Source organism: Sphaerimonospora cavernae, assembly GCF_042435035.1.
Lineage (GTDB): Bacteria > Actinomycetota > Actinomycetes > Streptosporangiales > Streptosporangiaceae > Sphaerimonospora > Sphaerimonospora cavernae.
Genome location: NZ_JBHMQT010000005.1, coordinates 1 through 57,671, shown reverse-complemented (window position 1 = coordinate 57,671; position 57,671 = coordinate 1). Strand labels below are relative to the sequence as shown.

Below are 57,671 nucleotides of genomic sequence, written 5' to 3'. Positions count from 1 at the left end.
CCGGATCGCGGCTCGCCCCGATGACCGCGACCGACTCGGGCGTCAGCAGGCGGGCGATCGAGCGGGCCTCGGCGCGATGCTCGCGGGCGAGCCGCACCTCCATGGCGGTCTCGGTGCTGGACAGGTCGAGGGTCATCCGGACCACGCCGTCCTCGAACTGGCTCTGCGCCGTGTATCCGGCCTGGCGGAACAGGCGGAGCATGCGGAGGTTGCCGGGAAGCACATCGGCGATGAACGTCCGGATCCCGCGCTCGCGCGCCGCCGCCCGCAGGTGCTCCATCAGCACCGCGGCCACGCCCCTGCCCTGATGGGCGTCCTCGACCAGGAACGCGACCTCCGCGTGGTCTTTCGGCTCCATCCGGTCGTACCGCACGACCGCCACCATCTCCGCCCCGATCGTCGCGATCAGCGCCACCCGGTTGTCGTAGTCGACGTTGGTGAACCAGGTGACGTCCCGGTCGGTGAGGTGGGGGCGGGGGCCGAAGTAGCGGAAGTAGATCGACTCAGCGGACAGGCGTGAGTAGAAGGAGCGCAGCAGGCCGGCGTCGTCCGGTCTGATCGGGCGCAGGTGTGCCGTGCCGCCATCGGACAGCACGACGTCCGCCTCCCAGTGGGCGGGGTACTGATGTCGCACGGTCCCGAGGTTAGCGGCGCCTGGCCTGATATGGGTTGAGATGTTCCTTACCGCCAGGAGATCTCGCGCGGGCAGGGACCACCTCGGCTTCGGGGAGCGTAGGCGGCTACGGTACGGGATCTATCGCCCATGCTGGGGCGAATTGGGCAACGCTTGTGCATCGACTCTGTCCGGCTGTCTGATCCACCTCCCATGACAAGGCCGGGAGCTGTTAGGTTTCTTTGGGTCGGCCTCATCGCATGTTGGCAAGGTGGTGACATCATGACGCGGGTCGTCGTGGTGGGCGATCTCATGACTGACGCGCTCGCCCGCGCCAAGTTCCCGCTCGCCAGGGCGAGCGACACCCCGGCCGTCGTGACCATGCACGGTGGCGGTTCCGGGGCGAACGTCGCCTCCTGGCTGGCGGTCGAGGGGTCTGAGGTCGCCTTCGTCGGGCGACGCGGCGCCGACATCACCGGCCGGAACCGCGACATGGAACTCATGGGCTACGGGGTCGACGCCCGCCTCGTGATGGATCCGGAGCGGCCCACCGGCACCTGCGTGGTCATGGTCACCCACAAGGGCCAGCGGACGATGCTGTCGGACCCGGGTGCCAACGCGGCGCTGTCCCCCGAGGACCTGCCGCGCGACCTCTTCACCGGCGGCGGGCACCTGCACGTGTCCGGCTACACCCTGCTCAACGAGGGCTCGCGCGACGCCGGGCTGGCCGCTCTCGACCTGGCCCGGCGGGCCGGCATGTCGATCTCAATGGACTGCGCCTCGGCAGCACCGGTCGAGCGGACCGGCGCCGAGCCGTTCCTGGAGTGGACGCACGGCGCCAAGCTGCTGTTCGCCAACATCGACCAGGCCAAGGTGCTGACTGGCCGGGACGATCCGACCGCCGCGGCGAAGGTCCTCACCGCCTGGTTCCCCCAGGTCGTGATCAAGCTCAACTCCGAGGGCGCGCTCTGGTACACCAACAGCCGCGCCGAGCCCGTCCGGGCGCCCGCGGAGACCGTCGACCGTGTGGTGGACGGCACCGGCGCCGGAGACGCCTTCACCGCCGGCTTCCTGCCGCCATGGTTGGCGGGCAAGCCGCCGGCCGAGGCCCTGGCGGCGGGCAACGCCCTGGCCGCCAAATGCATCGCCAACCTCGGCGCCCGCCCGCGCCTCTAGCTCACCCTCAACTCGTCATCGCCAGAACCAGGGGGAGGACCGCAGGGGCTCCCGCGTTGCGTACGTGGGCGGCGGCCAGGGTCATCGTCCAGCCCGTGTCGACGCGGTCGTCGACGAGCAGCACCGGCCCGCCTGCGGCCGAGATCCTCGCGGCGAGCTCTCGCGGCATCGCCAGCGTCCCGCGTACGGCGGCGACCCGCTGGGCGCTGTTGTACTGCCGGCCCGGCGGACCCTGCCGATATCCCAGCTCACCAAGGTAGGTGAGGCGGCCGATACGCGCGATCCCCTCGGTGAGGCCGCGGATCAGGACGGGCCGGGACGCGGACGGCACGCTGACGACGGCGACGGGACGCTCCGCCCATTCCCACGTTCTGAGCACCGCCACCATCGCGTCGAACACGTCGCCCGGGACCGGGCCGTCGCCCGCCGCGAAAAGCTCACGCAACCGGGTGCCCCAGCCGATGTCGGTGAGGCGGCCCAGGGCACGTCCCGGCTCGGCCGACAGCTCCGGCTTGATCCGCCCCTTCAGGTCCGGCAGTCCGGTCGGCCACTGGCGGCGCTGCTCCACCTCGATGCCGGGCCGGGCCAGCCGCTCGCGGGCCGCTCGTACGGCCTCGGCCCCCACGTCCGTCGAGCGGTGGGCACCCGTGCAGTTGTCGCAGCGCCCGCACGGCCTCGCCGCCTCGTCGTCCAGGTGGCGTCGCAGGAACTGCTCCCGGCACTCGGTCGTGGTGATGTAGCCGAGCATGGCCTCCTGCTCCGAGGCGCGCTCGGCCGAAACCCGGGCGTAGCGGTCGGCGTCGTAGCTCCATGGCTCGCCGGTCGCCTCCCAGCCGCCCTTGACCCGGCGGACGGCGCCGTCCACGTCGAGGACCTTCAGCATCATCTCCAGCCTGCCGCGGCTGAGATCGACCCTGGTCTCCAGCGCGGCGGTGGACAGGACGTCCTCCTGCGACAGCGCCTCCAGCGTCGCTCGCACCACCGGCTCCGGTGGAAAGGCCAGTGAGGCGAAATAGGCCCAGATCTCCCGATCCTCAGCGCCGGGAAGCAGGACCACCTCGGCCCGCCGCACACCGCGGCCGGCCCGGCCGACCTGCTGGTAGTACGCCACCGGCGAGGCGGGCGCGCCCACGTGGACGACGAAACCGAGGTCCGGCTTGTCGAAGCCCATACCGAGGGCGGAGGTCGCCACCAGGGCCTTGACCCGGTTGGCGAGCAGGTCCTCCTCGGCGGCCAGCCGGTCGGCCGGCTCGCTCTGCCCGGTGTAGGCGATCACCTGGTGGCCCTGTTCCCGCAGGTACGCGGCGATCTCCTGGGCGGCGGAAACGGTCAGCGTGTAGACGATGCCGGAGCCCGGCAGCTCGTGGAGCGCCCCGGCCAGCCAGGCGAGCCGCTGCTGCGAACCGCCGAGCCGTACGACGGCGAGGTGGAGGCTGTCCCGCTCGAGCGGGCCGCGCAGGACCAGCACGCTCTCGTCGGGCGCGCCGAAACCGTCGAAACCTCTGGAACCAGTGAAACCACCGGGACCGCCCAAGAACTCGTCCTGCTCAGGCCCGGCGGCGAGCTGCTCGGCGACATCCCGTGTGACGCGGGCGTTCGCGGTCGCGGTCGTGGCGAGCACGGGGATCCCGGGCGGTAGCTCGGCCAGCAGCGTGCGCAGCCTGCGGTAATCGGGGCGGAAGTCATGTCCCCAGTCGGAGATGCAATGGGCCTCATCGATCACCAGCAGGCCCGCGCTCTCGGCCAGCTCGGGCAGCACCTGGTCACGGAAGTCGGGGTTGTTCAGCCGTTCGGGGCTGACCAGCAGCACGTCGACCATGCCCTCGGCGACCTGGCCGTAGATCTTCTCCCATTCCTCGGGATTGGCCGAGTTGATGGTCGCCGCGTGGACGCCCGCCCGTTCGGCGGCGGCGATCTGGTTGCGCATCAGCGCCAGCAGCGGCGAGACGATGACCGTGGGCCCCTCGCCCAGCTCGCGCAGCAGCGCGGTGGCGATGAAATAGACGGCCGACTTGCCCCAGCCGGTGCGCTGCACCACCAGCGCGCGGCGGCGGTCCATCACCAGCGCCTTGATGGCGGCCCACTGGTCGTCGCGCAGGCGCGCGTCCTCACCCGCGAGCGCCCGCAACCGGGCCTCCGCCTCTTCCCGCATCGTCTCTTCTTCGCCCACCCGTCATTGGTACCAGGTCTCGCCGACGGTTTCCGCCGGGTCGTGTCCCTGGTCGCACCTCTGATCGCGGTCCTGAACGCGGACCTGGGCGACGGGCGCGAACTTGAGCGGAAGCTGGGCGCCGAGCCGGGTGTACAACTCCAACTGGTCGAAGTAGACGCGCTGGCTGAGGATGTAGTCGCTTTCCACTGTGACGAGCCAGGAACCGCGCACGCTGATGCTTCTGCCGGTCGCCTCGAGGACGTCGCCACCCGCCACCAGGTAGGGGCCGGTGTGCGTGCCCGTCGCCAGCACCTCCGCCGCGATCATGTCCCGGCAGGCGATCTTCTCCCACACCGTCAGGTGATGGTCCGGAAAGCCCTGCCAGATATGCAGGTGGTACGAGGCGATCTCATCGAGATTCTCCGCCCCCATCTCCGGCCCCACGACGACCGCGTCCGCGACGTAACAGCGCATCACCGCATCAAGATCATGGGCGTTGAGCGCGCCGATCAGCCGGTCCACGACGTCAGGCATCGCGAGAAACCCCCCTCTCGCAGATGAGAGCCACACTACCCGGATCACGGCAAGAGACGGATCAACCGATCCCGAAATTCGCGGATCGCCGGAAACGATCCATTTCCGTCCGAGGCGGAACGTATCCGGGCGGGAAACCACGTCCGGTCGCGACTGGTCTCAGTCATCGGCACAATGTTCGATATGGCCCGACGCACAACCACCCGCACGCCCGATGAGGACTTCGAGGAGCGGATCGTCGACATCGACGTCGCCACCGAGATGCGCGCCAGCTATCTGGAGTACGCGTACTCGGTGATCTACCAGCGTGCGCTCCCGGACGCCCGCGACGGACTCAAGCCAGTCCAACGCCGCATCCTCTACTCGATGAGCGAGATGGGCCTGCGCCCGGAGCGGGGCCACGTCAAGTCCTCCCGTGTCGTGGGCGATGTGATGGGCAAGCTGCACCCGCACGGTGACGGCGCCATCTACGACGCACTGGTGCGCCTGGCGCAGCCGTTCTCGATGCGACTGCCGCTGGTCGACGGGCACGGCAACTTCGGCTCGCCGGACGACTCGCCGGCGGCGATGCGGTACACCGAGGCCCGTCTCGCCCCTGCCGCCATGCTCATGGTGCAGTCGATCGACGAGGAGACGGTCGACTTCAAGCCCAACTACGACGGCCAGGAGACCGAGCCGTCGGTCATGCCGTCGGCGTTCCCCAACCTGCTGGTCAACGGCGCCAGCGGCATCGCCGTCGGGATGGCCACCAACATGGCGCCCCACAACCTCGTCGAGGTCGTCGCGGCGGCCCGGCATCTGATCAAGAAGCCGGACGCCACGCTCGAGGAGCTGATGCGCTTCGTCCCCGGCCCCGACCTGCCGACCGGCGGCACCATCATCGGACTGTCGGGCATCCGGGACGCCTACGAGACCGGCCGCGGCACGTTCCGCACACGTGCGAAGGCCACGATCGAGTCCGTGACGCCCCGGCGCAAGGGCATCATCGTCACCGAGTTGCCGTTCAACGTCGGCCCCGAGCGGGTGGTCACCAAGATCAAGGAGTTGGTGAACGCCAAGAAGCTCACCGGCATCGCCGACCTGAAGGACCTGACCGACCGGCACAAGGGCCTGCGCCTGGTCATCGAGGTCAAGAACGGCTTCAACCCGGAGGCCGTCCTGGAGGAGCTCTACCGGCTGACGCCGATGGAGGAGTCCTTCGGCATCAACAACGTCGCGCTCGTCGACGGCCGGCCCCGCACGCTCGGCCTGCGCGACCTGCTGCAGGTCTACGTCGAACACCGGATCGACGTGGTGCGCAGGCGGTCGGCGTTCCGGCTGCGCAAGCGCGAGGAGCGCCTCCACCTGGTGGACGGCCTCATCATCGCGCTGCTCGACATCGACCAGGTCATCCAGGTGATCCGCGGCTCCGACGACTCGGCGCACGCGCGGACCCGCCTGATGGAGACCTTCGAGCTGAGCGAGGTCCAGGCGGCGTACATCCTCGACACGCCGCTGCGCCGGTTGACCCGCTACGACAAGCTCGAACTCGACCGGGAGAAGGAGACGCTGCAGGGCGAGATCGCCGAGCTGTCCGCGATCCTCGGCTCGGAGGACCGCCTGCGCAAGGTCGTGTCGGCCGAGCTCGGAGAGATCGCCAAGACGTACGGCACACCGCGCCGCACCGTGCTGCTGGAGTCGTCGGAGGCGGCCAAGGCGGTCGCGGTGCCGCTGGAGGTGGCCGACGACCCCTGCCTGGTGCTGCTCTCCTCCACCGGACTGCTCGCCCGGACGGCCGACGCCACGCCGATCTCGGCGGAGGGCGAGCGCGCGGTCCACGACGTGCTGGTGTCGGTGGTCCGCTCCAGCGTCCGGGGCGAGGTCGGGGTCGTCACCTCAAAGGGCCGGTTGATCCGGGTGGCGGTGGTCGACCTGCCCACGTTGCCGCCGACGGCCAACCCGCCGTCGCTCGCGGGCGGGCATCCGGTGTCCGAGCACGTCGCCCTGGAACCGGAGGAGAAGGTGGTCGGCCTGGGCTCGCTCGACCTCGACGGCCCGGGGCTCGCGCTCGGCACGGCCGGCGGGGTGGTCAAGCGGGTCGTCCCTGAGTATCCCGCCAACCGCGACGATTTCGAGGTCATCGGCCTGCGCGAGGGCGACGCCGTGATCGGCGCCGTCGAGCTCTCCTCCCCCGACCACGACCTGGTCTTCATCACCTCCGACGCCCAGCTCCTGCGCTTCTCCGCCTCCGCCGTACGGCCGCAGGGCCGCCCGGCGGGCGGCATGGCCGGGGTGCGCCTGAACGACGGCGCGAAGGCGATCTGGTTCGGCGCAGTTGATGCCGCCCGCGAGTCGCGCGTCGTGACGGTGGCGGGCTCCTCGACGGCCCTGCCCGGCACCCAGATGGGCGCGGGCAAGGTCTCCGACTACGCCGACTTCCCGCCCAAGGGCCGGGCCACCGGCGGGGTGCGCGCCCAGCGCTTCCTCAAGGGCGAGGACGTGCTGCTGCACGCCTGGGCCGGACCGGCCCCCGCCAAGGCGGCCTCGCCCACGGGTAAGCCGGTGCCGCTTCCCGAAGAGCTCGGCCGGCGTGACGGCTCGGGCGAACGGCTCGTGCACGCCGTCGCCGCCATCGGCGGCGGCCTCGACGGGAGTGCCGACACCCGCGAGACCGGTCAGGAGCCGGAGAACGACCCTGAAGAGTAGCGGCTCTGGGAAGTGTCTTGACACCCCCTCGTGCTCGCGTGCGAGGCCGTACGGCAACATTTATCGCATGAGCGATGCCTTCGATGATCTACTGGCGGCGAACGAGAAGTACGCCGCGACGTTCTCACACTCGGGGCTGTCCGGCCAGGCCGGTCGCGGCCTCGCCGTGGTGACCTGCATGGACTCGCGCGTCGACCCGCTGGGGCTGCTGGGCCTGCAGGCGGGCGACGCCAAGATCCTGCGCAACGCGGGCGCCCGGGTGACCGATGACGTGCTGCGGACGCTCGTGCTCGCCGTCTATCTCCTCGGCGTCCACCGGGTCCTGGTCATGCCGCACACCGACTGCCGGATGTCCAAGTCCACCGACGCGGACGTGCACGAGGTGATCGCGGCGGAGCACGGCGTGGACACCCGCAGCCTCGACTTCAAGACCGTGCCCGACCAGGCCGAGGCCCTGCGGCACGACATGGTCAGGATCAAGGCCAGTCCCTACCTGCCGGACACCCTCGCCGTCGGCGGCGCCGTGTACGACGTGCGCACGGGGCGGCTGCAGCCGGTAGAACTCTGAGAGATCACGTGTTACGGCCGGCCGCGCGGGATCAGGAACCCGGCGCGGCCGGCCGTACGTTGCCCTGTTGACAACGACACATCGCACACACACTCCGCGGCCGCCCCCGTGCCGCCCCCCGAGGAGAGTTCGCAGATGCCCACCCGCACCTCCACCGGCTCCGGCTCGTTCCGCAAGATCCTCGTTCTGGTGGTGATCGCGCTCATCGTCGCCGCGGTGCCGACCGTGATCGGCGCGTTCCGCGGATTCGAACGCACGACCGGCGGCGAGGTCGCCGTCATCCGCAACGGCGGCCCACTCGACGACAACCAGGTCCGCCAGGTCATCGACCCCGGCTCCAGCGTGACCTGGACCGGCTGGTGGTCCCAGATGCACCGCTATCCCGCCCAGCAGCGTTTCTACACCATCACCTCCGACGCGGGTCACGGCGAGCGCTCGGGCGTCGACGTGGTCGTCGTACCGAGCAGCGACGGCGTGAACATGGGCATCGAGGGCACCCTCTATTTCGGTCTCAACCTCGATCACGCCACGCTCAAGGCGTTCGACGACAAGTTCGGCACACGCAAGTTCCGCAGCATGGACGGCAACACCTACTACCCCTGGGAGGGTGACGAGGGCTGGTCGGCCTTCCTCGACCAGATCATCCGCCCCGTGATCGACAACGACCTCCGCGCCCAGATCAACAGCTTCCGCTGCGCGGAGATGGTCTCATCCTGCTCCCTGGTGCAGAACAACAGCTCGGCGCAGCAGGCCTCGCTGCAGTCGCAGGGCAACAACGCGAACATCGCGAAGATCCAGGAAGCGGTGAACACCAGCCTCGCCGAGGACCTGAAGTCGACACTCGGCGCCGACTTCCTGACCGACATCCACTTCAACCTGTCCAAGGTCACGCTGCCCAAGCAGGTCCAGGAGGCCGTCGACCAGGCGCAGGCCGCCTTCGCCAAGGTCACCGAGGCTCAGGCCAAGGTCGCGCAGGCCCGCGCCGAGGCGGACGCCAACAAGGCCCGCCAGGACGGGTACGACAAGTGCACGACCTGCGCCGAGATCGAGAAGCTGAAGGCACTGCCCCAGGGCATCACCGTGTACGCTCCGGGCAATGGCGGGGGGATCGCCATTCCCACGAAGTGAGAGGGTCCGCACCGATGCGACTGCTCGCCCTCCCGGTGACCCTGATCGTGGTCGCCGCGCTCATCTACCTGCTGGTCGTACTGCTGCACCCGGCCCCGCGCGACCGGCGTGTCACGGGCGCGGCCGCCAAGCCGCAGTGGGAGATCGACACCGTCATGGAGGACGGCTGGACGCTGGTCGTCGTACGGAAGGTCGCGCCGGGGCGGAACGGACCGGTCGAGCTGACGAAGCAGACCATCCGGGCGATCCCCGACAATGATCCGAACTGGGATGAGCTCTACCGGGAGGCCATGGCCGAGGCTCGCTCCAGGGTCAGCACCCTGGAGATCGAGTCCTTCTGATCGGACCCGGGTGAAGGCTGTCAGGCGTCGATGTGCTCGCGGTCGACGTCGGCCGCGCTGCTGACGATGAACTCACGGCGGGGGGCGACCTCGCTGCCCATGAGGAGGTCGAAGATGCGCTCGGCCTCCTCCACGTCTTCGATCCTCACCCGGCGCAGCACGCGGTGGCGCGGGTCCATCGTCGTCTCGGCGAGCTGGTCGGCGTCCATCTCACCCAGGCCCTTGTAGCGCTGCACCGGGTCCTTCCAGCGCTTGCCCCGCCGCTCCAGATCGCTCAGGACCCTGTGCAGCTCGGCGTCGGAATAGGTGTAGACGTACTTGTCCTTGCCCCGGCCGGGGTTGGTGATCTCGATGCGGTGCAGCGGCGGCACGGCGGCGAACACCCGGCCCGCCTCGACCATGGGCTTCATGTACCGGTGGAAGAGGGTCAGCAGCAGGCAGCGGATGTGCGCGCCGTCGACGTCGGCGTCGGCCATCAGGATGATCTTGCCGTAGCGGGCCGAATCGATCTCGAACGACCGGCCGGACCCGGCCCCGACGACCTGGATGATCGCGGCGCACTCGGCGTTCTTGAGCATGTCCGCCACGGACGCCTTCTGCACGTTGAGGATCTTTCCCCGGATCGGCAGCAGCGCCTGGAACTCCGAGTCCCGGGCCAGCTTGGCCGTGCCAAGCGCGGAGTCGCCCTCGACGATGAACAGCTCACTGCGGTCCACGTCGTCGCTGCGGCAGTCGACCAGCTTCGCCGGGAGCGCCGAGTTCTCCAGCGCCGACTTGCGCCGCTGGTTGTCGCGGTGCTCCCGGGCGGCGATACGCGCCTTGGCCGCCGCCACCACCTTCTCCAGAACCGCCCGCAACTGCTGCTTCTGGCCACGCTTGGGGCTCGCGAACAGTTCCTTCAGCTCACGGCTGACCACGTGGCCGACGATGCGGGCGGCCGCGGCGGTGCCGAGGACCTCCTTGGTCTGGCCCTCGAACTGGGGCTCGGGCACTCGTACGGTCACCACGGCGGTCAGCCCTTCGAGGACGTCCTCCTTGGTGACCGGCTCGTCGCCGTTCTTGAGCAGGCGGGTCTCACGGAGCTGCTCGTTGACCGTGCGGATGAGCGCCTTCTCGAACCCGGCCACGTGGGTGCCGCCCTTGGGGGTGGCGATCACGTTGACGAACGAGCGCACGGTCGTCTCATAGCCCTTGCCCCAGCGGACCGCGACGTCGACGCTGAGCTGCCGCTCGATCCGCGTCGACGTCATGTGGCCCTGTTCGTCGAGCACGGGCACGGTCTCGTGGAAGTGGCCGTCGCCCCGCAACCTGAGCACGTCGCAGACGGCCTCGTCACGCGCGAGGAACTCGGTGAACTCACCGATGCCGCCGTCGAAGCGGAAGGTCTCCTCGGCCGGCTCAGCGCCCCGGCTGTCGCGCAGCACCAGCTCGAGCCCGGGGACCAGGAACGCCGTCTGACGGAGCCGAACGTGGATCTCGTCGACCGAGACCTCCGCCTCGGGCAGGAAGATCTGCCGGTCGACCCACCAGCGGACCCGGGTGCCGGTGGCCTGCCCGGCCACCTGGCCGCCGTCGCGCACACCGGACTTCTTGCGGAACTTCGCCGTCGGCCCGTCACCGTCGAAGTGCCCGGGGACGCCCCGGCGGAAGCTGATCTGGTGGACACGGCCGTCCCGGTCGACATCCACGTCCAGCCGAGACGACAGCGCGTTGACGACCGAGGCGCCGACACCGTGCAGGCCTCCGGAGGCGGCGTAGGACCCGCCGCCGAACTTGCCGCCGGCGTGCAGCTTCGTGTAGACGAGCTCGACGCCGGCGAGCCCCGTCTTGGGCTCGACGTCCACCGGGATGCCGCGACCGTTGTCGCGTACCTCGATGGAGCCGTCCGCGTGCAGTTCGACCTCGATACGTGAGCAGAACCCGGCGAGGGCCTCATCGACGGCGTTGTCCACGATCTCCCACAGACAGTGCATGAGACCGCGGGTGTCCGTGGATCCGATGTACATCCCCGGGCGCTTGCGCACGGCCTCGAGGCCTTCCAGCACCGAGAGATGACGGGCCGTGTAACCCGCCTCCGCGCCAACCGCCGTCACGCCCAACTCCTACTACCGGTCAAGGCTCCTACTGCCCATCAATCGAACACTCGTACGCAGCTTATCGCCACTCATGTTTCTACGCGTAACAGCTTGCCAGGCGCACCGGGATACCGCGGACTCTTACTGTGATCTACACCACAGCACCTCCCAGCTTTTCGGGCGCATTCCGCTCTGGGCGTAGCCAGGGGGTGATTGGGAACGCCGTTATCCGGTTAGATGTTGTCCCAAGTGACTGACGCCAACGTCCCCGCCACGGTGGGGCGACCCGAAAGGCGATACGTGACTGGAGCTCTCGCCCCCGCCAAGCCGCTGACCGCCCTGGACCGCTGTGACCGGTGTGGTGCTCAGGCCTACATCCGCGCGACCCTGCCCGTGGGTGGGGAGCTGCTGTTCTGCGCCCACCACGGGCGTCAGCACGCAGCCGTACTACGCGACAGAGGCGCTGACATCCAGGACGAGTCGGCCCGACTCAGCCAATCACCGACGTCCGACCAGAGCGGGCGCTGACCATAGGACGGCGTGCCGGAGCCTCGTCGAGGCTCTCCGGCGCGCCGTCGCCGTACCCGGAGAAGACACCGGTCAGGGTGCGACCCGATAGTGATAGCGCCCGGCGACGGTGAAGCCCTCGCGCTCGTACAGCGCGCGGGCACCGACGTTGGGCTCCGTCACCGCCAGGTAGGCCCGCTCCGCTCCGCGTTCGCGCCCCCAGGCGAACAGCGTCCGCAGCACCGACCGGCCGAGCCCCCGGCGCCGTGCCCGGGGCTCCACCGCCATGCAGTAGACGCCCAGCCATTGCCCCTGGACCACACCTCTGCCCACACCTGCGCCCGTGTCTCCCTCCTGATGGGCGTAGCCCGCCGGGACCCCCGTCATGATCCGCCGGGCCCACTCCATGGCAGGGGTCTCTTCGTCGTCGCGGTGCCGCCCGCCGTCCACCCGCCACCAGGTGCGCAGCCACCGCTCGGACGGTTCCGCCGCGACTTCTCCGTCCGGTACGGCGTCCCGCGGCAGCGGCGCGGTCATGATCAAAGTTGGGTCCACCATCCGGTAGCCCCGGCTGTCGAGCTCGGCGTCGAGTCCGGTGGCCGCGCCGGGCCCGATCGAGGGCACCCCGATCGAGGGCACCCCGATCGAGGGCACCCCGATCGAGGGCACCCCGATCGAGGGCACCCCGATCGAGAAAACACAGCGCAGGCCGAGTCCCGCGTAGAACTTCTCCGCCCGCTCCACGGCCCCGGCCAGGTCGGCCCGCGCGGAATCCACGCTGTCGGCCGGCGGCAGGACGGAGTTGGCCCGCTTGGTCACTCCGCCCGCGTGCCGGTAGATCCAGCCGTCGGCCGTCACCCGCCCCGGCGCCGGCCACGCCTCGTCCACCAGCCGATCGAAGAGTCCGCTGTCTTGATCCACTTCGACAGCCTAACCGACGGCCAGGACCTGCGGCGGAGCCGACGCCAGGGCCGAGGACGGGGCCTTGTAGGGTCGGGATTCGTGCTGATCCTGCTTCCGCCTTCGGAGGGGAAGGCCGCTCGGGGCACCGCCAAGCTCAGGCGGCTGAGCTTCGCCGAGTTGGCGTCCCCGCGCGACAAGGTGCTCGATGCCCTGGTCTCGCTGTGCCACTCGACGCAGGCCCAGGCGGTGCTCGGCCTGTCCGACGGGCAGGTCGGCGACATCGAACGCAACCGCGGACTGCACACCGCGCCGTCCCTGCGCGTCGCCGACCTCTACACGGGCGTGTTGTACGACAACCTGGGCCTGGCCACGCTCTCCCCCGAGGCCCGCCGCAGAGCCGACCGGCGGATCGTGGTGTTCTCCGCGCTGTGGGGGCTGCTGCGGCCGTCCGACCGCGTCCCGCCGTACCGGCTGTCCATGGGCGTACGGCTGCCGCCCATGGGCAACCTCGCCGCGTTCTGGCGGCCGTCGATCACCGCGTCGCTCGCTCCGGCGAAGGGACTCATCGTGGACATGCGGTCGGCCGCCTACGCGGCCGCGTGGCAGCCGGGCGAGCGGGCGGTCGCCGTACGGGTCCTGAGAGAGACCGGGGGGAAGCGGACGGTGGTCAGCCACATGGCGAAGGCGACCCGAGGGACGGTGTCCCGCTCGCTTGTCGAGATCCCGCACAGGCCGGGGAGCCCGCGGGAACTCGCGGAGACGCTGGCCGGCCTGGGGTACCGGACCGAGCTGTCGGGCCCGCCCTCGCCGGGCAGGCCGTGGACGATGGACGTGATCGTCACGTGACCGTCGGGGACCCGAGGCCGATCGCGGCGCGTGACCGCGCCGCCCTCCCGAGATGATCGGACCTCGGTGTCGACGATATCTACTTGGTCGGCGCCCGCTCAGTCGAGGTAGTCGCGCAGCACCTGGGACCTGGACGGGTGGCGGAGCTTCGACATGGTCTTGGACTCGATCTGGCGGATCCGCTCGCGGGTCACGCCGTAGACCTTGCCGATCTCGTCGAGAGTCTTCGGCTGTCCATCGGTGAGGCCGAACCGCATGGACACCACGCCCGCCTCGCGCTCCGACAGAGTGTCGAGCACGGAGTGCAACTGCTCCTGCAGCAGCGTGAAGCTGACGGCGTCGGCCGGGACGATGGCCTCGGAGTCCTCGATCAGGTCACCGAACTCGCTGTCGCCCTCTTCGCCGAGAGGAGTGTGCAGCGAGATCGGCTCACGGCCGTACTTCTGAACCTCGATGACCTTCTCAGGGGTCATGTCCAGCTCTCGGGCCAGTTCCTCCGGCGTCGGCTCACGGCCGAGGTCCTGCAGCATCTGCCGCTGCACCCGGGCCAGCTTGTTGATCACCTCGACCATGTGGACCGGGATGCGGATGGTCCGCGCCTGGTCGGCCATGGCCCGGGTGATCGCCTGCCGGATCCACCACGTCGCGTAGGTCGAGAACTTGTAGCCCTTGGTGTAGTCGAACTTCTCGACCGCGCGGATCAGGCCCAGGTTGCCTTCCTGGATCAGGTCCAGGAACAGCATGCCGCGGCCGGTGTACCGCTTGGCGAGCGAGACGACCAGCCGGAGGTTGGCCTCCAACAGGTGGTTCTTGGCGCGGCGACCGTCCTCGGCGATCCACTCCAGCTCGGCGCGGACGTCGACGGGGAGGCTGTCGCCGTCGCCCGCGAGTTGCTCCTCCGCGAACAGGCCCGCCTCGATCCGCTTGGCGAGCTCGACCTCCTGCTCGGCATTGAGCAGAGGAACCTTGCCGATCTGCTTGAGGTAGTCCTTGACGGGGTCTGCGGTGGCACCGGCCGCGGCCACCTGGGCCACGGGCGCGTCGTCATCGTCGTCGCTGAGGATCAGCACCTCGTCCTCGGACTGGCCGGCGGCCTTGCCCTTGGACTCTCCCCCGGGCTCGGCGTCCCCCTCGGTCTCGGTCTCGGTGTCGGCCTCGGCCTCGAGCTCGTCGTCCTCCGCCTCGATCTCGAAGTCCTCGATCTCGACGTCGCCCTCGAGATCGATGTCCTCCTCATCTTCGACGGGGTCGGCGGACTTGGGCTTCGGATCCGCCTTCGGCGCCTTCAGCGCGGGGCCGGTCGCAGACGCCTCGGACCCGTCCTGGGCAGCGGGCGCCCCCTTCTTAGCTGGTACGGCCTTGGCCGGCGCCGCCTTCGCCGCCGCGCCCTTGGCCGCGGCGGGCTTGGCCGTGGTCTTCTTCGAAGCGGACTTGGCCGCGGCGGGCTTGGCCGCCGGCTTTGCGGCGGGCTTCGCAGCCGGCTTGGCGGCCGGCGCCGCCTCGGTCACCACGGCGGTGACCGTCTCCGGCTGCGAGTCCTTCGCGGCCGCGGATTTGGTGGTCTTCTTGACGGGCGCGGCAGTACGGCGTTTGGCTTGACCTCGAGACCGCTTGGGCGCCGCGGAGTCCGCCGCCGTCACCACGACGGTCACGCCCTCCTTGCTGAGGCTGCGCAGGAATCCAGCGGCGTGCGACAGCGGGATGTCCGCTTCCTCGAAGGCCTTGCGGACATCCTCGGACTCGAGGAAACCCTGCGAGCGCCCACGCTCGAGGAGCTGCTGGATCACTGGCTCGTTCAGCTCCGACGGCTTCGAGCGAGTCGAACTTGCAGGCGACACGAACACCTCTCGAACGAACGCATGGCGAGAATGGACCCAGGTGTTTCTTCTTTTTCCGGTGGTGAGGTCGCGCGGACCGCGACATGCCATTGTGGCACGCCGCGGCTCGTGATACGGCCGCGTCCCGCCGGTTGCTTCTCCACCCTAGGCCGCCTGAGACACTGGTGCGTACGGAAGACGGTCACTGATACCCGAAAGCAACCGTTATGACTGTTTCTTTCAGTCACTCTTCGTGGTCGGCGGCACGTGTACCGCGAGAACCGTTACATCGTCATCTTGTTCATACCCGCCCAGCATGCGCTCCACCAGGAAATCCAGCAGCATACTCGGATTGCTCAGCACTTCCTGGGATGCTTCGGACACCACGGCCGCGAGCTCCCGCAGACCGGCGTCCAGCCCGCGTCTGCGGTTCTCCACCAGGCCGTCGGAGTACAGCACCGCCGTGTGCCCGGGCGGCACGCAGAAGCGGAACTGCTTGCGGCTCGTGGCCCAGCCGAGCGGGGTGCCCGGCTCGGTCTCATGCAGGATCGCCGTACCCTGGGGCGAGACGAGCAGCGGCGGCGGGTGACCCGCCAGGGCGAGCGTGCCCTCCCCGGTGCCCGGCTCGACGACCATGTACGCCAGGGTCGTGACCTGTTCTTCCTCCTCAGTCGCCTCGAACACCCGGTCGAGGCCGGTGAGGACCGCCGCCGGAGGCGGGTTGGTCAGCGCGAGGGCCCGCATGGCGTTGCGGATTCGGCCCATGCCCGCCGCGGCCTTGACGCCCTTGCCCATCACGTCGCCCACGACGGCCGCGACCCGTCCGTCCTGCAGGACGAAGCCGTCGTACCAGTCGCCCCCGACCTGGACGTGGCGCGAGCCGGACAGGAACAGCTTGGCCAGTTTCAGCCCGGCGACGTCAGGAAGGCGTTCGGGCAGCAGGCTGCGCTGCAGCGTCTCGGCGGTGCGGTGCTCACGCTCGAACAGTGTGGCCCGCTCGACCGCGAGCGCGCACTGGCCTGCCAGCGCCTCGTAGAAGACCCCGTCCTCCTGGGAGATCTTCTGCGACCGCAGGAATGAGAACCGCAGCGCGCCGAGCGCGCGGCCGGCCGCCAGCAGCGGCAGGCCCACCCAGGCCCGTTCGTCGGTGTGGGCGAGGAAGTCGGCGATCCTGGCCTCGTCGGCGCCCGCGTCGACGAGCTGGGCCCGCAGGCTCTCCGGTGACTCGGCGAAGACCGGACGCCGGCTGTTGACCGCCATCGTCATCACGTTGGAGTGGGAGAGATCGATCTCGTCGCCGGTCACGTCCGGGAGGCCGCCGCTGTTGCTCAGCTTGAGCGTGCCCCGCTCGGGGTCGAGCAGGGCCACCGCCGAGTGGTCGGCGGCCAGCGCCGTACGGCCGACGTCGATGATGACCTGCACTACCTGCTCGACCGTGAGCGCCTCCGCCAGCATGGCCGTGGCGCCCTGGAGCCTGGCGGTGCGCAGCGCGGCGGCGCCGAGCTGGTCGGTGAGGCGGCCCCGCATCTCCTCGGCCTCTCGTTGTGGGGTGACGTCGGTGTTGGCGCCGACCCACTCAACCACCCGGCCGTGCCTCATGATCGGCACGGCTCTGACCTCGAAGTGCCGGTAACCGCTCGCCCGGGTGCGCACCCGGTAGCTCCACTCGAACATGGTCCGGCCGCGCAGGGCCTCACGCCACGCCTCTTCCGCGCCGGGGCGGTCGTCGGGGTGGACGGCCTCCAGCCAGCCGTGGGTGAGATACTCCTCCAACCCCTGACCGGTGATGGCCCGCCACTGCGGGGCGTCCTCGGCGACCGCTCCGCTGGGCGACGTGATCCACACAAGCTGCTGCTGGGACTCCACGAGCGAGCGGTAGCGCTCCTCGCTGCGCTGCAGGAGTTCTCGGGACATCTGCTGCTCGGTCAGGTCGACGCCGAACATGGCGACGCCCACGTCGCCGTTCTCGCCACCTCGCATGGGAAAGAACGACACCGCCCAATGGCGGGTGTCGTCGTTCTCCGCACGGGTCCTGATCCGCTGGTCGGTGACGGGCAGCCCGTCCTCACCGACCCGGCGGAGCGCCGCCTCGATGGCGGCGGTCAGATCGGCCGGCAGCAGCTCCGCCGGAAGTCGGTCCAGATGCCGGTCGACAGGATGACCGGTCATCTCGGTGAAGGTGGCGTTGACCCGGACGAAGCGACCGGACGCGTCAAAGAAGGCAAAGGCGAACGGCGCCTCCGACATCAGACCTCTGAAGAGGTCGGAGTCTGAGATGTCCAAACCGGACTCCCGGGGCCGGGGCACGGAGGTTTCGGCGCTCATGGTCGGCACCTCCGTCGCGTGCCAGGCTCTCCCACGAGGCACATCTCCATAACTGTGATTGGTAGCGCAGATCTGCCCTACATCATGGGCGATCCGCATGGGCGGACGGAAGCCCCGTCAGCCATGCGGTCAACGCATCCTGTCAGAGACCGGCACCTCCCGCAGGAAGATATTCGGTCGACTTTCCGGTCGCCGCCTCGCTTCCCGCCCGGTGGTGCGGACATCCCTCCTCACCGTACGGCCCGGCATCGCCGCGGTCATCTTCCCATACCTTTCCGGTCGGGCCATCGTAGTGCTCTTGGAAGCGGGGCCGCGAGCCGCTGGAACACGACCCGGTCACGGGTCGGCACGCGTAACGGGTCGGCGACGGAAGGTTGACAGCCGCCGGGAAAGTTGTGGAATAAGGGGCGGCAGGTCCCCATACAGCGAGGAGGCGTCCATGCCCGCACTCGCAGTTCGTATCGGTGGCGGCCCACAGCCGGAGCAGCGGCTCCGCGATCTCGTGATCGCCCGGCTGGCCGCCGAGTTCGCGACCGTCCCCGCCGCAGTCCTGTCCCGCCTCGTCGCGGACGTCTGGGTGTGCGCCGAGCACCTCGGGCTCGACGTCACGCCCGAGATCGTCGAACGCGTCGCCCGAGAACGCCTGCTGGGCCTGATGAACTCGACGCCGCCGCGGCGATCGCGCGCATAACGGGGAAGTCACCGGCCCGCGTTCCTGATGCGATTCCCGTTGGGAATGCGAGAAGGTGGAGACCGTGAGCGAGCGGAACGAGACGCCGTGAGTCGCGGGCATCGGCGAGAGCGCGGCCATCGGCGAGAGCACCGGGCGGCCCGGCCGCCGGACGACGTGTTCGCGGAGATGTTGCTGGCGGCCCGGGAACTGCTCGCCATGCGCAGCCCGCTGGACGCCGAGCTCATGGTGTCCGACATGCTCGGCGCCTGGTGGGGCAGGCGACTGCGCGGCGGCGACGTCGAGCAGATCCTCGGCGAGGGTCTGGTTGACTATGCGGCCAAAGCGGGCACTCCGGCCGCACTGACTCTGCTGATCTCCATCGCCTATCTGGGCACGGCCCGGCAGGCGGCCAAGGCCGAGGGCGCGGCCCTGGCACTGATGGAATCCGACGTGGCCCGGCCGCGCTGGGCCGACCGGGTCGGCGCCGTGAAACCGGCCGGTTGCTATGCGTCCAGGGACGTCTACGGCGACCAGGACACGGTGGTGTGCACGTTCGCCTACAACGGGGAGGACACGCACGCACTGGTCATGGTCGTCGACTACAACATGGGCGGCATGGCCCGGGACGCCTGGGTCTCCTCTCAGGTCGACAAGCTGCTGGAGCAGGCCGGGACGGAGGCGGCGGGCAACCCGCTGCTGCGCTTCGAGGAAATCGAGCCGCAGCAGGCACGGGCACTGCTGGAGTTCGCGATGAGGGCCGCCGCGGCGGCGCACGGGCGCAAGGGCCCCCGGCTGGTGAGTGACGGCTACAGCGCCTACCATGCGTTCGCCCGGGCGCGGATCAAGGCGCTGCCGCCGGGTCGCATGCGCCCCGCGCCCGCGCACGCCGAAGCTCCCTACAGCAGGGACCGGCGGGCGATGCTGGCCGCGGAGTTCCTCGCCTCCGACGCGGCGGAGAACCTCTCCGACCCCTCCGCGGCCTCCCGGTGCGCGGACCACATCATCGACTACGGCTGCGACCGGGACCTCGGCCGGCCGTTGCGGGTGAGCCCGGTCAAGTGTGAGACCTTCCTGCTGGACTGGCTGCCGCGCAAGGTGCTGCTGACCCCGGCCGAGCAGGACGCCATGCCGCATGTGCTGGCGGCGTGGGTGCGGTTCGCCGGGCCCCGCATCGGGCTGCCCGAGCAGGGCGTCCGCGCCACGCTCGACGCCGTCTGGGAGGCGACCTCGCGATTCGGCGAGGCATACCGGGATCCGACGACCTTCGGCCTGGACCGTGCCCTCGTCGAGCGCTTGCTGCCGGACGGGGACCTGTCCGCCCTGGCTCGCCGTGCCTTCGCGTTCCCCCTGCTGCAGGGCATGCGGGGCTCGACCAAGCTCGATCTGCTGAACCCGGCGGACGACGCGGACCGGCGGATTCTGCTGGAGATCGACCATGCGGGCGAACTGGACCGCCCTGACCTGGAGGAGCATCTGGCCTGGCACGAGGAGATCGCCGGCCGGTTGTGGGTGGGCGACCCCCCGCAGCTGTGGGAGGCCGCCCAGCGCCTGATCGATCTCGGCCACGACCGGCACGACGTGCTGCACGTGCTGATCGAGATCGCCGAGCGGATCGGCGACCATCCCGGCGATCTCGCCGCCGCCCTGGACGACATCGCCGACATCCCGGACGAGCCGCCCTTTTGACTTCGGGAGCTCACCCGCGGATGCGCCGGACGGATCAGGAGGCGTAGCCGATGTTCTCGTACTTGAGGTCGTAGAGGCCGTTGGCGCCGATGTTGGCGAGAGAGGACCGTACGGCCACGTTCTGGGGCACCTGGTAGAGCGGAAGCACATTGACCTGCTGCCAGACCAGCTTGTCCGCCTCGTTCAGCAGGTCGGTCACCTGCGTGTCGTCGAGCGAGCTGCCCGCACGGTACATCGCCTGGTCGATTTGCCGGCTCCCGCTGCGCCCCAGGTTGGAGTACCACTTCACGTCGTCACCCTTGACGTTCTCGCCGTCGGCGAAGATGTCGAACGAGTTCGACATGGGGAACGGGGTGCCCGGATACGAGAACGCGGTGATGTCGAAGTTCCCGGGGATGAGGTACTTGCCGAAGAAGGCGTTGAACGGCACGGCCTGGACGACCACGTTCACCCCGATCCGCTGAAGCATCAGGCGGGTGACCTGTGCCTCGGAGTCGGTCGCCTTCACCCCGGCCGGGACGACGAAGCGCAGGGTCAGCGGCTTGCCGTCCTTCATCCTGACCTTCCCCGGCTTGCCGTCCTTACCGGTGAGTTTCCAGCCCGCCTGGTCGAGCAGTTCGCCGGCCCGCTTGGGGTTGTAGACGCCCAGCTCTCCGGCGTTGCCCCGGTAGCCACGCTGGCTGTTCATGAGGAAGTGGTTGTCCAGGGTCACGGTCGGCCAGCCGAGCCCCTTCAGGTCGAGCTCCATCAGGGCCCTGCGGTCGAGGCCCATCGCGATGGCCTGGCGGACCCTGACATCCGAGAGGCTCCCGCTGTCGGCGTTGAAGGTGAACTGGCGGTACTCGGGCCCGGCCGCCTGCCTGACGACGGCGTCCCACGCATCCCTCACCTGGGCGTAGTTGTCCGGGGACGGGCCCACGTCGAAGACGTCGACGTCGCCCTTGGTGAACGCCCGGACCAGGCCGTCCGGCCGCACCCTGCGAAAGACGATCTTGTCGAGCTTGGCCCGGTCGCCCCACCAGCCGGGGTCGCGAGCGAGCGTGAGGGTGCCGCCCTTGGGGTCGAGCCGTTCGACCCGGAACGACCCCGCGGTCACCGGGATCTTGTTGATCCAGTCCGCGCCGAACGCCTCGGGAGAGGAGTTGGTGGAGGCGGGATAGAGAGGCGAGAACAGCGACTGCCACTCGTTGTACGGCTGGGTGAGCGTGACCACCACCTCGCGGTCGCTCGCTCCCCTGGTGATGCTCTGGATGTTCTCGTAGGCGATGTGGGAGTCGACGCGATAGGCCCGATCCCGGCCGCCCATGGCCTTCCACTGGGCGGCGAAGTCCGCCCAGGTGATGGGCTTGCCGTTCGACCAGCGTGCCTTCGGGTTCAGGGTGTAGGTGATGACCTGACGCGGCGAGTTGGCGGTGACCCGCGCGTTCGTCACATAGTCGGTGTCGAGGGAGACCCGCCCCCGCTCGTCCGACCTGAACACGCGCGGCAGCAGCGCGTCCATCACCACGTCCACGCTGTGGGTGTCGCCGTCGATGTGGTTCTGGTTCCACTGGACGGGGAAGTCGATGATCCCCCAGCGCAACGTGCCGCCGTCCTTCACCTTCACCCGGGCCAGCGGGTTGATGTCCAGGGCCTTGACGGGAGACGGAGGCAGGGCGCCGTCACGCCCGTCCTTGACCGGCGTGCCGCTGCAGGCGCCGGAGGCCATCAGGGCGATCAGTGCGACCAGGGCAAGCGGCCATCGTGCTCTCACCTGCGTCTCCGATCCGTTCAGCCACTTTATGCATTAGATCAGTAGCTGAGTGTAATCATCCCTGGCCATCGACCCGGTCCACCGGCAAAACCGGAGGTTCCGGACAACTATCCGGGTCTCACGACAATTCGTCGACTGCGCTGCGTACGTCCGCGCTGGTTATCGTCGTGAGTTCGGCCGCGTTCGCCGATCCCTGGTCGGCCAGCCGTACGTCACGCCGCAGGGCGGCCCGCTCATAGAGCGACCGGGCGAAGCGGCCGTTGCCGAGGCCGTCGATCAGCCCTTCCCGGCAGACCCAGTCGAAGACGTCGGCGAGGTCCCGTGCCGCCGCCGCGTCGAACCGGTCACCCGCGCGGGACGCCAGCAGCCTGGCGATGTCGGTCAGCTCGGGCGGGCTGTAGGAGGGGAACGCGACCCGCTGGTTGAATCTGGAGGCGAGCCCGGGGTTGGTGGCCAGGAACGCGTCCATCTCCCGTTCGTAGCCCGCGAGGATGATCACCAAGCGGTCGCGGTCGTCCTCCGCCCGCTTCAGCAGCGTCTGCACCGCCTCGGCCCCGAAGGCGTCGCCGCCGGAGTAACCCGCGTTCACCAGGCCGTACGCCTCGTCGATGAACAGCACGCCGCCGAGCGCCCGGTCGACCAGTTCGTTGGTCTTGATGGCGGTCGCCCCGAGGTGCTGGCCGACCAGGTCGGCGCGGGACGCCTCGACCACGTCGGGGCGGGCCAGCAGGCCGAGCGCGGAGAAGATCCGGCCCAGGATGCGGGCCACGGTCGTCTTGCCGGTCCCGGGCGGGCCGACGAACACGAAATGCCGCATCTGCGCCTGGACCGGCAGGCCCTGCTCCTGGCGCATCCGCGCCACCTTGAGCTGCGCCGTGATCGCGTGCACCTGCCGCTTGACCGGCTCGAGCCCGGCCATGCGGTCGAGATCGGCGAGCGCCTCCTCCAGCGTCGGGGTCGCCTGGTAGCCGCGATACCGCGCGGTGATCTCGTCGAACGCCTTGACGACGTCACCCATCGTGACGGTGACCAGGTCCTCGCCGCGGGGGGCGCCCCCCGCGCTCACCACCCGCACATCGCGCGCCTGCGCCGCGGCCTCGGCGAGGCTCCGGGCGAACCTGGCGTTGCCCAGTTCGTCGACGAGGCCGCGGCGGTGGACGTCCTCGTACATCCCGCGCAGCACGGGACGGGCGTCCGCGGCGAGCCGGTCCCCCCGCCGCGCCTGCAGCGCCTCGGTGATCTCCAGCAGTTCCTCCGGCGGATAGCCGGGAAAGCGCACCCGGCCGGCGAACCGGCTCGACAGCCCGGGGTTGGACGACAGGAACTCGTTCATCTCCCGCTCATAGCCGGCAAGGATGATGATGAACTGGTCGCGGTCGTCCTCCGCCCGCTTCAGCAGTGTCTGAACCGCTTCGGCACCGAACCTGTCGGGCTGGCCGTCCCCGGAGTTGATCAGCCCGTAGGCCTCGTCGATGAACAGCACGCCGCCGAGCGCCCGGTCGATGAGCTCGTTGGTCTTGATGGCGGTGGCCCCCAGGTACTCCCCCACCAGGTCGACCCGCTGCGCCTCGACCAGGAACGGCGTCTCCAGCAGGCCGAAGGCGTAGAAGATCTTGGCCACCGTGCGGGCCACGCTCGTCTTGCCGGTCCCCGGTGGGCCGATGAAGACGAAGTGCCGCATCGGACGCTCGTTGGCGAAACCCGCCTCCCTGCGCAGCCGCGCCGCCTCGATGGACGCGGCGATCGCCCGGACCTGCTCCTTGACCGGCTCGAGCCCGATCATGGCCTCGAGTTCGCCCAGCGCCTGCTCCACCGTGATCGGCGGCGGCGCCCCCCGGTCGCCCCCGGCGGCCTGATGGCCGCCCGCCCTGACCCGCTGCTGGACGGTCCGCTGCTGACCGCTCCACTGCTGGGACTGGACGGCTTCACCTGACTGACGGCGCTCGATATCGGCGCGGACCCGGCGGGCCAGCACGAGACGGTAGACGAGCACCGCGGCGGCCACGCCGTACGCGCCCCACAGCGCGCCCGACGGCGACCACGAGGCGATCGCGATGGCCACCACTCCCGCCGGAAGCAGTGCCGACAGCGTGGTCAGCCACGGCGGCACCCACCGGATCAGGTGCGCGGCGACCGCGACCGGGATGGCCAGCGTCATCAGCCAGGGCACCACCGACTGGCCGTCCACCATGGGAAGCAGCGTCGGCACCGCGAGCCCCCAGGCCCCGACCACCAGCACGGTGGCGGCGGCGCGCGGATAGCTGAGCGCGAGCGCGAGGAAGCCCAGCACCACGACGGCCCCGACGAACGTCGGGACCAGCGACCAGTTCAGAGCGGCGGCCAGGCCCATGGTCGCGACGAGCAGCACCGCGAAGACGGCGCGCCGCGCGAACGGCGGCAGATGGAAATAGCGGAAGCGCACCCGTTCGAACAGCTCATGGGCCGCGGTCCGGTTTAAGCGGCCCGCCGCCCGTGCCCTGTCGGAGTCCCGCATCGCTGCCTCCCCGCTTCGCCCCCCGGTTATACCGCAAGCAACGGCGGAATGGGTGGACCCGGCATGCTCGTGTGCGCCCCGGAGCGCTCCCGCACCCGGCCCGTCGAGAGATCCGGCGATATGTACCGGACATCACCCGAAGGGCTGAGAGATCCGCTTCCGATGGCCTAAGCTGCCACGCATGTTCCAGCGGGCCCTCTCAGATGCGGGAGGAGGAGCACTGAACGGCCTATGATCATAGTTGGGGTTGAGACCGAGTCCGGCGCTGTCCGCGCTGGAGGCGCTGTGCGCGAACGCCGGGTGAGCCGGTGGTCGGTTCTTGTGCTGCTCTGTTTCAGCCTGCTCCTGATCGCCGTCGACACGACCGTGCTGCACATCGCGGTGCCCGCGCTGACCGCCGCGCTGGAGCCGTCCGCCGTGCAGCTTCTGTGGATCATCGACATCTACTCGCTGGTCGTCGCGCCGTTGCTGATCACGTTCGGCACACTGGGCGACCGGTACGGCAGACGGCGCTTCGTGCTCGCCGGCTACGTGGTGTTCGGCCTGGCCTCGCTGTCGGCCGCGTTCGCGGGCACCCCGCTCGCGCTCATCGTCTCCCGCGCGTTCCTCGGCATCGGCGGCGCCATGATCATGCCGGCCACGCTGTCGATCATCAGGCAGGTGTTCACCGACCGGCGGGAGCGGGCCATCGCGCTCGGCGTCTGGAGCGCCGTCGCCGCGGCCGGGGCCGCCGTCGGCCCGTTGATCGGCGGCGTCCTGGTCGAGCACCTGTGGTGGGGCGCCGTCTTCCTCATCAACGTGCCGCTCCTCATCGTCATCCTGCCCGTGGCCGTACGGATCCTCCCCCCGTCGCCGAAGCGCCCGGACCGGCCGTGGGACGCGGTCAGCGCGGCCCTGTCGACCCTGGGCATCCTGGCCGTGGCGTTCGGGCTCAAGGAGGCCGGCTCGGGGCACACCATCGGCCGTGACGCCTCGGTCGCCATCCTCTTCGGCGGAGCGGGGCTGCTGGTCTGGTTCGTACGGCGTCAGCGCCGGCTGGCGTTCCCGCTGCTCGACATCGGGCTGTTCCGGCAGCGGGGGTTCTCCACCGGCGTGGCCTGCGTGGCACTGGCGATCTTCGCGCTCGTCGGGCTGGAGCTCATACTCGCCCAGTACCTCCAGCTGGTGCTGGGCCTGTCACCGCTGGCGGCCGGCGTCCGCATGCTGCCCCTGATGATCGCCGCCATCGCCGGGGGCCTGGCCGCCGCGCACGTGCTGCAGCGTGCCGGTGTGCGAGCCACGATCAGTGGCGGGCTGGCGCTCACCGCCCTGTCCCTCACCCCCGTCCTCACCTGGGGCACCGAGCCGCATCCCGTCCTGCTCACGCTGTGCTTCGTGGGCATCGGGTTCGGAGTCGAGGTCGCGCTGCTCGGCGCCTCCGACGTGATCATGGCGTCGGCACCGGAGTCGCGGGCCGGCGGCGCGGCCGCGATCGAGGAGACGGCCTACGAGCTGGGCGCCGGGCTCGGCATCGCGGTGCTCGGCACGATCACCGCGATCGTCTACGCGCCGGCCCTCGGCACCGTCGCCGGTGTGCCCGATCGCCTGATGGCCCAGGCACGCGAGTCGCTCGCCTCCGCCGCCCACGTGGCGAGCGAGACGGCACATGACGGCTCGGCGAACGAGGCGCTGCTGAACGCGGCCCGCTCCGCGTTCGTCACCGCTCTGCACTCCACGGTCCTCGTCAGCGTGGCGATGCTCGCCCTCACCGCGCTGGCCGTGGCCGTGCTCGTCCCCCGCCCGCCCACCGCCGAGGAGCCGCAGCACGTTCCCGGCTGAAGGCCCGCCCCCCACCCCCAGGGATGAACGACCGTGAAGAGAAGCCTGCAGGACCTGGCCACGCTGGCCGCCCGACTGGGCGTCGGCGGGATCTTCTTCGTCAACGGCTGGCACAAGCTCGAAGCCGGCCTCACCTCGACCGGCGCGCAGTTCGCCGAGCTACAGGCCCCGATGCCCGGCCTGTGGGCGGCCGCCACCATGCTGATCGAGCTCGTCGGCGGCACGTTGTTGATCGCGGGCCTGGCCGTACCGGCGGTCGGGCTGCTGCTGTTCGCCGAGGCGCTGGCCGTGTTCGTGCTGACGGCCGGCGACACCGGCCTTCCGCTTACCGGTGGCGACGTCAGGCTGATCGTGGCGCTCGGGGCAGCGTCCGTGCTGCTGGCCGTGACCGGCGGCGGGCGCGCGTCGGTCGACCACATGGTGGTCATCAAGCGGCGCGAGGCGGGGGAGGACGACGACCTCGCCGCGGGCCCCGGGGTGGACGCCGGGGTGGACGCCGGGGTGGACGCCGGGGTGGACACCGAGGCTGACGCGGTCATCGCCGCACTGCGTGAGCCTCGTGACAACCCGGGCAAGCCTCGTGACAACCCGCGCGAGACCCGTGACGGCGCGGGCCGCCCCGGTGACGACGAACCCCCGAAGGCCGAACCCTCGAAGGCCGAATCCCCGAAGAGCGGACCCGCGAAGGTCGGACCGGCGAAGGCAGAACCCGCCAAGACCGAGGCCGCGAACGACGTGCCAGGTGCCGGCGAACCACAGCAGAAGCCGCGTACACGAAAGAACAAGCGCGCCGACGGCGAGGCGACCGGACCGTGATCAGGCCCTGCCGCCTCGGACCGTTGGCTCAGTGCTGGCCTGCTCAGTGCGGGGAGGGAAGGCGGCCGGAGTCGACCGAGCCGAGCACCAGGGCGGCCGCGCCGTACCCCAGGGTCGGCACCTCGATGCGGCACCTCGATGCGGCAGCCGCCCCCGCCTGGCGCGATGACCCGCCGACGCATCTCTCTGGCCGAGGACTGAACGTCACACGCGCCGTTCGTCGGCGTACGGGCCGTCGGGCCGATCCCCGACGGCCCCCGGCGTACGGCTACCGGCTGCCGGCAGCCGTGACCTCCCTGTCCACGATGCCGGTCGCGCCGGACTCCCGGGCGCAGTGGGCGCAGCAGTACCACCGCCCGTCCACCTCGGCACCGTGGCCCACGATGCGGCATCCGCAGTGTTCGCAGACCGGCGCCATCCGCGTGATCGCGCACTCGAAGCTGTCGAAGACGTGCACCGCCCCCTGGCTGTGGACCTCGAAGGCCATGTCGTACTCGTTGCCGCAGACCTCGCAGGTAGCCATGGTCCCCTCCATCGGCTGGTAGTCGAGTGGTGGCATACCCGCCCGTTTCGGGGCGAACACACCAGCTAGCCCAGCACGGCCTTCATCACGGACGTCGCCCCGGCGGTCGCCTCCTTCAGGTCCATCAGCAGCGAGTCGGGTGCGTTGATCGGCGCGTTCTCCGGCCGGTCGCTCCCGGAGAACAGCACCCACACCACCTTCGTCCCGTCGAGGACGTAGATCTCGTAGCGGTTCGCCTGGGCCGTGTCGGTGCGCTGCCGGACGGCCTGGCCGAACGAGTCCTGCCCCAATCCCGGCAGCTTCCGCAGTCTGCCCCACCGGATGCCGCCGATCCCGCTGCCGGCCGTCGTCTTGGCCTTGGCCCGCTCGTCGATGAAGTGATAACGGGCGGACTCCGCGTCGGCGAAGGAGTGGATGCTGATCCGGAGGTTGCGCCAGCGCACCTTGCCCTGCCCGATCGGCAGCTTGTCGTTCCACCACTGGCACTGGGTGACCGTCGCGCCCCCCTCCACGCTGCGTGCCGCCGCTCCCTCGGTCTTCGGCACCAGCGTCTTGACCAGCGGCTGAACGCTCACACAGGGCGCAGGCAGCGCGATCAGGGTGGGCGTGGGCGACGGGGTCGGGCTCGGCTTCGGCCGCGGCTTGAACGGCATCGGCTGCCCGGCCCGCCACGCCTTGATCGACTTGGCGAGCTGGCCCAGCAGGCTCTCCACCTCGCGCAGCGCGTTCTCCTCGTTGATCGACTGCGTGGTGTCCGTCGAGAAGATCTCGGCTTCCTTGTCCTGCTGGTTCGCCTCGTACTTCACCTGGAACACCACGTTGCCGACCCGGCCCACCCCCTGCCCGAAGGAGTACCAGTATTTCTTCTCCCGCGTCCACTGGTACTGGGCGGCGGCCTGCTCGCCGATCTCGGGAAACTCTCTCGCCTTCGAGTAGTAGCGCTCCTTGGTGGACACGCTCGTCTGGTATTTGTACTGTCTCAGTTCGCCGTCGAACTGGATGCGCGCGGACTTGTTCGCCGTGGTGTTGCCGACCGCCTCATACCGGGACACGTTCACCGTGATCTCACGGCTGCGCCGTTTCTCCTTGTAGGAGATGTTGCGGTTGACCCAGCTGCAGGTCCACCTGACGTAGCTGACGATGCTGTCGTCGCGGTTGTCTCTCATCGACGAGTCGATCGTCGCGGCGGGCACCAGCCTCTCGGCCTCCGCCGGGTCGAGCATCACGCACACGTCGGTCTTGGACGCGTCGGCCACGGCGGATGTGGCCGCCGGAGAGGCCACGGCCGCGGTAGCGGCAGGCGTGGGCCTCACGCCGTCATCACGCACCTTCATCACGGCGAACGTCCCGCCCGCCACCGCCAGCACGGCGGTGATCGCCACGGCCGGGATCACCCAGCCGCGGCGCCGGGGCTGGGACGGCTGCGTCGGCGCCTGCCACAGCGGGGCGGCCGGTGGGGTCGGCCCCTGCCAGCCACCGCCCGATCCCCGCCACGCCCCTCCCGCAGAGGGCCCGTCCGGTGGGCCCTGCTGCCAGCCGTACGGCTGGTCATAAGGCTGAGCGGGCTGCTGACTGTACGACTGAGGGTACGGCTGGGCGGGCTGCTGACCGTACGGCTGTGGAGGCTGCTGACCATACGGCTGACCGTACGACTGTGGAGGCTGCTGACCGTACGACTGTGGAGGCTGCTGACCGTACGGCTGAGAATGCGGCTGAGGGTACGGCTGGGCATGGGGGTCGCCGTACGGCGACTGGCTGTGCTGCGACGCCTCAGGAGGAACCGGGAGGGCCGGCGGGTCGATCGGCTGCCGAGGCGGGGGTGCCGGGTCGCCGGGCCCGGGGTATCCGTCGCCACCGCTGGACATATCGCCTCCTGGAGTTGGGAACGTCATCCGAGCCCGACGCCGACGAGCTCCGCCGCGCGGACGGCCGTTCGCCGGTCGTCCCGGGTGACCGCCGCGTCGCCCGAACGGCGGTAGGCGACCTCGACGATGAGATTGCTGCGGCGGAACCAGACCGTGGCCCCGGCCGTCCCGCCATCCGGGTCGGGCTCGTCGCACGAGAACGCCGCATCTCCGATGCCCGGCTGGTCGCGGACCTCGCCGCCCGTCGCGGCCTGAGCCGCGCGCTGCCCGGCCAATTCCAGGGCCGCCGCGTCGGTCCCCGCCGCCCCCCGGCCCCCCGGCTCCGGAAGCCGATAGGTCACGGTTATCGTCCGCTGCCGGCCGCTCGCGCGCTCGCGCCATCGGCAGCCCGAAACGGGCTGTTCTGTGGATTGTTCAGCGGACTCTTCCGGGGTGGCTTCGGCGCCGAGCAGTTCGCGGATCGCCGTGGTCGTCAGGCTCCGGCAGGGGTCCGGGGTCGCCGTGAAGCGCCCCGAACCGGCGCCGGCCCCCGACTCGCCCGCCAGCCGCCAGGCCAGCAGCCCGGCCGCCACCCCGACCACCGCCACAAGCGCGGCGCCCAGCACGAGGCGCGCCGTACGGCCCTGCCGTACGGCGACGGGCTCGGGCGCGGCGGCCAGCGCGTGCAGGACCCGCCGCACGGCCTGCGGCGGCAGGCGGCGGGCGGGATCCTTGTCGAGCAGACCGTGCACGAGCCAGGCCAGCTCGGGCGAGGCCCTGACCATCGGCCTCGGCTCCTGCAGCAGCACGGCGGCGACGAGCGCCGCGGCCAGAGGTCCTTCGAAGGGCTGTCGCCCTTCGACCGCCGTGTACAACATCGCGCCCAGCGACCACAGGTCCGAGGGCGGCCCGTCCGGCTCAGCGCGAAACCGCTCCGGCGCCATGTACGCGGGTGATCCGGCGGAGCTGGACGGCGCGGCCCCGGCCCTGCCGAAGGGCGCGGCGATGCCGAAGTCGGTGAGCAGCGCACGACCGTCCGGCGCGATCAGCACGTTGGCAGGCTTCACGTCGCGGTGCAGGATCCCGTGGGCGTGCGCCGCCTCCAGCGCGTCGAGCACGGAGAGCCCGATCTCGGCCACCCGCCGCACCGGGAGCGGCCCGTCCTCCCGGATCACCTTGTCGAGCGACCGGCCGGGCACCAGGTCCATCACGATCCACGGCCGCCCGTCGTGCCGGATCACATCGTGGATCATGACGATCGACGGATGGCTGAGCCGGCCAGCGGCCCGGGCCTCGTGGATCGCCCGCTCGGTGAAGTCGGCCAGCTCCACCCCGCCCAGCCCGGACGGGACGCGCACCTGCTTCATCGCGACCTCGCGGCGCAGCAGTTCGTCGACGCCCCGCCAGACGGTGCCGCCGCCGCCCTCGCCGATCTCTTCGACGAGGCGGTAGCGGCCGGACAGCAGGTCCACCTACGCCAGCCCTCGCAGCCCCTCGGCGGCCAGTTCGGCCGCCTCGATCGCGCGCCGCCGTACGTCCGCCATGGATCCGGCGTCGAGATCGGCGTACTGGAGGCGGACCACGAGATCGCCGAGGCGGAAGTACACCTCGGACGCCTGGGCCCCGCCGCCCGGCTCCGTGATGTCGGCGGTGAACGCCTCGTCGCCCACGTCGGCCGCGGGCCGGGCGCCGGACACGATGACGGGAACCTTCCGGTCGACGCCGATCTCGTACCAGATCCATTGACCGTCGCGGGGCGCAGAGCCGTACTGCCGCCGCAGGCCGGTCATGAGGGTCCGAGCGGACGCAAGGGTGAGCGACCAGGGCTCGGGGGTGTCGGAGTCGGTTTCCGCGGCCAGGGTGAGCCCGGCGCCGGTCACCGTCCACTGGCATCCGTCGTCCGACGCACGGCCCTTGGGCGGCGTGGTGGCGCCGAGCAGCCGGCCCACCTGCTCCGGGGTCAGCGCCCGGCACAGGTCGACCTTCCGGTCGAACGTCGGCGACACCGGCCGGGGCCGGGCCACGGCCTCCTCGCCGCCGTCGTCGAGGACGACGACGGCGGTCGCCGCGACGGCCACCGCCGCCACGGCAGCCATCACCATGATCCGGGTACGCCTCGCGCCGGGCCTGCGCGCCGGCACCGGTTTGATCTCCGGCGCGATCTTCGGCCTTGTCTCCGGACTGATCTCGGGGGCGCCGCCGGCCGCGATCTGCCGCAGGAGATCCAGCGTCGTGGCCGCGTCCGGCCGGGCCGCCGGGTCCCTGGCCAGCATCCAGGTCAGCAGTGGCCCGAGCGGGCCCGCCAGGTGCGGCGACCGGGGATCCCGCGTGAGCGTCGCGGCGATCACCTCCGCGTTCGACTCCTGCGGGGACGACCGGTACGGCGAAACGCCCTCGACGGCGGTGTAGAGCGTGGCCGCGAGCGACCACAGGTCGGCGGCCGGCCCGCCCGGATCGCCCGACAGCCGTTCGGGGGCGATGAAGCCCGGTGAGCCGACGAGCAGCCCGGCCGCGGTCAGCGCGGTCTGGTCGGCCGGGCGGGCGATGCCGAAGTCGGTGAGCACGACGCGACCGCCCTCGGTCAGGAACACGTTGCCCGGCTTGACGTCCCGGTGCTGCACGCCCCGGGAGTGCGCCTCCGACAGCGCCTCCAGCACGCGGGCGCCGATGTCGGCCACCAGCGGGGGCGGCACCGGCCCGTAGGTCGCGATCTCCTTGGACAGGTCCCGGCCGTGCAGCAGTTCCATGACGATCCACGGCCTGCCGTCATGGACGAGCACGTCGTGCACGGCGACGATCCCGGGATGGCGGATGCGCGCGGTGACCTCGGCCTCCCGCATGACCCGCGCCACCCGTTCCGCGCGTTCCCGCTCGGGCAGCCCGTCGGGCACCCGCAGCTCCTTGACCGCGACCTCGCGATCCAGCAGGTCGTCCCTGGCCAGCCAGACCGTGCCCATGCCTCCGGAGCCGAGGGGCCGCAGCAGGTGATATCGCGAGGCCGGCGTCTCCCCCAGCGATTCGGCCATATCGGGGAGAATAGCGAACCTTTGATCAACCCGCCCTCTGACGGGATTTCCGTTATCTCCCCTTTGCACGCGGACCCATCGGCGTTCACACCGAAGGAGGTCAACCGATGACGACCGGGACGCCTGGGCCGGTGAACTCGACGCCGGCGATCCACTTGGGCCTCCCCCTGCTGACGACCAGCCAGTCGCCATCCCTGACCGCGGTGACAGTCGTGTCCCCGTCGAGGTCCCGGATCGCCGTACGGCTCTCACGCTCGAGCACGCCGAACACGACGAGCTTGATCAGTGGGTCCGTACGGCAATCGCGGCGGAAGCTCGACCTCAAGGATCTGGGTCGTTTGGGGCGATATATTCCTGTTTGTGCCCGATTAAGGTAATGTGGCGGCAATATCCCCCAGCGACTGGAGGTCACATGGATCGCTTCGTGCACGTGATCCCACTGGATGACGTGATCAGTCACGAGGGTACGCCGCACTGCGTCTGCGGACCGGGCGGCGAACCGGTGACCGCCACCGATCTCGACGATTCCGACAACATGGGCCTCGGGTGGTCCAGCCCGACCATCGGCGTCATCTACCGCCACTACTCGCTCACTCCCTGCCGCCAGTGGGAGGCCGTCCCCGAGGTGTGATCCCCCAGCCGCGACCCCGTTGACCCCGTTGACCCGGTGATCGGGCCGCATTTGGTTTGGCTTCCGGTCTAAAGCCTGCTCGCGGGGAGCACGGTTCAGTCGGCCCGGAGGATCACGTCCCAGGCCCATCACGTCCCGTCCCGCGGTGTCGATCTCCTCACCGGCACTCGCCTGAACGGCGTCGACCTGCCGCCCGGCGGCTTCGCCGTCCTTGGAGAGGACCGGCAGGAACCGTGACGAACAGCGTGTAACACACTGGAGAGGTTCTCGTCCGCCATACGTGAACGAGGACGACGCTGAGATCAAGGCTGGAACGAGGCCCTCAGAGAGGGGATCGGACATTGCAGAGAATCGACGTCAGCCGACTCGCTCCGGAGGCGTACCGGGCGATGCACGCACTGGAGAGGTTCCAGCGCGAGAGCGGGGTGCCGCACAGCACCCTGGAGCTCATCAAGCTCCGGGTCAGCCAGATCAACGGCTGCGCGTTCTGCGTGGACATGCACAGCCATGACGCCAAGAAGTCCGGGGAGACCGACGAGCGGCTGTGGTCCGTGGCCACGTGGCGCGAGGCCCCCTTCTACACGGAGGCGGAGCGGGCCGCGCTGGCGCTCGCGGAGGAGGCGACGCGGCTGAGCGACCGCCCCGAGGCGGTGCCCGACGACGTGTGGGCGGAGGCCGCCAAGCACTACGACGACGAAACACTCGCCGCGCTCGTGGTCGCGATCGCGACGATCAACGCCTGGAACAGGATCGGCGTGGCCACCCGGTTGGTCCCGGGCTCCCTCCGCTGATCACGGCATGACCGGGGGCGGAGCCCGGCAAGTCAAGCATCTGTGAAGCGAAAACCAGGAGACGGCAGGCGGTGCGGCGCATAATCTGCTGACATCACGGAAAGGAGGAGCCATGAGACGCATCAGGATCACCAGGACCCCCAGGATCCCCAGCACGCGCCGCACCGAATTCACCACCGGCCCCGTCGACCCCGTCCTTGATCGGAAGAAGACCTCCGGAGCCGGCGAGACCTTTCGCCGAGCACTGCCAGACGATCTCGATCTGCGCTCCCCCTCCGGCCGTCCACTCCCCTACTGATCGTTTCTTTACGACAGCTTTAGCAGATCATCGGTAGTTATCTACCGTGTAGGTAACAAAATCATCACGTCGGGGGGACGAGAATGCTCAAGGTGGTGCCACCGATCGGCCAGGTAAGGGATATCAGGTCCGCGCTTCGCCGCAGGCCCGGCCGGATCCGCGACAGGAAGATCGTCGATCTGCGGGCCTACACCGGTGCCAATGTGATCCGGTTTCCCCGGACCTCAGGGCCGACCTCGGCGGCCTGACCTGCCAACCTGATCCACCGGCCCCTGATCGACCCGACCTGACCCGACCCGACCTGGCGGTTCCCCGGTCGGGTGCTCCGGTCGCCCATGCCCCATTGGGCCGGACCACGATCGAGGCCGCCGACGCGAGACATGCCCGCGTCGGCGGCCAGCCGTGTGAAAACTGGTTGAATGTCACTCTGTGAGCGATCTGTCGACAACCAAGCGCACGCGGCATCGGCGGCTGCGAGAGCAGGGCCGTACCGACCGGGAAGCCCTGTTCGAGGTGCTGCGGGCGGGCTTCGTCTGCCACCTCGGCGTGGTGGTGGACGGCGACCCGATGGTCGTGCCCACCGTGTACGGGTTCGACTCCGGTCATCTCTACGTGCACGGATCGGTCGCCAGCCGCAGCCTCGAACACGGCATCGGCGATGGCGAGAGCGGCGGCGACGGCCAGGGTCACGGGTCCGCCGTGTGCGTGACCATCACCCACGTCGACGGCCTCGTCCTGGCCCGGTCGGTGTTCGAACACGGCGTGAACTACCGCAGTGCCATAATCTACGGCGTGCCGCGCGTCCTGGAGGGCGACGAGAGGCTGGCCGCTCTCCGCTGCCTCACCGAGCACATAGCGCCCGGCCAGTGGGAGTACGCGAGGCAGCCCAATCGTAAGGAACTGGCCGCCACCAAGATCCTCGCGATCCCCCTGGACGAGGCCTCCGTCAAGGTACGGCAGGGCCACCCCGACGACGCGGACGATCCGCATGACGTATGGGCCGGGGTGCTGCCGCTCGCGACGACATGGCAGGCCCCGATCACCGATCCCCTGGCGACCCGTCCTGTCCCCGAGCACATCCGCCACCGCTCCGGCCCCCTCCCCTGAGCGGCGCCGCGACCCCCGACCACCTGATCACCCGCTGGCGGTGAGCGATCGAACAGGCCGGGCGGACCCGGGAGATCCTCGATTCCGCTTTCCTCACCACCCCGGCATCCACGCTTTCCACAAGCGCCACCCGGATGCCGGATGGATGGTGCAGGATGTATCCGTGAGGCCTTCCTCGGCGGTCGTCCAGCCGGATCGAGAGCTCGTCAAGGAGATTCTTGACGAGATGGAGCTCGATCCCACCTTCGATGAGCACGGCGATCTGGCGATATCCACCCCCCAGCTCACGATCTACTTTCTGTTCGGATCCGCGGGCGACATATTCACGGTTCGCACGTTCTACACCAGGCGTTACTCAGTGGACGAGAAGCGGGTCCTGCTCACCGCCCTCAACGAGTGGAACGCGGACCACATGTGGCCGAAGGTCTACACGTTCACCCGGGACAACGGGGTGACCCGGGTCATCGGCGATTCGGAGCTCTACATCGGCGCCGGGGTGACCGGGGAGCACCTGACCACCGTGATCGCGCACTGGGTGAGATTCGCGATCAAATTCCACCGCTGGCTGACCGATCGCCTCGCCTACCAACTCGACTGAGGCCCCGGTCGGCAGCGCCGATAAGGTGATGCTCCGCATGCCCCCGCCCCCGCGCACGACCTGGCCGGAGTAGGACCAGTTGCCTGAAGGACACATCATCCACCGGCTCGCCGCCGAGTACGGCAGGCACTTCTCAGAACCGGGAACCCCGATCGGAGCGAGCAGCCCCCAGGGCAAGTTCTCCGATGGCGCCGCACTGCTCGACGGGCAGCACATGGATGCGACGGACGCCCACGGCAAGCATCTCTTCCTGGGGTTCGGCCCGATGGGCTGGGTGCGGATCCATCTCGGCCTGTATGGAAGGGTCGCGTTCGGCCCTGCTCCCGCCCCTCTCCCGGTCGGCGCCGTACGGCTCCGCCTGACGAACGGCGCGAGCTACGCCGACCTGCGCGGCCCCACCGCCTGCGAGCTGATCACTCCTGAGGAGAAGCAGACGGTGCACGACCGGCTCGGCCCGGACCCGCTGCGCGATCAGGACGACCCCGAGCGGGCATGGCGGCGGATCTCCCGATCCCGCGGCCCGGTCGCGGCCCTGCTCATGGACCAGAAGGTGATCGCGGGTGTGGGCAACGTCTACCGGGCCGAGGTCCTCTTCCGGCACGGCATCGACCCCTACCGTCCCGGGCGCGACCTCGACCGCGCTGAATGGGACGCCATCTGGTCGGACCTGGTCGACCTGATGTGCGAGGGCGCACGGCACGGCCGGATCGACACGGTACGGCCGGAGCATACGCCCGAGGCCATGGGCCGGCCGCCTCGGGTCGACGACCACGGCGGCGAGGTCTACGTGTACCGCCGGGCCGGGCAGTCGTGTCACATCTGCGGCGGCGAGATCCGCACCGCGGACCTGGAGTCGCGCAACCTCTTCTGGTGCCCCGCCTGCCAGCCCCGCTGACATACCGATGACACGCGGATGGGGCGGAGCCCCGGCCCTCCCCGGTTCTCCGCCCCATCCGTCGGCTCGCTCAGCTGCAGCCGCTGGTGCTGCCGCAGCCCTCGCAGACGTAGCAGCTACCGGCCGGACGCATCTTGGTCCCGCAGGTCATGCACAGCGGGGCGTCGGCCGTACGGCCCTGGTGGCTCTCCAGAGACGTGCGGGACTCCTCCGTGGACGGTGACGATTCGTCGGCCGTCCGTACGGGCTTCTTCTCCTCGATCGGCGCCGACTGAGCCAGGGCCGCGGTGTCCACGACCTCGCTGAGAGCGGCCGGGTCCTCACCGCGCTGCTCGGCCATACGCTCGGCCGCCGACAGGACACCCAGGGCGGCGCGGTCCTCGTACGACAGGTAGTCAAGGGCCAGCCTACGGAAGATGTAGTCCATGACCGACTGCGCCATCCGGACGTCCGGGTCGTCGGTCATCCCGGCCGGCTCGAACCGCATGTTGACGAACTTCTGGACGTAGCTCTCCAGCGGCACGCCGTACTGCAGGCCGATCGAGATGGCCACGGAGAACGCGTCCATCACGCCGGCGAGGGTCGAGCCCTGCTTGGACATCTTGAGGAAGACCTCGCCGAGGCCGTCGTCGGGGTAGGACGAGGCGGTCATGTACCCCTTGGCGCCGGCCACTGTGAAGCGGGTGGTGATGCTCGGCCGCTGGTTCGGCAGCCGGCGGCGGCGCGGACGCGGCACCTCGACGACCTGGACGGCCGGCTTCTCGTCCTTGGCCTCCGCCTCCTCGGACGTCTTCTTGGCGGCCGAGAGCGGCTGTCCGACCTTGCAGTTGTCCCGGTAGACGGCGAGCGCCTTCAGCCCGAGCTTCCAGCCCTCCAGGTAGACCTGCTCGATATCGTCCACACTGGCCGATTCGGGAAGGTTGACCGTTTTTGAGATCGCGCCGGACAGGAACGGCTGGGTGGCCGCCATCATCCGGACGTGGCCCATCGGGGCGATGGCCCGCTCGCCCATCGCGCAGTCGAACACCTCGTAGTGCTCCCGCTTGAGGCCGGGGGCGTCCACGACGTGGCCGTGCTCGGCGATGTACTCGACGATCGCCTCGACCTGCTCTTTCTGGTAGTCCAGCTTCCGCAGCGCCCGCGAGATCGTCTGGTTGACGATCTGCATGGAACCGCCGCCGACGAGCTTCTTGAACTTGACCAGCGCCAAATCGGGCTCAATACCCGTAGTGTCACAATCCATCATGAGCCCGATAGTTCCCGTGGGCGCCAACAATGAGGCTTGTGCGTTCCTATATCCGTTTTTCTCTCCGATGCGAAGACCGTCCTGCCACTGCCGAGTGGCCTCGGCGTGGATGGCCTTGTCCATGTCATCGAGCGTGCGCAGGTCGTCGTTGGCCGCCGCGTGCTTGCGCATGACCCGCTTGTGCGGCCCCGCGTTGCGCTGGTAGCCGTCGTACGGTCCGACGATCCCGGCGAGCTCGGCCGAGCGACGGTAGGACACGGCGGTCATCAGCGAGGTGATCGCCGCGGCGATCGCCCGGCCGCCCTCGGAGTCGTACGCGTGGCCGGTGGCCATGAGCAGCGCTCCCAGGTTGGCGTACCCGATGCCGAGCTGCCGGTATGCCCGGCTCGTCTCGGTGATCTTCTCGGTCGGGAAGTCGGCGAAGGTGATCGAGATGTCCATCGCGGTGATGATCAGCTCGGTCAGCTTGACGAAGTCCGCGATGTCGAAGGCGCCGTCGTCACGCAGGAACTTCAGCAGGTTGATCGACGCGAGGTTGCACGAGGAGTTGTCCAGGTGGAGGTACTCCGAGCAGGGGTTGCTCGCGGTGATCCGCCCGGTCTCCGGGCAGGTGTGCCAGTCGTTGATCGTGTCGTCGTACTGCAGGCCGGGGTCGGCGCACTCCCACGCGGCCTGGGCCATCTTGCGGAAGAGGCCCTTGGCGTCGACCTCCTCGATGATCTCGCCGGTCAGCCTGGCCCGCAGGCCGAACCCGTCACCGGCCTCGACCGCCCGCATGAACTCGTCCGAGACGCGGACCGAGTTGTTGGCGTTCTGGTACTGCACGGACACGATGTCCTTGCCGCCGAGGTCCATGTCGAAACCGGCGTCGCGCAGGGCGCGGATCTTGTCCTCCTCCCGCGCCTTGGTCCCGATGAACTCCTCGATGTCCGGGTGGTCGACGTCGAGGACGACCATCTTGGCGGCCCGGCGGGTCGCGCCGCCCGACTTGATGGTGCCGGCCGAGGCGTCGGCGCCGCGCATGAAGGAGACCGGGCCGCTGGCCGTGCCACCGCTGGACAGCAGCTCCTTCGACGACCGGATGCGGGAGAGGTTGATCCCGGAACCGGAGCCGCCCTTGAAGATCACCCCTTCTTCCTTGTACCAGTCGAGAATCGCCTCCATCGTGTCATCTACCGACAAAATGAAGCACGCCGATACCTGCTGAGGGGAGGCGGTGCCGACGTTGAACCACACGGGGGAGTTGAAGCTGAAGACCTGGTGGATCAGGGCGTGCTTGAGTTCGTGATCGAAGATCTCCGCGTCCTCGTCGGTGGCGAAGTAGCCGTGCTCGACGCCGGTCCTGGTGTAGACGCCGACCACCCGGTCGACGAGCTGCTTGAGGCTCCACTCGCGCTGCGGGGTGCCAACGGCGCCGCGGAAGTACTTGGTGGTCACGATGTTGGCCGCGTTGACCGACCAGAAGTCGGGGAACTCCACACCGCGCTGCTCGAAGTTGACCGAGCCGTCGCGCCAGTTCGTCATCACGACGTCACGGCGCTCCCAGCGGACCTCGTCGTACGGATGCACTCCGGGGGTCGTGAAGACTCGCTTGATCTTCAGCCCCTTGCGCGAACGCCTGCCCCCGCGATCCCCCGCGCCGGTCGCGGTGCCGTTCGCGATCTCCGTCATGACTTCCCCCTTCTAGGGGCCCGTGGAGCCCCTTCGTGTCGGACCACGTGCCTGCCTTGTTCAGACTGCTCAACCACTGAGACTGCTCAACCACTGAGACTGCTCACCCGCGTCGCTCACCCGCGCTGCCCAATCACGCCATAACCACATCGTCGCGCCGCCATGCGGCCTCGGATCGGGCTATCGCCCGTCAGCGGCGGCTCGCGCGTCTCTGAGCTGCTCGATCTCCGCCTCGAAGTCGGCCAGCGTCTCGAATCCGCGGTAGACGGAGGCGAAGCGCAGGTAGGCGACCTCATCGAGATCCCGTAGCGGGCCGAGGATGGCCAGTCCCACCTCGTGCGAGGGGACCTCGGCCGCTCCCGTGGCCCGGATGGTCTCCTCCACCCGCTGCCCGAGCTGGGCCAGCGAGTCCTCGCTGACCGGCCGCCCCTGGCAGGCCCGCCGCACCCCCGCGATGACCTTGTCACGCGAGAACGGCTCGGTGACCCCGCTGCGCTTGCTCACCATCAGCAGCACGGTCTCCTGCGTGGTGAACCTGCGCCCGCACTGGGGGCAGGAGCGCCTGCGGCGGATGGCCGCTCCGTCCTCTGTCGATCGGCTGTCTATGACCCGCGTGTCCGGATGACGACAGAACGGGCAGTACACGCCATCGCCTCCCTCAACGCGTCCCTTGACACCACATAGCGTGAAACCACAGGTCTGAAACCACGGGTTTAACCACAAGTTCTAGGGAACTTACACCGATGTGACTACTAGATGTTGTGGTCCAACCGTAAGAGTGCCCGACCTTGAACGCAAGTTGGCGAGCACATCGGAATCGAAGTCCCTGTTCACCTCGGCGTGTCGCGGCAGGCCCCCCGGACCGGCCGACCATACCCCGGCCGCACCCCTGCGACATCCCCGACAGCACTCCCGGCCGGCGTCACGGGCGGACTCTCAGGCGGCCCGGTCGCCGAGGCCGCGAAACACGCGAGACACGAGTCCGGAAATCACCGCGACGCTTTCCTTATCCCTCCCGACATCCCTCCCCTTCGCGTACGAATGCTCAGAAGAAGGAGAATCTAGAAAGTCGAACACGATGTCGATCGAACTCCCGTACGATGTGACGGAACGCCAGGATCTGCGATTTAGCCAAAAATCGAACAACTGTTTGATGATGATCTTGAATCGCGATACGGTCGCCCTGAGCAGTGCAGAAACCCTGAGCAACGCAGGGAACACGGATTGAGAGGTGGCATCGTGAGTGACCGAAGCGCCAAGGCGGATGACGCAGGCGACCTCGCGGTTCGCAGGCGTGACTCGCTTGGCCTCACCCCGAGGCAGCGCAAGATCCTTGAGGTGATCCGGGATTCGGTCCAACAGCGCGGCTATCCGCCGTCGATGCGGGAGATCGGGGAAGCGGTCCATCTGACCAGCACCTCGAGCGTGTCACACCAGCTCACGGCGCTCCAGCGTAAGGGGTATCTGCGCCGTGACCCGCACCGCCCCAGGGCTCTGGAGGTCCGGCTGCCCGGCGAGCCGGTCCTGTGGGTGGACCCGGACGCCGCCCAGGAGGAGGGGGGCTTCAACCGCCCCACCGCCGCCTTCGTACCGCTGGTCGGCCGGATCGCCGCGGGCGGGCCAATCCTCGCCGAACAGAGCATCGAGGACGTGTTCGCGCTGCCGAAGCAGCTCGTCGGCGAGGGCACGCTGTTCCTGCTCCAGGTGTCCGGCGATTCCATGATCGAGGCGGCGATCGCGGACGGCGACTGGGTCGTCGTGCGGCAGCAGCCGGTGGCGGACAACGGCGACATCGTGGCCGCGATGATCGACGGCGAGGCCACGGTGAAGACCTTCAAGCGCAAGGACGGGCACGTGTGGCTGATGCCGCACAATCCGAACTACGAGCCCATCCCCGGCGACGAGGCCACCGTCCTCGGCAAGGTCACGGCGGTCCTGCGCAAGCTCTAGTGCGGTTTCCCGTCGCTTCGCGGTCCGAGCGCGCCGCGAAGCAGCGGATTAGGGTGGTCCCGTGACTTATGAGTGCGATGTGCCGGATGACCTGGATCGGCATGGCCGGGATTTACATGGCCTGGATTCACTCAATGTGACCGCCTGCCGTGCCCGTGACGGGATCAAGTGGGGGGTCGTTCCCCAGGACGTGATCCCATCCTGGGTCGCAGACATGGACTTCCCGATCGCCGACGTGATCAGTGAGGCCATCGCACGCCGCGCCGCCACCGACCTCGGCTATCCCACCTGGCTGGAGCAGCCCGGCTGTGGCCCGCTGGCGGACGCCTTCACCGACCGTATGGAGAGCCGGTACGGCTGGCGCCCCGACCCCGGCCACGTCAGGACCTACACAGATCTCAATCAGGCGCTTCAGGTGCTGCTGCATCTGACGACCCGGCCGGGCGACCCGATCGCGTTGCACATGCCGGCCTACAACTCGTTCCTCGAGACGCTCAGAGACATGGGCAGGCGGGTGCTGCCGATCCCGATCGGGCCGGACGGCCGATTCGAGGTGCCGGACGAGCCCGCGCCCGTGCTGCTCCTGATCAACCCCCAGAACCCCTCAGGCCGTGTCTTCACCCAGCCGGAGTTGGCCGCGCTGGCCGAGTACGCCGAGCGTCACGACGCACTTGTGATCTCCGATGAGATCCACGCCGACCTCGTCTACTCCCCCGCCCGTCATATCCCCTTCGCCACGATCCTGCCCGAGCGCACGGTCACGCTGACCTCGGCGTCGAAGGCCTTCAACATGGGCGGCGTCCACTGCGCGATCGCCCACATCGGGGCGGAAGCCGTACGGACGGCCCTGGACGGCCGGCCTCCGCACATCTACGGTGCGCCGGGCGCGCTGGACGTCGAGGCGACGGTCGCGGCCTGGCGGCACGGCGATCGGTGGCTGGAGGAGGTCCTGCGGATCCTGGACCGCAACCGGCAACTGATCGCTGAGCGGCTCCCCTCCAGGGTCGGCTACCGGATGCCCGAGGGGACCTATCTCGCATGGCTGGACCTGTCCGCGTACGGATCCCCGGTTGCGACGGACGCCGCGGGTTTCCTGGAGCGGGAGGCCCGGGTCAAGGTCGGCCCGGGCCCCCTCTACGGCGGCGGCGATGCCTTCGTCCGCCTCAACTTCGGGACGTCGGAGGCGATCCTGGAGGAGATCCTGGCCAGGATCTCCTCCGCTCTCGCCTGACGGGTCACGGCAGCGGCGGCAACTCGGGCGGGGCCGCCGGTTGCCTCTCCTCCAGCGCCGCCAGAGCCAGCTCCACCGCCCGGGCCAGCTGCGGGTCCCGTCCGGCGACCAGGTCCTGCGGCGTCACGATGACCTCGACGTCCGGGTCGACACCGTGGTTCTCCACGCCCCACCCCTCGCCCTCCAGCCAGAACGAGTACCGCGGCTGGGTGACGACGGTCCCGTCCACAAGCGAGTACCGCGAGTCGATGCCGATCACACCGCCCCAGGTCCGCGTGCCCACGAGCGGCCCGATGCGGCGGTTCTTGATCCCGGCGCTGACGATGTCCCCGTCCGACCCGGCGAACTCGTCGGTGACGGCCACGACGGGCCCGCGAGGTGAGTCCTCCGGGTACCGCGTCGGCTCGTACCCCCGGGCCAGCGACCACCCGGTCACCCTCCGCTGCAGCTTCTCCAGCACCAGTTCGGAGACATGACCACCGCCGTTGTCACGGACGTCCACGATGAGCCCGTCGAAGTCCATCTCGGCACGCAGGTCCCGGTGGAACTGCGCCCACCCGGTGGACATCATGTCCGGCACGTGCAGGTAGCCGAGCCGCCCGCCCGACGCCTCACGCACGAACACCCGCCGTCCGGCCACCCAGTCGTGGTACCGCAGCTGCGTCTCGTCGGCGATGGGCGTGACGACGACCCGACGGGTCTCGCCGCCGGAGCCGGGCCGGACGGCCAGCTCCACGGGCCGCCCCGCCGTACCGGACAGCAGTGCCAGCGGCCCGCGGACCGGATCGACCGGGCACCCGCCCACGGCGACGATCGCGTCGCCCTCCCGGACGGCGACGCCGGGCGCGAGCAGCGGTGAGCGGGCCTCGTGATCGGAGGACTCCCCGGGCAGGATGCGGCTGATCCGCCATATCCCGTTCTCGTCCCGGGCGAGGTCGGCGCCGAGCAGGCCCTGACGGCGCCTGGGATCGCGGGCGGTGCCGTTTGGCCGCGCATAGGCGTGGGAGGTGGCCAGCTCGCCCTGGACCTCCCAGAGCAGGTCGATCAGCTCGGAGTAGGCGCCGATCCGCTCCACGAGGGGGGCGTAGCGGTCGAGCGTGCCCGGCCAGTCGACGCCGTTCATGTCCGCGCGCCAGAAGTGGTCACGCATGAGCCGCCCGGCCTCGTTGTAGGCCTGCCGCCACTCCGCGACCGGGTCGATGGTCACGGCCACCCGATCCAGGTCGATGGTCACGACCTCGTCGTCCTCTCCGGTGGCGCGGGTCTGCAGGCCGCCGCCGCCGGTGGCCACCAGGCGCGTGCCGTCGCCGCTCACCTCGAAGGCGCCGAACTCCCCGCCCAGCTCGGTGACCTTGCGCTTGGTCAGGTCGTAGCGTTCCAGGACCGGCGCGCCGGGCTCGGTGCCGTCGCCGAGCTGCCCGCCCAGTGGGTGGCACAGCCACAGCAGGCCGTCCTTGGCGGCACGCAGGTTGGAGTAGGTGCCGGCGGGTACCGGCACGGGCACGATCCGCGCCGCCAACCCGTCGGCATCCACCTCGGTCATCGGCGGCGGGTCGGACCTGCCGTCGTTCTTGGCGGCCTTCTTGCCGTCGTTCTCGGCGTCCGAACCGGCGTCGTCCTCCCCGCCCCAGCCACGGCCCGCGAGGGAGGGGTCGAACGGCGAGGGCGTGGTGGCCTTGAGCGGCACCAGGTACGGCCGGCAGCCGGAGGGGAAGGACAGGTCGAAGACGTGGGCGTCGTAGACCGGGTCGAACGTGCGGTCCGACAGGAAGGCCAGGTACCTGCCGTCCTTGGTGAAGGACGGGCTGTAGTCGTTGAAGCGCGGCGGCGTCACCTCGATCGGCGGCACCGCGATCGAGGTGCTGCCGTCCACGCGGGCCAGCTTGAGGTGGCGGCGCTCGGCCTGGTAAGCGTGCGCCCAGGCGAGCCAGGCCGAGTCCGGCGAGAACGTCAGGCCCTGCACGTCGCCGTGGGTGGTGCGGTCCAACTCGCGGACGTTCCCGGAGTCGAGGTCCACCACCAGGAGCCGCCCGTCGTGGGTGGCGACCGCGACGTGCTCGCCGTCCGGGGCGGCTGCCAGGTCGAGCACCCGGCCGACCTGACCGGCGGCCAGCGTACGGACCTCACCGCTCAGTGTTCCGAGTTCCAGTGTTCCGAGTTCCAGGGCGCCGATCTCCAACGCGTCCTCTCCGGAGGCGTCCGACACCCAGACGGCCCGGCCGGCGTCGCCGAGCGGCCGCGGCAGCCGTACCCGGACTCCGGGCTCGGCGCGCAGCACCCCCGCGGGGCCGTCGCGGTGGGTCAGCCAGTGGGCGGTGCCGCGGATCTCGACCGCGCTGGCCCGCCCGGTGCGGTCCGGCGCGAAGCCGCCGACCCTGCTCGGCGCCGGCCGCCTGGCCCTGGCCGGGCGCGGCCCGCCCAGAATGATGTCCAGCTTGTACGGCTCGGCTTCCAGGCTTTCCAGCAGCCACAGGTCGCCGCCGAAGCCGTAGACGACGCGTGAGCCGTCCGACGCGGCATGGCGCGCGTAGAAGCCGCGGTGCGTGGTGTGCCGCCGCAGGTCCGAGCCGTCGGGCAGGCTGGAGTAGAGGTTGCCGTCGCCGTCGGTGTCTGCGAGGAAGGCCAGCCGCCCCCCCACCCACATGACCGACCAGTGCTGGGCGGGGTTGTCGGCGAACAGGCGGGTGAACTCGCCGTCGCCCGTGGCGTCCACCCAGATCTTGGCCGCGGTGCCGCCGCGGTAACGCTTCCACTGCGACGGCTCGCGCCACACCGCTGAGACGGTCGCCACCATTCGGGCGGCTGGGGTGCCGCTGACCGCGGCCTCGCTGACCCTGCCGTACGGCAGCGCCGTCGCCGGGCCGCCGTCCAGCGGAACCGCGTGGGCCCACAGCCGGGAGCGTGAGCCGTGGCCCGCGGCGGTGACCGCCAGCACGTTCCCGTCCTCGGTCCAGCCGCGCACACCCGTCGTGGCGTTGCCCCAGTGCGTGAGCCGCTCGCTCTCGGCGCCTTCCAGATCGGCGGAGAACACCTCGGGCTCCCCCTCGCGAGTGCTCGTCCACGCGATGCGCGTGCCGTCGGAAGAGAACCGGGGGTGAGCGACCGCGACCCGGTCTGCCGTGAACCGCCAGGCCCGACCGCCGCCCACGGGCGCCAGCCAGACGTCGTCATCCGCCACGAAGGTGAGAAGGTCACCATTCAGGTGGGGGTATCTCAAGTATGCGCCATTTCCCACATCCGCACCTTACGCGGCGTGGGAGGTCCGGCGGCGACCATTTCCGGCGAGCTGTGATGTCCGCGGTGCGCGCGGTCGCGCCGTACCGGTTCTTCCCGGACACGGCGCGACCGCCCTTTTCAGCAGGTCGCAGGGCTCAGCGGGTCACGGGACGATGTTGACGAGCTTCGGCGCGCGGACGATGACCTTGCGCGGCGCCCCGTCCAGGTACGGCCGGACCTTGTCGGAGGCGAGGGCCAGCGACTCCAGTTCGGCCTCGGCGATGTCCGGTGCGACGTCCAGCCGGTCGCGCACCTTGCCCGCCACCTGGACGACGCAGGTGACGGACTCCTGGACCAGCAGCGCGGGTTCGGCGACCGGCCAGCCCACCGTGGCGACCGACGGCGCGTGGCCGAGCCGCTCCCAGCCTTCCTCGGCCGTGTACGGCGCGACCAGCGAGAGCATGACGGCCAGGGTCTCGGCGGCCTCGCGTACCGCCGGGTCGGCGGCGCCCGGCCCGGAGTCGATCGCCCGGCGGGCGGCCGTGGTCAATTCCATCATGCGGGCCATCGCGACGTTGTAGCGCTGCGACTCGATCAGCCGGGTGACCTCGTCGATGGTGCGGTGGGTGACCTTGCGCAGTTCCTGGTCGCCCGCCGCGAAGCCGGCTCCCGGAGCGGAGGCCGCGCCGGCCTCGGCCATCACGCGGTAGGCGCGGGCCAGGAACTTGTGCGAGGCGGCCGGGGAGACGTCGGCCCAGTCGATGTCGTCCTCCGGCGGCCCGGCGAACAGCATCGTGAACCTGACCGCGTCCACGCCGTACGCGTCGATCTGCTCGCCCAGGTCGACGCCGTTGCCCAGCGACTTGGACATCGCCTTGCCCCGGTTGATCACCTGGCCCTGGTTGAGCAGGCGCAGGAACGGCTCGGTGAAGTCCACCATGCCCATGTCGTACAGGACCTTGGTGAAGAACCGCGAGTACAGCAGGTGCAGCACCGCGTGCTCGACACCGCCGACGTACTGGTCGATCGGGCCCCACTCGCGTACGCGCTCCACGTCGAACGGGCCGTCGGTGTAGCCCGGGGCGCAGTACCGCAGGTAGTACCACGAGGAGTCGACGAACGTGTCCATCGTGTCGGTGTCCCGCCTGGCGGGGCCGGAGCACTTGGGGCAGGCGACGTTGACCCACTCCTCCGCGCTCGCCAGCGGGGAGACCCCCTTGGGCGCCAGCGCCTCGCCGCGCATGTCGGGCAGCGTCACCGGGAGCTGGTCGTCGGGGACCGGGACCTCGCCGCAGTCGGGGCAGTGGATGATCGGAATCGGGGTGCCCCAGAACCGCTGCCGCGACAGCAGCCAGTCACGCAGCCGGAAGTTGACCGTAGCCCTGCCGGTGCCCCGCTCGCCCAGGATCTCGATGATCTTCTGGATCGCCTCGACCTTGGACAGACCGTCCAACGGCCCGGAGTTCACCAGCGTGCCCTCGCCGGGCGTGGCGACGCCGGTCTCTCCCGGGTCGGCCAGGCCGGTATGCACGACGACCTTGACCGGCAGACCGAACTTCCGCGCGAAGTCGAGGTCGCGCTGGTCGTGCGCGGGCACGGCCATGATCGCGCCGTGGCCGTAGTCGGACAGCACGTAGTCGGCCGCCCAGACCGGGATGCGCTCGCCGTTGACCGGGTTGATCGCGTAGATGCCCAGGAAGACGCCGGTCTTCTCCTTCTCCGTGGACAGCCGCTCGATGTCCGACAGCTTGGCGACCTGCGCCTTGTAGGCGGCCAGCGCCTCCCGCTGCTCCGGCGCGACGATCTCCTCGGCCAGCGCGGCGTCCGGGGCGACCACGAAGAAGGTGGCGCCGTACAGCGTGTCGGGCCGGGTGGTGTAGACGGTGACCGGCTCGTCGCGGCCCTCGATCTGGAACTGGACGTCCGCACCCGTGGAGCGGCCGATCCAGTTGCGCTGCATGGTCAGCACCCGCTCGGGCCAGCCGCCCTCAAGCTGCGCCATGTCGTCGACCAACCGGTCGGCATAGTCGGTGATCTTGAAGTACCACTGGGTCAGCTCGCGGCGGACCACCTCGGCGTCGCAGCGCTCGCACCGCCCGGCGACGACCTGCTCGTTGGCCAGCACGGTCTGGTCGACCGGGCACCAGTTCACCAGGCCACCGTTGCGGTAGGCCAGCCCGCGCTCGAAGAAGCGGATGAACAGCCACTGGTTCCAGCGGTAGTACTCCGGGTCGCTGGTGTGCAGCCGTCGCGACCAGTCGAACGACACGGCGTACCGCTTGAACGAGTTCGCCTGGGTGTCGATGTTCGCGTACGTCCACTCGGCGGGGTGGGCGTTGCGCCGGATGGCGGCGTTCTCCGCGGGCAGGCCGAAGGAGTCCCACCCGATCGGGTGCAGGACGTTGTAGCCCTTCTGGAACCAGTAGCGGGCCAGGACGTCACCGATGGCGAACACCTCGCCGTGACCCATGTGAAGGTCACCGGAGGGGTAGGGGAACATGTCGAGCATGTACCGGCGCGGCCTGGGGTCCACGGGGCCCTCGACGGCGGCGAAGGTGTCCAACTCCTCCCACCGCGGCAGCCACTTGGCCTGCAGCGCCTGGGGGTCATACACCGGTTCGTCCACTTCCACTCCTCGCCCGGCGGCTGGTACATCAGCTGTCACAGCATCAGATGTTCGGATCCCCGCTCCGCGAGATCCCCGCTCCGGCATGGGGACGCGCCGGCGGCCCGAGATCGCGGGCTGCCCGAACAGGGTGGCGGAGCGCCAATAAAGACTAGCGCAGGCGGCAACCGGATCGCCGACGACCAACCCGGGCTGACGTCGCAAGTCAAGCTACGATACCCGATGGTGACAGATCCGTTGTGACCTCTTATGTCCTATTAGTTTACTGTCTTCGCTGTGGCCGACACCTTCCCGCCGTCGGGCCTGCCGATGCAGGACCCGCCCACCGACCCCTCGGGCGAGCAGTTTCGCGGGGCATTCTCCGGTTTCCCCGCGACACCCCCCGCGTCACATGAGAGCATGCCAGGCACCCCTAATCCGGGCATGATCGCGGGAGGTAGCATGCCGCCGGACCACAGCGAGCCGCAGCGAGCACCCGCGTGGCCCGAGATTCCCCGCTCGGAACCCGGAGGCTCGCCCTTCACGCCCACGGTCCGGTCGTTCATGGCGGCCTCACCCCACTCCGGCCCGGAACAGCTCGGGCCAGGGCGGCATCCGGGGCAGCACGGGTCAGGTCAGCACGGGCCGGGTCAGCACGGGCCAGGACTGGCCGGGGACCCCGACCGCACCGCGCACATCGACCACCAGGGACACGACGGCTACCAGGGACACGACGACCACCAAGCCACCCCCTCCCGGTCACGCCCCCAAACCGGCCAACCGCAATCCGGCCACCGCCAGACTGGCCATCTCCAATCCGGCCATCCCCAATCCGGCCATCCCCGATCCGGCCAACCGCAGGCCGCCCGGCCGCAGGCACCTGCCGGACCGCCGATGCCGTCACCGCCGCCCCCGCCGCCGGATGATCCGTACAAGCCGTTCGTGACGGCGGGTCAGATCAGCGGGCCGAAGACCCCGCCCGCGCACCGGCAGCAGGAGCTGTGGAACACGGTCTTCGGGGAGAACTACGACGCCATCGACGAGTACGAGGACGACGAGGGCGGCCGGCCGGTCTGGCTGTTCGCACTGGGCGGCTCGGTGCTCGTCGCGCTGGTCGGAGTGCTGGTATGGGCGTTCGTCGCCGGCCCGCTCAGCTCGTCCAGCGAGGCCGACGCCGAACCGGCCAAGCCGTCCGCCAAGCCGTCCCCCTCGGTGGTCGCGAAGCCGCAGTCGCGCTTCCCCACCCTGCCGAGGTTCAAGGGCACGGCCTCGCCCGTCAACGGCGCCGTCGCCGACCAGACGGCCCGGATCTCGGTACCCAAGCTCGGCGGAAAGTGGCGGCTCGATCCGGACAACCAGACCGTTCAGACCAAGTACGGCTTCACCGCCAGGCAGTACGTCCCGGGGGTCCCGGGAGAGCAGGAGGCCCAGGTGATGTGGGGCCCGCTGTCGCAGTCGCTGGCCGCGAAGTACACGACACCGGACAAACTCGGCCCGGTGGTCAACGCGGTGGCCAAGTACGCGCGGCAGGCGCTGCTCCCCAGGGGCAACAGGGCCACCAAGATCGCCCAGCAGAAGCTGACGCGCAAGGGCAAGACCGGCCTGCTGTCCGCCTACAAGATCACTTCGGGAGTCGATGAGACGACCATCGTGGTGGCGGCGCTGGACACCGGTGGTGATCTGCCCGCCGTCGTCTACATGGCGGTCCCCGAGTCTCAAAGCGACCTGCTGCCCGACATCAACACGGTCTTCCGGTCGATCCGCCCGACCGGACAGTGAGCGGGGCGGAAGTAGGGCGCGAGTAGGGCGAACCTTTCGGCGAGCTGAGCCGTCCAACACTGCGCTAAAGCCGAAAGGAAGAACTGATGAACTCGCGCATCCTGCCCGGCCTCGCTCTGGCCACCGCACTGACGATCCCCGCGGTGGTCACCCCGGGGGCCGCCCTCGCCGACACCTCCGCTCACACCTCCGCTGCCGGTGCGGTGGCGGCGCCGAAGCCGCTCGCGGGCGTCGCCGTCTACCTGAGCTACGGCAAGGGCTATCCGATCAGCCGCTACGAGCCGGGCAGGGGCTTCACCAAGCTGGGCGGCGCACCTGACACCTTCCAGTTCGCCGCCTCCCCGGACGGCGAGAAACTCGCCTGGATCACGATGGACGGCAGGGTTCACGTCGGATCCGGGCGCTCGGCCAAGGTCGTGGCCAAGGGCGCCGACGCCGGCGCCCCCTGCGCCACGCCGGTCTGGTCGCCCGACTCCGCGCATGTGGCGTACCTGGGCAGGAGCAACGCCGACGCGTCGCCGCTCATGATCGTGAAGGCGGACGGGACGGGTGCCCGCAAGGCGGGCCGGACGCGCGGCGTCTGCCACCTCGCCTGGTCGGGTGGCGGCTGGCGTCTCGCGGGGTACGCCGGGACGACCGAGGGCGTCTACACGCTCGACCTGAAGTCCGGGAGATCCGCGCGGGCCAAGGGCGTCAAGCTGGCCAACCACGTGCAGAGCCTGTCACCCGACGGCAGGAAGGTCGTGGTGCACGCGCTGTCGCCGGCCGCGCCCGGGGGCGACGGGGTCTGGCCGACGGCCTTCAACCCGACGATCTTCGACACCGTCACCGGCCGGCGCGTGCCCATCCCCGTCAGGGGAACCAAGCTGGGCGCGTTCTACCTGGAGGACGGCCGCCTGGTGGTCCGCGTCGCCGGCCGCGCGCACAACACGCTGGTCGTGCTCGACTCCGCCGGAAGGGAGCTGCAGCGGCTCGCCGAGCCTGCTCGGGCACGGAGACTCGGCCTACTCCAGATCGTTAAGTGACTTGCATCACAGAGTGTGATACCTACCGGTAGGTATGGGCCATCGGCACATAGCACCGGAATACGGGTCTGCCGAACAGCGAACCCGAAAATCGAAAACGAGGAGGGGCAGATGCTGAACCTGTCCGTCGTGCTGGAGGACAGCGCCAGGGAGCACCCTGACCACACGGCCGTCGTCTACGGAGACCTGCGCCTGCCCTACTCCCTCGTCGATTCCATGGCCAACCAGGTCGCGAACCTACTGGTCTCACGCGGGATCGGCCGCGGCGACAAGGTCGCGCTGGCCTGCCCCAACCTGCCGTACTTCCCGTTCGTCTACTTCGGGATCCTCAAGGCGGGGGCGATCGTCGTCCCGCTCAACGTGCTGCTCCAGACCCGGGAGATCACCTACCACCTGGACGACTCCGAGGCGAAGGCGTTCTTCTGCTTCGAGGGCACGCCGGAGCTACCGCTCGGCGAACGCGGACGGGAGGGCTTCGAGGGGGCGGCGGGCGCCGAGCACTTCTTCGTGCTGCCCGCGACCCCGCTCGCGACCGAGTCCCCGTACGGCGAGAGCGTGTGGGCGGCGCTCGACGGCATGCCGGGGACGTTCGAGACCGCGGCGACCTCGGCGGAGGACACGGCGGTGATCCTCTACACCAGCGGAACCACCGGGCAGCCCAAGGGGGCCAAGCTCAGCCACCAGAACATGCTGATCAACGCGATGGTCAGCGATGAGATGTTCCCCAGTCACGAGCGGAACGTCTACCTCGCCACGCTGCCGCTGTTCCACTCGTTCGGGCAGACCGTGGTCATGAACACCGGGTTCCGGCGGCACGCGACCGTGGTTCTGATGCCGCGGTTCGAGCCGGCCGCGGCACTCGAACTCATGACCAGGGAGAACGTCACGTCGTTCGCGGGGGTGCCCACCATGTACTGGGCCATGCTCACCGCGGTACGCACCGGGCAGGGCGACGTGCCGAAGTCCCTGGTCACCGCGGTATCCGGTGGTTCCGCGCTGCCGGTGGAGGTGCTCAAGGACTTCTCCGCGACTTTCGGCGTCGGCATCCTGGAGGGCTACGGGCTGTCGGAGACCGCACCGGTGGCCTCGTTCAACCAGCCGGGCAGGCCCGCCAAGGCCGGCTCGATCGGCACTCCGATCTGGGGCGTGGAGATGCGGCTCGTCGACGCCGACTGGAACACGGTCGACGACATCGGCGAGATCGCCATCCGCGGGCACAACATCATGAAGGGCTACTACAACCGTCCGGAGGCGACGGCCGAGGTCATGCGGGACGGCTGGTTCCGCACGGGCGACATCGCCCGCCGCGACGAGGACGGCTACTACTACATCGTCGACCGGGCCAAGGACATGATCATCCGAGGGGGTTTCAACGTCTACCCTCGAGAGATCGAGGAGGTCCTGATGACCCACCCGGCGGTCTCACTCGCCGCGGTCGTCGGTGTCCCCCACGACTCCCACGGCGAGGAGATCAAGGCGTACGTCATCCGCGGCCCGCAGGCCTCCGTCTCCGAGGAGGAGCTGGTGGCCTGGTGCCGGGAGAACATGGCGGCCTACAAGTACCCGCGGATCGTCGAGTTCCGCGACGCCCTGCCGATGACCGCCACCGGAAAGATCCTCAAGCGCGAGCTGCGGTAGGACGGCCGTCAGGGCCAGCCGAGGGACGGGCGCAGCGGAACCTGTGACCGTCCCTCGTCGTCGAGCCTGACCCCGAGCACCTGGTGGAGCTGCACCTTGTTGCGCTCGAACCCGACCACGCAACCGGCCATGTAGAGCCGCCAGACCCGGGCGGTGCCCTGGCCGACCTCCTCGACCGCCTCGTCCCAGTGCTCGTCGAGGTTCTCGCACCACTCGCGCAGGGTCAGCGAGTAGTGCTCGCGCAGGTCCTCCTGGTGACGGATCTCGAAACCGATGTCCTCCATCTGGCGGATCAGGTGGCCGACGGACTCCAGCTCGCCGTCCGGGAAGACGTACTTGTTGATGAAGCCGCCCTTGTTGAAGGTCTTCTCGGTGCCGGTCGGGCGGGTGATGCAGTGGTTGAGCAGCCGCCCGCCCGGCCTGAGCCTGCCGTACAGGAAGGAGAAGTAGGACGGCAGGTTGTCCTTGCCGATGTGCTCGGTGAGGCCGATCGAGCTCACCCGGTCGAAGTCCGTCTCGGGCACGTCGCGGTAGTCCATGTGGCGGACCTCGGCGAGGTCGGACAGCCCGGCCTCGGCGATCGCCTTCTGCGCCCACTCGGCCTGTTGCCGGGAGAGCGTGACGCCCAGGGCCTTCACGCCGTACTCCTTGGCCGCGTGCATGACCATGCCGCCCCAGCCGCAGCCGACGTCGAGCAGCCGCATCCCCGGCTGGAGGTCCAGCTTCTTGGCCACCAAATCAAACTTGGTGTACTGCGCCTCCTCCAGCGTGGAGTCCTGTCCCGGAAAGACCGCGCAGGTGTACGCCATAGAGGGGCCGAGGACCCACTCGTAGAACCGGTTGGAGACGTCGTAGTGGTGTTGGATCACCTCGGCGTCGCGCTGCTTCGCATGGCGGCTGCCCAGTTTCGCCAGGGTGCTCTGCCGCATCTCCTGTGGCGGCGGCTGGACGCGCATCATCAGCGGCTTGATGCCGAGCGACCGGACCGCGTCGATCTTCGCGCGCAGCGGCAGGTCGTTCAACGTCAGCGACCACATGCGGTCGAGCAGGGTGTACGTGTCGCCGTGGATATCGATGTGCCCGGCGATGTAAGCCCGGGCCAGGCCGAGCTCTCCCGGCGCCTGCGCCAGGTAGGCCACCGCGGCGGGGGTCTTCACCTCGATCGTGACGTCGGCGTCCGCCGGGCCCGTCGCACTGCCGTCATAGGCGGTCAGGCGAATGCCCGTATCGGCACCGACGATCTTCTCGAAGATCTTCGCAAGAGACAATCTGCACCTCTCCCGGCTGTTGGGGTCCCGGCTGTCGCGTTACCGCCTATCTACCCCGGACGCACTTGTCATACAGGTCGAGCAGCCGCTCGCCCGGGTCGTACGCGCGCTTGACGGGCCAGTAGGCATCCCCGTTGTACAGCCGCCAGAACTCCTCCCGTTCGTAGAACGAGGTCGAGTACAGCGACTTGTGGCCGTCGAGCCGGTGTACGGCATGCTCGATCAGTCGGTTGTAGTAGCCGTCGAACTGGCCACGCGGCAACGGGACCATGCCCCAGAAGCCGAAGTTGACGTAGAGGCGGCCCGGCTCCAGCGGATACAGCGACCATTCGGTCGCGGCCTTGAGCGGGCACATCCACACCGGCTTCATGCCGACCTGACGATGGAAGAAGTCGAGGAACTCCGCGCCCCGCTCAACCGGCACCTCCACGTCCTGGATGACCGACTCCTGCACGGGGTTGCCGCGCCAGCGGTCGACGCGGGCGGTGAGGCCGTGCCGCTGGTCGAGCCCCACGAGCCTGCGGTAGACGTCCGAGCGGAGCCATCGGCGCGGCACCAGCGAGCGGACCAGCGGCTGCTGCACGCCGAATGCACGCGAGCACCAGAACCAGTCGGTGTCCCATCGCCACAGGTAGTCGCGGATGGTCAGCCAGTCGCGGGAGCGGTTGCGGATCGACTGGTAGTAGATCCGCATGCCGGTGTAGTCGGAGGTGTAGGGCGCGCGGTCCGAGAACGTGCCAACGGTGACGTACATCTCGTTCGGCCCGAAGTATGTGCCGTCGACGAAGTCGACCGGCTCGCCGTCGTGCACCCGGCTCTCACAGATCTCGTGCATGGTCAGCATGCACTTGTCCGCATCGGCGAACCGGATGTGGGTCAACCGTACGAACGGCTTGACCGGGAGCAGCTTGATGCGGATCCGCAGGGCGTAGCCGAGCGTGCCGTAGGAGTTGGGGAAGGCGCGGAAAAGGTCGGCGTGCTCGCCCTCGGCCCGCGCCACGACGACACGGCCGTCGCCGGTGAGGATCTCCAGTTCCTCGACGGACTCGTGCGGCAGGCCGCGGGCGAAGCTGGTCGACTCGATGCCGAGGCCGGTGACCGCGCCACCCAGCGTGATCGTCTTGAGCTGCGGCACCACGTACGGCATGAGCCCGTACGGCAGGGTCGCGTCGACCAGGTTCTCGTACGTGGTCATCCCCTGGACCTCGGCCGTCATGCTCTCGGGATCGACCTGGATCACCTGGTCGAGGTCACGGGCGGACAGCGCGGCCGTCTTCGTGGGCGTGCGGAAGCGGAACAGGTTCGTGGTGGCCTTGGCGAGGCGGGGCGCGGCATCCTGCGGGATGGCCGCGTAGGACTCCCTGATCTGCTCGACTGCCTTCGTATGGGCGGTCATACTGGCCGTGCGGTCTGGCATGGAACCACCCCCTGGATCGCGAGATCGCCTCTTGAACGCTATCCCCCGAGAACTTCGCAGACCAGAGCTGACACGTTACGCCCGTGAAAACTCTCCGGCATCGCCTGCGAAGCAGGGGGATCCGGGTGATCGTATCTCTTTTCGACTCGCCCGCCGATACCGGGCCCCGATCTACAGACCCGATCACCGGGATTCGTGCGACTCAGGCCGACCGAAGCATGTTCTACTGGGCGCGTTGAAACACGACCTGGAGCGACCGAGCGCGGAGGACATCATGGAAGAGCCCCGGAGGGGTCCGCTGGCCGGGGTGCGGGTGCTGGAACTGGCCGGCCTGGCGCCCGGGCCGTTCGCCGGCATGATGCTGGCCGACCACGGCGCGCAGGTGCTGCGGATCGACCGGGTCGGGGCGGTCGACGACAGGCCCCGCCGGGACGTCATGGACCGCGGCAAGCGCACGATCGGGCTCGACCTGAAGTCACCCGAGGGCGTCGCGGCCTTCAAGAAGCTGGCCGCCGGGGCCGACGTGGTGATCGAGGTGTTCCGGCCGGGCGTCGCCGAACGGCTGGGGATCGGCCCGGCCGACCTGCACACGGTGAACGAGCGGCTGATCTACGGCCGGATGACCGGCTGGGGTCAGCGGGGGCCGCTCGCGCCGGCCGCCGGGCACGACATCGACTACATCGCGGTCTCCGGGGTCCTGTCGCTGCTGGGCCGGGCGGGCGGCAAGCCCACTCCGCCCATCAACATCCTCGGCGACTTCGCCGGCGGGGGCCTCATGCTGGCCTACGGCGTGCTGCTCGCCCTGTTCGAACGCGAGCGCACCGGGCGAGGCCAGGTGATCGACGCCGCGATGGTGGACGGCGCCGCACTCCTGTTCGCGATGTTCTACGCGGGCGTGGCCGGCGGCCACTGGGGGCCGCGCGGGACCAACCTGCTGGACACCGGTGCGCCGATGTACGACACGTACGAGACGGCCGACGGGGGGTTCCTCGCGGTCGGGCCGCTGGAGCCGCGGTTCTGGACGGAGATGCTCGACCGGATGGGTCGGCTGGTGGACATGACGGATCTGCCGAACCGGGACGACCCGGCGAACTGGCCGAAGCTGCGCGAACGGCTCACCTCGGCCTTCCGGTCCAGAACCCGGGCCGAGTGGGAGCAGGTCTTCGAGGGCTCGGACGCCTGCGTCTTCCCCGTCCTGGACATGAACGAGGCCGCGGCGCATCCGCACAACCGGGCGCGGGAGACGTTCCTGGAGATCGGCGGCGTCCTGCAGCCGGCCCCGGCACCGCGCCTGCTCGGCAGTGAACGACAGGGGGGACACGGAGACCGTCTGGCCCCGGCCATCCGGCTCCACGACCTGACCGAGTGGGGCCTGCCGGACGATGAGGCCGAGGCACTGCGCACGGCCGGAGTGCTGGCCTGATCAGGATCCTCGGTCAGGATGCCGGGTCGGGATTTCGGGTCAGGATTCTCAGAAAGACGGCAGGACCGCGACGTAGATGTCGACACCCCCGGGATGATGCACCTCGAGGTCGGTGGTGTGGGCGCGGGCGGGGGTGCCGCCCGACTCCGTGTGCTTCCACACCTGCTGCCACGTCTCGAGCAGCGCACCCGGCATCGGGCCGCGTGCCTCGAACAGCATGGCCGGCACGCCGGGGACCCGCACGGCGACCATGCCCTCGGGCAGCCGCGCCGCCGTGCGCACGGCGATGCCGACGATCTGGGTGTACGCCCCGTGGTGGTCGCTCTCGTAGTCGGTCAGCACCGCGTAGAGGTGCTCGTCAACCCGGCCCGGCACGTGTGCGAACGCTCCCGCGGCCCCCGCCCGCGCCCACAGTCCCGGCAACTGGGCGCGGGCCGGGTCGGCCTCAGCGACGTTGGTCGTCCGTACGGCATAGCCGACGACGAGCACCTCCGCCCGGTCAACGATGATCACGGTTTCTCCTAATGAGTGTTAGAGAGTCGCCATCCGGCAGACTCGGGACTGGTAGCCACCGGTAGG

At 69.7% G+C, this 57,671-nt stretch carries 45 protein-coding genes (1 of these 45 running past the window's edge); 24 read left to right on the top strand and 21 right to left on the bottom strand.

The window, feature by feature from the left end:
- Positions 1–634, bottom strand: partial view of a bifunctional acetate--CoA ligase family protein/GNAT family N-acetyltransferase gene (locus ACFHYQ_RS04215; RefSeq protein ID WP_394299734.1) — the beginning only. 1,994 nt of this gene lie to the left of the window's left edge; the window shows 634 of its 2,628 coding nt (coding positions 1–634); the start codon lies at positions 632–634; its stop codon lies beyond the left edge, outside the window.
- A 261-nt stretch (positions 635–895) separates the two neighbouring features.
- On the opposite strand from ACFHYQ_RS04215, the gene ACFHYQ_RS04210 reads away from it, so the two are divergent.
- A complete protein-coding gene (locus ACFHYQ_RS04210) occupies positions 896–1,789 on the top strand; it encodes a carbohydrate kinase family protein (protein WP_394299733.1) in 894 nt (297 codons plus the stop codon).
- A 7-nt stretch (positions 1,790–1,796) separates the two neighbouring features.
- Here the strand turns inward: ACFHYQ_RS04210 and ACFHYQ_RS04205 are convergent, their stop codons facing one another.
- The gene (locus tag ACFHYQ_RS04205) at positions 1,797–3,941 is read right to left on the bottom strand and encodes a RecQ family ATP-dependent DNA helicase (protein WP_394299794.1); all 2,145 of its coding nucleotides are present in this window, start codon (positions 3,939–3,941) and stop codon (positions 1,797–1,799) included.
- A gap of 21 nt (positions 3,942–3,962) precedes the next feature.
- On the bottom strand, positions 3,963–4,475 hold the full coding sequence (locus tag ACFHYQ_RS04200; RefSeq protein WP_394299732.1) for an ester cyclase: 513 nt from the start codon (positions 4,473–4,475) through the stop codon (positions 3,963–3,965).
- 183 nt (positions 4,476–4,658) lie between these two features.
- Here ACFHYQ_RS04200 and ACFHYQ_RS04195 point away from each other — a divergent pair, with 183 nt between their 5' ends.
- The 4 genes from ACFHYQ_RS04195 to ACFHYQ_RS04180 all read left to right on the top strand — a co-directional run bounded on the left by ACFHYQ_RS04195 (position 4,659) and on the right by ACFHYQ_RS04180 (position 9,197).
- Entirely contained in the window at positions 4,659–7,160 is a 2,502-nt protein-coding gene (locus tag ACFHYQ_RS04195) for a DNA gyrase/topoisomerase IV subunit A (RefSeq protein ID WP_446746290.1), read from the top strand.
- 67 nt (positions 7,161–7,227) lie between these two features.
- On the top strand, positions 7,228–7,728 hold the full coding sequence (locus tag ACFHYQ_RS04190) for a beta-class carbonic anhydrase (RefSeq protein WP_204015855.1): 501 nt from the start codon (positions 7,228–7,230) through the stop codon (positions 7,726–7,728).
- A gap of 135 nt (positions 7,729–7,863) precedes the next feature.
- Complete coding sequence (locus ACFHYQ_RS04185; protein WP_394299730.1) at positions 7,864–8,856, top strand: SPFH domain-containing protein; 993 nt, start codon at positions 7,864–7,866, stop codon at positions 8,854–8,856.
- A gap of 14 nt (positions 8,857–8,870) precedes the next feature.
- A complete protein-coding gene (locus ACFHYQ_RS04180; protein WP_394299729.1) occupies positions 8,871–9,197 on the top strand; it encodes a hypothetical protein in 327 nt (108 codons plus the stop codon).
- Between the two features lie 20 nt (positions 9,198–9,217).
- Here the strand turns inward: ACFHYQ_RS04180 and ACFHYQ_RS04175 are convergent, their stop codons facing one another.
- Positions 9,218–11,290, bottom strand: a complete 2,073-nt coding sequence (locus ACFHYQ_RS04175; protein WP_394299728.1) for a DNA gyrase/topoisomerase IV subunit B — start codon at positions 11,288–11,290, stop codon at positions 9,218–9,220.
- A gap of 282 nt (positions 11,291–11,572) precedes the next feature.
- On the opposite strand from ACFHYQ_RS04175, the gene ACFHYQ_RS04170 reads away from it, so the two are divergent.
- Positions 11,573–11,800 carry a DUF7455 domain-containing protein gene (locus tag ACFHYQ_RS04170; protein WP_204015936.1) on the top strand — a complete coding sequence of 76 codons (228 nt, stop codon included), beginning with the start codon at positions 11,573–11,575 and terminating at the stop codon, positions 11,798–11,800.
- 72 nt (positions 11,801–11,872) lie between these two features.
- On the opposite strand, the gene ACFHYQ_RS04165 is transcribed toward ACFHYQ_RS04170, so the two are convergent.
- Positions 11,873–12,700 (bottom strand): GNAT family N-acetyltransferase, encoded by an 828-nt coding sequence (locus ACFHYQ_RS04165; RefSeq protein ID WP_394299727.1) that lies wholly within the window; start codon positions 12,698–12,700, stop codon positions 11,873–11,875.
- Between the two features lie 81 nt (positions 12,701–12,781).
- Here ACFHYQ_RS04165 and ACFHYQ_RS04160 point away from each other — a divergent pair, with 81 nt between their 5' ends.
- On the top strand, positions 12,782–13,528 hold the full coding sequence (locus tag ACFHYQ_RS04160) for a YaaA family protein (RefSeq protein WP_394299726.1): 747 nt from the start codon (positions 12,782–12,784) through the stop codon (positions 13,526–13,528).
- Positions 13,529–13,626: 98 nt separating this feature from the next.
- Here ACFHYQ_RS04160 and ACFHYQ_RS04155 read toward each other — a convergent pair whose 3' ends face one another.
- Both ACFHYQ_RS04155 and ACFHYQ_RS04150 read right to left on the bottom strand, forming a co-directional pair.
- On the bottom strand, positions 13,627–15,366 hold the full coding sequence (locus ACFHYQ_RS04155) for an RNA polymerase sigma factor (protein ID WP_394299725.1): 1,740 nt from the start codon (positions 15,364–15,366) through the stop codon (positions 13,627–13,629).
- Between the two features lie 219 nt (positions 15,367–15,585).
- Complete coding sequence (locus ACFHYQ_RS04150) at positions 15,586–17,670, bottom strand: SpoIIE family protein phosphatase (RefSeq protein ID WP_394299724.1); 2,085 nt, start codon at positions 17,668–17,670, stop codon at positions 15,586–15,588.
- 439 nt (positions 17,671–18,109) lie between these two features.
- Between ACFHYQ_RS04150 and ACFHYQ_RS04145 the strand changes: the two genes are divergently transcribed.
- Positions 18,110–18,361 carry a hypothetical protein gene (locus tag ACFHYQ_RS04145; RefSeq protein WP_394299723.1) on the top strand — a complete coding sequence of 84 codons (252 nt, stop codon included), beginning with the start codon at positions 18,110–18,112 and terminating at the stop codon, positions 18,359–18,361.
- Between the two features lie 168 nt (positions 18,362–18,529).
- Complete coding sequence (locus tag ACFHYQ_RS04140) at positions 18,530–20,029, top strand: hypothetical protein (protein ID WP_394299793.1); 1,500 nt, start codon at positions 18,530–18,532, stop codon at positions 20,027–20,029.
- Positions 20,030–20,063: 34 nt separating this feature from the next.
- On the opposite strand, the gene ACFHYQ_RS04135 is transcribed toward ACFHYQ_RS04140, so the two are convergent.
- Positions 20,064–21,782 (bottom strand): ABC transporter family substrate-binding protein, encoded by a 1,719-nt coding sequence (locus ACFHYQ_RS04135; protein WP_394299722.1) that lies wholly within the window; start codon positions 21,780–21,782, stop codon positions 20,064–20,066.
- 118 nt (positions 21,783–21,900) lie between these two features.
- Positions 21,901–24,276: an AAA family ATPase gene (locus ACFHYQ_RS04130; protein ID WP_394299721.1), complete on the bottom strand. Its 2,376-nt coding sequence runs from the start codon at positions 24,274–24,276 to the stop codon at positions 21,901–21,903.
- Between the two features lie 285 nt (positions 24,277–24,561).
- Between ACFHYQ_RS04130 and ACFHYQ_RS04125 the strand changes: the two genes are divergently transcribed.
- On the top strand, positions 24,562–26,094 hold the full coding sequence (locus ACFHYQ_RS04125) for an MFS transporter (protein ID WP_394299720.1): 1,533 nt from the start codon (positions 24,562–24,564) through the stop codon (positions 26,092–26,094).
- Positions 26,095–26,127: 33 nt separating this feature from the next.
- Positions 26,128–26,910 carry a DoxX family protein gene (locus tag ACFHYQ_RS04120; protein ID WP_394299719.1) on the top strand — a complete coding sequence of 261 codons (783 nt, stop codon included), beginning with the start codon at positions 26,128–26,130 and terminating at the stop codon, positions 26,908–26,910.
- A 268-nt stretch (positions 26,911–27,178) separates the two neighbouring features.
- On the opposite strand, the gene ACFHYQ_RS04115 is transcribed toward ACFHYQ_RS04120, so the two are convergent.
- The 5 genes from ACFHYQ_RS04115 to ACFHYQ_RS04095 form a co-directional block, all read right to left on the bottom strand.
- Complete coding sequence (locus ACFHYQ_RS04115; RefSeq protein ID WP_204015868.1) at positions 27,179–27,433, bottom strand: metallothionein; 255 nt, start codon at positions 27,431–27,433, stop codon at positions 27,179–27,181.
- A gap of 65 nt (positions 27,434–27,498) precedes the next feature.
- The gene (locus ACFHYQ_RS04110; RefSeq protein WP_394299718.1) at positions 27,499–29,298 is read right to left on the bottom strand and encodes a hypothetical protein; all 1,800 of its coding nucleotides are present in this window, start codon (positions 29,296–29,298) and stop codon (positions 27,499–27,501) included.
- Between the two features lie 23 nt (positions 29,299–29,321).
- Entirely contained in the window at positions 29,322–30,749 is a 1,428-nt protein-coding gene (locus tag ACFHYQ_RS04105; RefSeq protein WP_394299717.1) for a serine/threonine-protein kinase, read from the bottom strand.
- Positions 30,750–32,303, bottom strand: a complete 1,554-nt coding sequence (locus ACFHYQ_RS04100; RefSeq protein WP_394299716.1) for a serine/threonine-protein kinase — start codon at positions 32,301–32,303, stop codon at positions 30,750–30,752.
- A 100-nt stretch (positions 32,304–32,403) separates the two neighbouring features.
- On the bottom strand, positions 32,404–32,628 hold the full coding sequence (locus ACFHYQ_RS04095; RefSeq protein WP_394299715.1) for a hypothetical protein: 225 nt from the start codon (positions 32,626–32,628) through the stop codon (positions 32,404–32,406).
- Between the two features lie 87 nt (positions 32,629–32,715).
- On the opposite strand from ACFHYQ_RS04095, the gene ACFHYQ_RS04090 reads away from it, so the two are divergent.
- The 7 genes from ACFHYQ_RS04090 (at position 32,716) to ACFHYQ_RS04060 (ending at position 36,623) form a co-directional block, all read left to right on the top strand.
- On the top strand, positions 32,716–32,934 hold the full coding sequence (locus ACFHYQ_RS04090; RefSeq protein WP_394299714.1) for a hypothetical protein: 219 nt from the start codon (positions 32,716–32,718) through the stop codon (positions 32,932–32,934).
- Between the two features lie 341 nt (positions 32,935–33,275).
- Complete coding sequence (locus ACFHYQ_RS04085; RefSeq protein WP_394299713.1) at positions 33,276–33,725, top strand: carboxymuconolactone decarboxylase family protein; 450 nt, start codon at positions 33,276–33,278, stop codon at positions 33,723–33,725.
- 112 nt (positions 33,726–33,837) lie between these two features.
- Complete coding sequence (locus tag ACFHYQ_RS04080) at positions 33,838–34,023, top strand: hypothetical protein (protein WP_394299712.1); 186 nt, start codon at positions 33,838–33,840, stop codon at positions 34,021–34,023.
- Positions 34,024–34,106: 83 nt separating this feature from the next.
- On the top strand, positions 34,107–34,271 hold the full coding sequence (locus tag ACFHYQ_RS04075) for a hypothetical protein (protein ID WP_394299711.1): 165 nt from the start codon (positions 34,107–34,109) through the stop codon (positions 34,269–34,271).
- A gap of 181 nt (positions 34,272–34,452) precedes the next feature.
- Positions 34,453–35,130: a pyridoxamine 5'-phosphate oxidase family protein gene (locus ACFHYQ_RS04070; protein ID WP_394299710.1), complete on the top strand. Its 678-nt coding sequence runs from the start codon at positions 34,453–34,455 to the stop codon at positions 35,128–35,130.
- 163 nt (positions 35,131–35,293) lie between these two features.
- A complete protein-coding gene (locus tag ACFHYQ_RS04065; protein WP_394299709.1) occupies positions 35,294–35,728 on the top strand; it encodes a YbjN domain-containing protein in 435 nt (144 codons plus the stop codon).
- A gap of 79 nt (positions 35,729–35,807) precedes the next feature.
- The gene (locus ACFHYQ_RS04060; protein WP_394299708.1) at positions 35,808–36,623 is read left to right on the top strand and encodes an Fpg/Nei family DNA glycosylase; all 816 of its coding nucleotides are present in this window, start codon (positions 35,808–35,810) and stop codon (positions 36,621–36,623) included.
- Between the two features lie 70 nt (positions 36,624–36,693).
- Here the strand turns inward: ACFHYQ_RS04060 and ACFHYQ_RS04055 are convergent, their stop codons facing one another.
- Together ACFHYQ_RS04055 and nrdR are read right to left on the bottom strand one after the other, a co-directional pair.
- On the bottom strand, positions 36,694–39,540 hold the full coding sequence (locus tag ACFHYQ_RS04055) for a vitamin B12-dependent ribonucleotide reductase (protein ID WP_394299707.1): 2,847 nt from the start codon (positions 39,538–39,540) through the stop codon (positions 36,694–36,696).
- 180 nt (positions 39,541–39,720) lie between these two features.
- Positions 39,721–40,185: a transcriptional regulator NrdR gene (gene nrdR, locus ACFHYQ_RS04050; protein WP_394299706.1), complete on the bottom strand. Its 465-nt coding sequence runs from the start codon at positions 40,183–40,185 to the stop codon at positions 39,721–39,723.
- A gap of 591 nt (positions 40,186–40,776) precedes the next feature.
- Here nrdR and lexA point away from each other — a divergent pair.
- Both lexA and ACFHYQ_RS04040 read left to right on the top strand, forming a co-directional pair.
- On the top strand, positions 40,777–41,490 hold the full coding sequence (lexA, locus tag ACFHYQ_RS04045) for a transcriptional repressor LexA (protein WP_394299792.1): 714 nt from the start codon (positions 40,777–40,779) through the stop codon (positions 41,488–41,490).
- Between the two features lie 136 nt (positions 41,491–41,626).
- Positions 41,627–42,721 (top strand): MalY/PatB family protein, encoded by a 1,095-nt coding sequence (locus ACFHYQ_RS04040; protein ID WP_394299705.1) that lies wholly within the window; start codon positions 41,627–41,629, stop codon positions 42,719–42,721.
- Positions 42,722–42,725: 4 nt separating this feature from the next.
- Here ACFHYQ_RS04040 and ACFHYQ_RS04035 read toward each other — a convergent pair whose 3' ends face one another.
- Together ACFHYQ_RS04035 and leuS are read right to left on the bottom strand one after the other, a co-directional pair.
- The gene (locus ACFHYQ_RS04035; protein WP_512701465.1) at positions 42,726–45,956 is read right to left on the bottom strand and encodes a S41 family peptidase; all 3,231 of its coding nucleotides are present in this window, start codon (positions 45,954–45,956) and stop codon (positions 42,726–42,728) included.
- 144 nt (positions 45,957–46,100) lie between these two features.
- Positions 46,101–48,563 (bottom strand): leucine--tRNA ligase, encoded by a 2,463-nt coding sequence (gene leuS / locus ACFHYQ_RS04030; RefSeq protein ID WP_394299703.1) that lies wholly within the window; start codon positions 48,561–48,563, stop codon positions 46,101–46,103.
- A gap of 873 nt (positions 48,564–49,436) precedes the next feature.
- Between leuS and ACFHYQ_RS04025 the strand changes: the two genes are divergently transcribed.
- From ACFHYQ_RS04025 to ACFHYQ_RS04015, 3 genes are all read left to right on the top strand, one after another.
- The gene (locus ACFHYQ_RS04025; protein WP_394299702.1) at positions 49,437–50,321 is read left to right on the top strand and encodes a hypothetical protein; all 885 of its coding nucleotides are present in this window, start codon (positions 49,437–49,439) and stop codon (positions 50,319–50,321) included.
- 86 nt (positions 50,322–50,407) lie between these two features.
- The gene (locus tag ACFHYQ_RS04020) at positions 50,408–51,346 is read left to right on the top strand and encodes a TolB family protein (RefSeq protein WP_394299701.1); all 939 of its coding nucleotides are present in this window, start codon (positions 50,408–50,410) and stop codon (positions 51,344–51,346) included.
- Between the two features lie 111 nt (positions 51,347–51,457).
- On the top strand, positions 51,458–52,984 hold the full coding sequence (locus ACFHYQ_RS04015) for a long-chain-fatty-acid--CoA ligase (protein WP_394299700.1): 1,527 nt from the start codon (positions 51,458–51,460) through the stop codon (positions 52,982–52,984).
- A gap of 8 nt (positions 52,985–52,992) precedes the next feature.
- Here ACFHYQ_RS04015 and ACFHYQ_RS04010 read toward each other — a convergent pair whose 3' ends face one another.
- Both ACFHYQ_RS04010 and ACFHYQ_RS04005 read right to left on the bottom strand, forming a co-directional pair.
- Positions 52,993–54,252 carry a class I SAM-dependent methyltransferase gene (locus ACFHYQ_RS04010; protein WP_394299699.1) on the bottom strand — a complete coding sequence of 420 codons (1,260 nt, stop codon included), beginning with the start codon at positions 54,250–54,252 and terminating at the stop codon, positions 52,993–52,995.
- 46 nt (positions 54,253–54,298) lie between these two features.
- Complete coding sequence (locus ACFHYQ_RS04005) at positions 54,299–55,669, bottom strand: FAD-binding oxidoreductase (protein ID WP_394299698.1); 1,371 nt, start codon at positions 55,667–55,669, stop codon at positions 54,299–54,301.
- A 274-nt stretch (positions 55,670–55,943) separates the two neighbouring features.
- On the opposite strand from ACFHYQ_RS04005, the gene ACFHYQ_RS04000 reads away from it, so the two are divergent.
- Positions 55,944–57,092, top strand: a complete 1,149-nt coding sequence (locus ACFHYQ_RS04000; RefSeq protein WP_394299697.1) for a CaiB/BaiF CoA transferase family protein — start codon at positions 55,944–55,946, stop codon at positions 57,090–57,092.
- Positions 57,093–57,140: 48 nt separating this feature from the next.
- Here the strand turns inward: ACFHYQ_RS04000 and ACFHYQ_RS03995 are convergent, their stop codons facing one another.
- Positions 57,141–57,605, bottom strand: a complete 465-nt coding sequence (locus ACFHYQ_RS03995; protein WP_394299696.1) for a GyrI-like domain-containing protein — start codon at positions 57,603–57,605, stop codon at positions 57,141–57,143.
- Positions 57,606–57,671: the final 66 nt, after the last annotated feature.

Excerpts from the sequence above, each read along its gene's own strand:
- ACFHYQ_RS04210 (WP_394299733.1), top strand. The coding sequence starts at position 896 with ATGACGCGGGTCGTCGTGGTGGGCGATCTCATGACTGACGCGCTCGCC.
- ACFHYQ_RS04205 (WP_394299794.1), bottom strand. The coding sequence starts at position 3,941 with ATGCGGGAAGAGGCGGAGGCCCGGTTGCGGGCGCTCGCGGGTGAGGAC.
- ACFHYQ_RS04200 (WP_394299732.1), bottom strand. The coding sequence starts at position 4,475 with ATGCCTGACGTCGTGGACCGGCTGATCGGCGCGCTCAACGCCCATGAT.
- ACFHYQ_RS04195 (WP_446746290.1), top strand. The coding sequence starts at position 4,659 with ATGGCCCGACGCACAACCACCCGCACGCCCGATGAGGACTTCGAGGAG.
- ACFHYQ_RS04190 (WP_204015855.1), top strand. The coding sequence starts at position 7,228 with ATGAGCGATGCCTTCGATGATCTACTGGCGGCGAACGAGAAGTACGCC.
- ACFHYQ_RS04185 (WP_394299730.1), top strand. The coding sequence starts at position 7,864 with ATGCCCACCCGCACCTCCACCGGCTCCGGCTCGTTCCGCAAGATCCTC.
- ACFHYQ_RS04180 (WP_394299729.1), top strand. The coding sequence starts at position 8,871 with ATGCGACTGCTCGCCCTCCCGGTGACCCTGATCGTGGTCGCCGCGCTC.
- ACFHYQ_RS04150 (WP_394299724.1), bottom strand. The coding sequence starts at position 17,670 with ATGAGCGCCGAAACCTCCGTGCCCCGGCCCCGGGAGTCCGGTTTGGAC.
- ACFHYQ_RS04145 (WP_394299723.1), top strand. The coding sequence starts at position 18,110 with ATGCCCGCACTCGCAGTTCGTATCGGTGGCGGCCCACAGCCGGAGCAG.
- ACFHYQ_RS04140 (WP_394299793.1), top strand. The coding sequence starts at position 18,530 with ATGTTGCTGGCGGCCCGGGAACTGCTCGCCATGCGCAGCCCGCTGGAC.
- ACFHYQ_RS04130 (WP_394299721.1), bottom strand. The coding sequence starts at position 24,276 with ATGCGGGACTCCGACAGGGCACGGGCGGCGGGCCGCTTAAACCGGACC.
- ACFHYQ_RS04115 (WP_204015868.1), bottom strand. The coding sequence starts at position 27,433 with ATGGCTACCTGCGAGGTCTGCGGCAACGAGTACGACATGGCCTTCGAG.
- ACFHYQ_RS04110 (WP_394299718.1), bottom strand. The coding sequence starts at position 29,298 with ATGTCCAGCGGTGGCGACGGATACCCCGGGCCCGGCGACCCGGCACCC.
- ACFHYQ_RS04100 (WP_394299716.1), bottom strand. The coding sequence starts at position 32,303 with ATGGCCGAATCGCTGGGGGAGACGCCGGCCTCGCGATATCACCTGCTG.
- ACFHYQ_RS04090 (WP_394299714.1), top strand. The coding sequence starts at position 32,716 with ATGGATCGCTTCGTGCACGTGATCCCACTGGATGACGTGATCAGTCAC.
- ACFHYQ_RS04080 (WP_394299712.1), top strand. The coding sequence starts at position 33,838 with ATGAGACGCATCAGGATCACCAGGACCCCCAGGATCCCCAGCACGCGC.
- ACFHYQ_RS04075 (WP_394299711.1), top strand. The coding sequence starts at position 34,107 with ATGCTCAAGGTGGTGCCACCGATCGGCCAGGTAAGGGATATCAGGTCC.
- ACFHYQ_RS04055 (WP_394299707.1), bottom strand. The coding sequence starts at position 39,540 with ATGACGGAGATCGCGAACGGCACCGCGACCGGCGCGGGGGATCGCGGG.
- ACFHYQ_RS04025 (WP_394299702.1), top strand. The coding sequence starts at position 49,437 with ATGCCGTCACCGCCGCCCCCGCCGCCGGATGATCCGTACAAGCCGTTC.
- ACFHYQ_RS04020 (WP_394299701.1), top strand. The coding sequence starts at position 50,408 with ATGAACTCGCGCATCCTGCCCGGCCTCGCTCTGGCCACCGCACTGACG.
- ACFHYQ_RS04015 (WP_394299700.1), top strand. The coding sequence starts at position 51,458 with ATGCTGAACCTGTCCGTCGTGCTGGAGGACAGCGCCAGGGAGCACCCT.
- ACFHYQ_RS04005 (WP_394299698.1), bottom strand. The coding sequence starts at position 55,669 with ATGCCAGACCGCACGGCCAGTATGACCGCCCATACGAAGGCAGTCGAG.
- ACFHYQ_RS04000 (WP_394299697.1), top strand. The coding sequence starts at position 55,944 with ATGGAAGAGCCCCGGAGGGGTCCGCTGGCCGGGGTGCGGGTGCTGGAA.